Below are 57,060 nucleotides of genomic sequence, written 5' to 3' on the forward strand. Positions count from 1 at the left end.
GCCGGCCTCCCGGAGCAGGTCCTCCAGGTGCTGGAGATCGTTGTGGCGGAAGATCTTCTTCGCGCAGCCGGAATGGCGCACACCCTCGATCATCGAGTTGTGGTTGAAGGCATCCGACAGGATCAGGCAATCCGGGATCAGCTTGGCGATGGTCGAGATGCCGGCCTGGTTCGACACGTAGCCCGAGGTGAAGACCAGACCCGCCTCCTTGCCGTGCAGGTCGGCGAGTTCGCGCTCCAGGTCGACCAGCGGCGAGGTGTTGCCGGCGATGTTGCGGGTGCCGCCCGCGCCGACGCCGCAGCGGGCGGCGGTCTCGGTCAGGGCGGCCACCACCTCCTTGTGCTGGCCCATGCCGAGATAGTCGTTCGAGCACCACACCGTGATCTCGGCCGTCCTGCCGTCGGGCTGGCGCCACTTGGCCGTCGGAAACCGCCCCGAAATCCGCTCGATATCCGCAAACACACGATACCGCCGCTCGCCGTGCAGGCGTGCCACGGCCGCCTCGAAATAGCTCCGGTAGTCGCCATCGACCGGGCTGCGGCTCCGCGAGGAAGGGCGTTGAAGATCCGCGATCGAGGTGAGGCGCATGCGAAGGTTACCCCTGACGTCGTGGCGTCCGACGGCAGGCGCGCTCTGCGACCTCTGCGGTATCGGATCGGCGACCGGTGATCGCGCTGTCTCGTCTGTCTCCTGCGGACAAGGCCGGCATTGATCGCGATCAATCCTCTGGACCGTGCCTCGCGGCCGAGCTGACTCCGAGAGCCCGCGTGATCGCCGCGGGGGCCATACGAGCGCCTCTCAGGACGACCTGCACCGGACGATCCCCGGGCGGGCTTCGACGGGGCCGGCCGACGGGCCGGCGGGGCCGATCAGGATCGGATGGCGGGCGACCGGAATGCCTTGATCCAGCGCAAGGCCTAGCTCCTCGTTGCAGCGCAAAACGAGCCGTCCGGTACGGTCACTACCTGCCCGACTGCCAAGGAAACCATGATATGCGTGTCTCGTCCCTCGTCGTCGCCGGCGCCCTGCTGAGTTGCTCGGCTCTCCCGGTCCTCGCGTCCTCTTGCACCCAGCAGATCGGCGCCCTCCAGCGGCGCCTCGACAGCGTCGGTGCGGTGCGGGTCGCGGGTCTCGAACCCGGACACACCCTGACCACCGGCTCGCTCAAGGCCCTCCCTCGCGTCCTGCCGGTTCAGCCGAGCAGCGGGCAGACCACGCCCACCCGCGAGAGCGTCGCGGCGGCCAGGCTTCTCATCCGAGAGGCGCTGGACGAGGATCGCGAGGGTAACCAACGCGCGTGCGAGAACATCCTCACGGATGCCAAGCGCCTCATCGGCCCGCTCCCGTAGGCGCTGAACAGCGCTCTCCGCAGGCCGCCTGCAGCGGCGGACGCGGCCGGAGCCGCGCGATCCGGGCGACGAGTCCGAGATCCGGATCGCCCCTGGCCCGCGATGGGCTCCTCGTATCGCCGGCGCGGGCCACCCTCATCACGCGGCGGGGCAGGTCACCGGACCCGCCTCGCTCACGGCCCCGGTTTCTTCGACCTGTGACAGGCGCCCGGATCGCCGCGCGTGACCGGCGGCGTGATGCAGGCTCCGCGATCTCTGACCTGGATCAAAGCACCGACGGCGGGCCCGCTTACGACCCGTCCGCGCTCGGCGGGCGCACCATCGGCCTCGGCCGAAAGCGAGTTCGCCGCCCCCATCATTCCGCATGGCTTGAGGGACTAACCGATGTACCAGGCTTCGACAGGCATTCCGACCTCTGCACCGGTACCGGCCGCAGCACCGGTGGCGTACAGGGCCTTCTTCGTCGCTCCGAACGGGCGTGTGCTCGGGATGGTCCCCCTGGAGGCATCCTGCGAAGCGGAAGCCCGGGTCATGGCAAGCGAGCTCGTCGCGGACGGTATCGTCGAACTCTGGGCCGGGCTGCAGGTGGTTGCGCGTTTCGAGGGCATGGCCGCGGGCCTCGGCGCTGAAACCTCGAAGACTCCCGTCGTCTATCGATCCTGATCCGCGGCCGAGATCTCTGCTGCACCACGACGTGACGCGGCTGCGGCGAATTGATGGGCTTGATCCGTCAACGCCTCCATCCGCCATCCGGGAAGAGCGGCTGGTCGGTGAGCGGTTTCGCGCACCGCCCCGATCGCGAAAGATGCCTTTCCTGTCATCGTTTACGGTGCGCAGCCGAATTCTCGGTTCTGAAATTATGAGTTCCGATACAACGTTGTCGAATATCCCGGTCTCAGAACGTCGCCGTCTCTCCGGTCGATCGGGCTGCCTTATCCCTGTTGCCGCCAAAGAGGCTGCATTGATCTCGATCAAAGGCGCCTGACAATTTCTACGGCGCCATCCAATGCTTTGGTATGGGGGTAGCGTTAACCTGGCTTTAGGTTGACCGCGACGAAATCAATTCATTCGCACCGGCAGCCAACGCGATCCTAAATTTGCGACGCCTGGATGATTGCCCGGCCTTGCTGCATGCTGGTGCGTCCTGGAGTTGATTATGCAGAACACGGCCGCTCCATCTGCGCGCAAGAGCCACGCGCTGCGCTCAATCAAAATCAAGATGATTGCCGTCTCAGGTCTGTGCGTGACACTGACCACGGCGAGCTTGGTCGGATATGGGCTCTACGCCTCGTCGAGCACGAGTGCCCTCGTCTCGAAATCGACCGAAGAAATCCTCGAGCGCAAGAGCAAGGAGAATATCCAGGGGCTGGCAGCCAACCAAGCCTCCACGATCCGGAGCAAGCTGGACTTCGCGTTCAACGCCGCACGGAATTCCGCCGGCATGATGGCCATTGTCGCGGCCGGAAAGAAGAGCGCGTCGCGCGAGGCCGTCCGTCGCCTGCAGCTCAACGATTTCCTTCTCGGCGTTCTGCAGCGCAATCCCGATTTCAACGGCGCCTACAGCGCCTGGGAGCCCAACGCGATAGACGGCGCCGACGAGGCTTACAGCGATCGCAGGGAGCTTGGTTCCGATCACACCGGCCGCGCCTTGCCCTACTGGACCCGGACTGCCGATGGGAAGATCGCCCTGCAGCCGCTTGTCGAATACGACAGCGAGGAGCAGCATGCCAACGGTGTCGCGAAGGGCGGCTGGTACATCGGTCCGAAGCGGACCGGCCGCGAGAGCATGCTGGCACCGCTTCCCTACATCGTGCAGGGCAAACCCGTATACCTCGCCACGATCTCCGTGCCGATCATGGTGGACGGCCGATTTCTCGGCGTAGCAGGAGCGGACTTCGATCTCGCCTTCGTTCAGAAGGCCGTCGAAGGGGTGAACGGAGCCCTTTACGAAGGCAAGGGCTCGGTCGCGATCGTTTCGCAGACCGGTCTTGTCATCGCCTCCAGCCGGCATCCCGAGGGGATTGGCTCCGCGTTGAGCAAGGTCGATGGGACGTGGCAAAACTATGCCGACCAGTTGCGCACCGGTGCGAGCTTCGTCGGCCAGGATCCCGCTCTGGACGAGATCCGTGTCGTCACCCCGATCACGCTCGGCCGTACCGGCGAGACATGGTCCGTCCTCATCGCCGTCCCACGCGCTTTGGTGATGGCGGATGCGGCAAACCTGAGCGCGGCGATGGCGGATCGGAGCCATCGGGACCTGCTCATGCAGCTTTTGGTCGGAGGTCTCGTCACCGCTGTCGGCATCGCCATCATGTTCGCGTTCTCGACGAGCATCACCACTCCGATCAAGCGGCTGACCCAGGCTCTGCGCGACATGGCTCAGGGCCGTACTACGGAGACGATTCCCGGTTCGGAGCGCGTCGATGAAATCGGCGATATCGCCCGTGCTGTGGACCAGATTCGGATCCTGACTCAGGAAGAAGCGGAGCAGCGGGCCGCCGTCACCGAAACGGAACGCCTCAAGCTCGAAGAGCAACGGCGGCATACGCTTCACGATATGGCTCAGGCCTTCGAAGCCGCCGTCGGTGGCATTGTCGAGGCTGTCTCGGCCTCGGCCACCGAGCTTCAGGCCACGGCCGGCGCGATGGCAAGCACCGCAGCAGAGACGGCAAGCCAATCGGGAACGGCAGCGGGCGCGGTCCGCGAGGCGGCCGCAAACGTGAATACCGTCGCGGCCGCCGCCGAACAGCTCGGATGCTCCGTCCACGAGATCGGCCAGCAGGCGGGCAGCTCCGCGACTCTGGCTCGCGAGGCTGCGAACGAAGCGAGCCAGACCGAAGCGCTGGTCCGCGAACTCACTGACATTGCGGCGCGCGTCGGCGACGTCGTCGGCATGATCTCCAATATTGCCGGACAGACCAATCTGCTCGCCCTCAACGCGACGATCGAAGCGGCCCGTGCCGGGGATGCGGGTAAAGGCTTCGCGGTCGTGGCCGCCGAGGTCAAGGAACTCGCGAGCCAGACGGCCCGTGCGACCGAGGAGATCGGCGGCCAGATAGGCAAGATCCAGGGGGCGACCGGCCAGGCGGTGCAGGCGATCGGCAGCATTGCGGCGCGTATTCAGGAGATCAGTCGCGTGGCAACGACGATCGCGGCGGCGGTCGAGCAACAAGGAGCGGCCACGCAGGAGATCGTCCGGAACGTCAACAAGGCGGCAGTCGGGACAAGCGAAGTTACGGCCAATGTGGAGGGTGTCGCCGGTGCGGCTGAGGAGACAGGCGCTGCGGCCGCACAGGTTCTGACCTCATCGACGGAACTCTCGCGCCATTCCGAGCAGCTCAGTGCCGAGGTCGCCAACTTTCTCGCGACCGTCAGAGCTGCATGATCGAAGGGGCCGGGCAGGCAAAAGCGGCCTGCCCGGTTTTCATTGGTGTTGCGCTTCCGCGGAGGCAAACCCGACTTTCCATGCCGCCAGTCAGCCGTAACAGCTGGCCTTGAGGCTGATGGTGCACGACGCCTCCACGTTGGGTTCGACATCGGAATTTGCCGCCTACCAAGACGCGGCCCTGGCTAAGGGACGCAGTCGGGTCCACGCGATGACACAGGAAACGAGCGCGACGGCAGCGAGATAGTTGCAGGTCAAGCGGTCATGGTAGGTCGCGACCCGTCGCCGGTTCTTGGGACGGCCGAACAGGCACTCAATCTGATTGCGCCGCTCATGCGCGATCCGGCTGTGCTTCTAGGGTATCGTCCGGGTAGCCGTAGACGGGGACGTAGCGATCTCCGTGCGGCTCTTCCGCCGATCCCAAGGCTCTGTGCGTCGTAGGCTTCACGGACGATCAGGCATCCGGGTGGGACGACGGCCCGGAGCGATCCAGGTTGACAGGCGCTGCTAGACCCGGCGCTGAGACTACCTGTTGTAGCCGTTGTGGATCGCGGTGGGCGGGCCGTAAGCTCACGACATAGCCTGCCGATGGTATCGGAGCTTCAGCACACCATTGCTCCTTCCAGACCGCAGACTTGGTCGTAGAGCCCGCCCCGGGACGCCTCATCTCATCGTGAGCCATAACCCATCCGATGCCGTCTCGATCTCGAAGAGGCGAAGGGCCCGAACCGTCCAGCCCTGCGAGACGGAACCATCCCGGAGGTCAAATGAGGCGAGATGCCTTGGGCAGAGCAGCCGTCCCGCGACGCACCGACCGAGAGCCAGGTCGGCTCCCTCGTGCGGGCAAGCGCGCTCGGCGGCCACGATCCGCGCGCCGGCCCGCACGAGCAGCAGCTGGCGGCCGTCCACCGCGACCGGGAGCAGATCTCGGTCGCCGAGAAGGTCGATCGGGCCGAGGCGGATCTGCCCTGGCAGATCCCTCTCAGCCACCGAGATAGGCGTCCCGCACATGGGGATCGGCGATGAGGTCCTGCCCGCGTCCCTCGAGGACGATGCGGCCGGTCTCGAGCAGGTAGGCGTAATCGCAGAGTTCGAGGGCCGCGAAGGCGTTCTGCTCGACGAGCAGCACGGTCGTTCCGGCGTCGCGGATCGCCCCGATCACCGCGAACATCCGCTCGACGATGTTGGGGGCGAGCCCCAGCGAGGGCTCGTCGAACAACACGAGCTTCGGGCGCCCCATCAGCGCCCGGCCGATGGCCAGCATCTGCTGCTCGCCGCCCGACAGCGTGCCAGCCGCCTGGTCGCGACGCTCCGCGAGGCGCGGGAACTCCCCGTAGATGCGCGTCAGGTCCGCCGCGACCGCCGCCCGGTCGCGGCGCAGATAGGCGCCCATGGCGAGGTTCTCGGCGACCGTCATCTGCGGGAAGACGCGCCGCCCCTCCGGGCAATGGGCGATGCCTGCGGCCAGGATCCGGCGGGGCTCCGCCCCCGCGATGTCCCGGCCGGCGAACCGGATCGCGCCCGAGCGCGGCGGGACGAGGCCGGAGATCGCCCGGAGCGTGGTGGATTTGCCGGCGCCGTTCGCGCCGACGAGGGCCACGAGCTGGCCCTCGCGCACGTCGATCGTGAGCCCCTTCAGCGCCGTGACGTGGCCGTAGCCGCAGACGAGGTCGCGGATCTCAAGCATGGACCGCCTCCTGCGCGGCGGCGGCCTGCCGGGCGGCGCTGCCCTGGCCGAGATAGGCCTCGATCACTGCCGGGTCGCTGCGGATTCGATCCGGGGGGCCCTCCGCGATGAGGCGGCCGTAATTGAGGACGACGATGCGGTCCGAGACCTCCATCACCATCGGCATATCGTGTTCGACGAGCAGCACGGTGACGCCGCGCTCGCGGATCTGTCGGATCAGCCGCACGAAGACTCTCGTCTCGGAGGCGTTCATCCCGGAGACCGGCTCGTCGAGGAGCAGCATGGCGGGCTCGGTGGCGAGCGCCAGCGCGACCCCGACGAGGCGCTGCTCCCCGTAGGCCAGGGCGCCGGCCTTCTCGTACGCTCTGGCGGAGAGCCCGACCCAGTCGAGGAGCGCCTCGGCGCGGGCTCGCGCCGCGCGCTCGGCAGCCGCCGCGCGGCCGAGGAGGGCGTCGAGACCCGGCACGCGGCCCGCCGCGGCGCCCATCTGGTGCAGGCCGATCATCACGTTGTCGAACACCGTGTCGTCCGGGAAGACGCTGGTGCGCTGGAAGGTGCGGGCGAGGCCGAGCCGCGTGATCGCGTGCGGCGCCAGCCCGCGCAGGGACGTGCCGCGGAAGCGAACGTCGCCCTGGCTGGGCTTGAGGAAGCCGGTCATCACGTTGAAGGCCGTCGTCTTACCGGCTCCGTTCGGGCCGATCAGGCTGACGATCTCGCCTGCGTGGACGTCGAAATGCAGGTCGGCGATGGCGACGAGACCGCCGAAGCGGACCCCGACATGCTCGACCGAGAGGATCGCGCTCATCGCTGCACCGCCGGATTGACCTCGAGGACGGGCGCGGCCGGGGCTGGCCGGCGGCCGAGCAGCGCCGCCAGACCCGGCACGATGCCCCGCGGCATCACGAACAGGATCACGATCAGCACGAGGCCGTAGACGATCCACTGCGCCTCCGGCGCCATGACCGGGCGGAGCGCCACCGGCAGCAGGCCGAAGATCAGGCCGCCGACGACCGGCCCCATCAGGGTGCCCTTGCCGCCCGCCACGACCATGATGACCATGCTGACCGTGGTGGCGAACAGGAACACGTCGGGATCGATGATCCGCAGGTAATGGGCGTAGAGGCTCCCGGCCGCACCAGCCATCGCGGCCGAGATGACCGCCGCCACCGTCAGCGTGCGGGTGGCGTTGATGCCGACCGAGAGCGCCAGCGGCTCATTCTCCTTGAGGCCCCGCATCGCTCGGCCGAAGCGCCCGCCGACCAGCCGGGCGATCACGCCGTAGCAGAGCGTCCCCACGGCCAGCACGAGGTAGTAGTTCTGGAGTTTGGTCTTGAGCGTCCACATCCCGAGGCCTGGCAGGCCGAGGGTGATGGCGGGGATGTTGGTGAGCGCCAGTGGCCCCTGCGTCAGCTCCACCCAGTTGAGCGCCACGAGCCGCACGACCTCAGCGAACGAGATCGTCACAATCACGAAATAGGCGCCCCGGACCCGGAAGGAGAGCCGCCCGATCAGGTAGCCGCAGCCGCCGGCCGCCACCGTCGCCAGCAGGAGGCCGACCGCCGCCGGCCAGGGCTCGTGGACCGCGCGGATCCCGAAGCCGAGATCCACGTCGAAGCCGAGGCTCGTCAGCGCGCTGACATAGGCGCCGATCCCGAAGAACGCGATGTGGCCGAGGCTGAGCTGCCCGGTGAAGCCGAGGAGCAGGTTCAGGCTCATGGCGCCGATCGTCAGGATGCCGGTCACGATCAGCGCGTTGAGGAGGTAGGGGTTGGCGCCGAGCGTCAGGGGCAGGGCGACGAGGCCGGCCAGCAGCACGAGCGGAAGGAGCCGGTTCATCCGATGCGCTCCGCCTTCGCGAACAGCCCGGTGGGCCTGCAGAGCAGGACCGCGATGATGATCAGGAACCCCATGGCGTCCCGGTAGCCGGAGGAGACGTAGCCGGCGCCCAGCTCCTCGGCGAGCGCCAGGATGAAGCCGCCGATCGCCGCCCCGGTGACGTTGCCAAGCCCGCCCAGGATGACGATGGCGAAGGCCTTGAGCTCGGCGAGGCCGCCCATCTGCGGGAACACCACGTAGACGGGGCCGAGGAGCGCGCCGGCCGCCGCGGCCAGCGAGGAGCCCAGGGCGAAGGTCGCGGTGTAGATCCGGCGGACGTCGACGCCCATCAGCGCCGCCGTGTCGGAATCCTGGAAGGCGGCGCGCATGGCGAGCCCGAGCTTGGTCCGGTTGATCAGCGCGTAGGTCAGGGCGATCAGGGTCAGCGCCGCGCCGAGCACGAACAGCCGCAGCCAGGAGACCGAGACGGGGCCGATCTGGAGCGGCGCCTCGGGGAACGGCGACGGGATCGCCTTGGCGACGCCGCCGAAAGTCCAGAGCGTGCCCGATTGCAGGATGATGCCGGCGCCGATCATCACCAGCATGGTGGTGTCGATGTCCGAGCCCCGGAACGGGCGCAGCAGCAGGAGCTCGATCGCGGCCCCGAGCAGGAGCCCCCCGAGGATCGCCACCGGGAGCGCCAGGAAGAAGTTCAGGCCGAGGGCGGCGACGGCCAAGTACATCACGTAGGCGCCGACCGTGTAGAGCGCGCCGTGGGTGAAGTTCACGACGTTCATGATCCCGAAGATCAGCGTCAGGCCAATCCCCAGCAGCGCGTAGGTGCCGCCAAGGATAAGCGCGTTGACGAGGTGCTGGATCAGTTCGTTCACGGGCGGCCTCCGAGGGTGCGCCCCGGCCCGGAGGCCGGCGGGCGAGTGAAGGGACCGGCGTCAGAGCGCCGGTCCGGAGGCGCTCAGAGCGCCGGCACGATCACCTTCCCGTCCTTGATCTCGATGATGTAGACGTCGGGCTTGCTCTGCCCGCTCTCCTTCCCGGCGGGGCCGGCCTTGGCGAAGCGGATCGGCCCGTTGAGCCCGACGAAGTCGACCGACCAGAAGGCCTTCGTGATCGCGGCCGGATCGGCCGATCCGGCCTTCTCGATAGCGTGGGCGATCGCGCGGATGCCGTCGTAGCCGCGGAAGCTCTCGGTCACGCCGGCGAAGTCGAAGCCGCGCTTCTTCCACGCGGCGATGAAGGCCTCGGTGGCCTTCGGGTCCGGCGTCTTGTCGGGCGACCAGGGCAGAAACGTCGTGAGGTGCATCGTGCCGTCGGCCGCCGCGCCCGCCTGGGCAATGATCTGGTCCGGGTTCTGGGATCCGCCGGTGGTGATCACCCGCTTCTTCAGACCGAGCGCCGCCATCTGCTTGAACAGCAGCACGAGCTGATCCACGGAGCTCGTGATCATGATCGTGTCGGCATCCGACGCCTTCAGCTTGGCGAGCTGGGCGCTCATGTCCTGCGCGCCCTGGTCCATGGTCTCGACGAGGCCGACCGCGACGCCCTTGTCCTTGAGCATCCTGCCGAAATCCGTCGCGGCGCCGCGGCCGAAATCGTTGTTGAGGACCAGGAAGTCGACCTTCTTCAGCCCGAGGCGGCCGATCATCGGCGCGAAGGTCTCGGCCTCGAGCGACGAGGGCGGCGAGATCCGGAACACGTACGGGTTGCCGGAGGTCGTGATCTTGCCGGACGAAGAGGTCTCGACCAGCATCGGCGTCTCGTAATCCGCGAGCTTGGGCATCACGGCGAGCGTCAGGCTGGAGCCCCAGGCGCCCATCATCACCGGGGTCTTGTCGCTGGTGATCAGCTTCTCGGCGACGGCGGCGGCCTCGGTCGGGTTGCTCTTGTTGTCCTCGATCACGAGTTCGATTTTCTTCCCGAGGACGCCGCCCTTGGCGTTGATCTCGTCGGCGGCGATCTTGGCGCCGTTGACCACGTAGGTGCCGGACGCCGCGAACGGCCCGGTCAGGGGCTCGTTGACGCCGATGCGGATCGCGTCCGCCCGGGTGCCCGTCGCCGTCAGCGCCAGCAGGATCGCGGTCGTGAGGGTGAACCTGCCAAGCATTCGCGTGTCTCCGGTGGATTGAGGCGGGAGGGGATCAGGCGCGGCCGAACCACGCCGCGAGGCGCGCGCGGGCGAGGCCGAGGAGCAGGCGAAGCGGGTTGAGGCCGGCGGGCGCCGGCGCCGCGGCGCCCGAGAGCCGGGCATCGAGGTTGCGGGCGAAGTCCGCCGCAATGCGGCCGGCGAGGTCGCGCACGAGGCCGGGGCGCCCGAACTGCGCCAGCGGCCCGGTCAGGGTGTAGCCGACGTCGAGTTCGACCCGGGCGGTGCCGGGCGTCGGTCCGGCATCGACCCGGTAGCGGATCCGCCCCTCGGTGGCCGAGCGGCCGCCCGCGTCGGTTCCCGCGCCGTGGACCGCGCCGGTCCGCGCGGCCTCGTCCCGCGCGAGGCGGGCGCGGCCGCGGAACGTCGCGGCGATCGGCCCGATTCGCACCTGCAGGCCGCCCTCGACCGTGTCGGGGGCGGGCCGCGCCGTGAGCACCGCGCCCGGCAGGCAGGCGGCGACCGCCGCGATATCGCCCAGCAGGGCGAAGACGGCCTCCGGCGGGTGGGCGAAGTTGAGGACCTGCGTGAAGCCGTGGGCCGGCGCGAACGCGTCGGACAGGTCCGCCACCGTGGCGGGCGCCGCCGGGGCGACAGGATCCGCCGGCGGGTGCAGGGGCGCGACCAGCGCCGCGCCGACCCGGGCGCCGACCTGGCCGAGGGCGCGTTCCGCGCCGGTCTCGGGCGGGATGCCGCGCCCGCGCCGGTCCGCGATCACCGCCATCACCGCCCGGACGATGCCGGCATAGCCGGTGCAGCGGCAGAGATTGCCCGAGAGGCCGACCCGGATCCGCCGCTCGTCGGCCTCGGGCAGCCGCAGGACCAGGTCGCGGGCGGCCACCAGCATCCCGGGCGTGCAGTAGCCGCACTGGAGTGCGTGCTCGCGGTTGAAGGCGGCCCGCAGCTCGCCCGCGATCTCGTCGGTATCGAGTCCCTCGATCGTCGTGACGGCGGCGCCCGCGCAGGCGCCCGCGAAGGTCAGGCAGGCGCGGGCCGGCTCGCCGTCGAGCAGGACCGTGCAGGCGCCGCAGACGCCGTGCTCGCAGCCCAGATGCGTGCCGGTGAGGTCGAGCCCGTCGCGCAGGACGTCGCCGAGATGGCTGCGCGGCTCGGCCGCGACCCGCACGGCGCGGCCGTTCACCGTCAGCGCCAGGGCCATGCGGGACGGCCCGGGTTCGGCCAGCGCGGCGCTCATGCGGCCTCCTGAAGTGGGTTGGATCGGGGACCGGGCTCGGCCGCTGCGGCCACGGCGCGGCTCAGGACCGTGACGTGGATGTGCCGCTCGACCGCGTCGGCCATCCCGGCGTCCCGCAGGGCTTGGTCGGCCGCCCCGGGGTCGAACCGCGCGGCGAAGTCGGCGCCGATGCGGCCGCCGAAGAGCGGGCGGGCGTCGGCCAGGAACACGGGCGGCCCCTCGACCGCGCCGATCACGGCCCGGCCCCGGCCCGCGCCGGGGTCGAGGCGCACGGCCCCGATGGCGTGGGCGAACTCGCCGATCTTCGCGCAGTGCTTGACGTAGCCCCAGGCCGCGCCCGCCGGCAGCGCCGGGACGCGCACCGCGACCAGGATCTCATCCGCGCCGAGCGCGACCGCGAGGGCTCCGGTCACGAAGCGCTCCACCGGCAGGGTGCGGCGCCCATTCTGCCCCGCGATCTCGACCTCGGCGCCGAGGGCCGTCAGGGCACTCACCCAGTCGGCGGCCGGGTCGGCATGGACGAGGCTGCCGCCGACCGTGCCGCGGTTGCGCACCGGCCGGTAGGCGATCGCGGCCGCGACCCGCCGCAGCGCGCCGCCGGTGAGGTCCGGGACGCGCCCGTCCTCGATGTCGGCATGGGTCACGCAGGCCCCGAGCACGAGCGTGTCGCCCTCGACCCGCGCGGTCCGGAGCTCGGGCACGCCGGTGATGTCGAGGATGAGGGTGGGCTCGACGAGGCGCAGGTTCAGCATCGGTCCGAGGGACTGGCCCCCCGCGATCAGCTTCACGCCCGCAGGGGCTTCGGCGAGGCGCGCCAGCAGCGCCTTCAGGCTGTCCGGGCGCTCCCAAGCGAAGGCGGCGGGCTTCATGCGGCCTCCCGCGCGGTCACGGCGGGGGTCCCGACGGCGAGCACCGCCTCGACGATCCGCCGGGGGGTGATGGGCGAATGCAGCAGCTCGACACCGAGCGGCGCCAGCGCATCGTTGACGGCGTTGGCGAGCGCCGCCGGGGGCGCGATGGCGCCGCCCTCGCCGATGCCCTTCTGGCCGAAGCGCGTGTAGGGCGAGGGCGTCTCCATGTGGTCGATGCGGGCCATCGGCACGTCGGCGGCGCCGGGCAGGAGATAGTCGGCGAAGGTCGAGGCGAGCGGCTGGCCGCGGGGGTCGAAGCGCATCTCCTCGAACAGGGCGGTGCCGATCCCCTGCGCGAGGCCGCCATAGATCTGGCCGTCGACCACCAGGGGGTTCACCAGCGTCCCGCCGTCCTCGACGATGACGTAGTCGAGGATCTCGACCGCCCCGAGATCGGGATCGACCGCCACAACGGCCGCGTGCGCCGCATAGGAGAAGGTGCCGGAATCGCGCACCGGCTTGTAGCCGGCGGTGACTTCGAGGCCGCCCGGATCGGTGTCGGGCGCGAGGTCCTGCGGCCGCCGGTACCAGGTGCGGGCGATCGCTTCGAGCGGGACGTCGCCCGAGGGGCCGACGACGTGGCCGCCTTCGAACCGGCATTCCTCGGGCCGCGACTGGAGCAGATGGGCGCCGATCCGCACGGCCCGGTCGCGCAGCTCCTCGCAGGCCGCCGCCACCGCGCCGCCCGCCATCACCATGACGCGGGAGCCCCAAGAGCCGGTGGAGTAGGGGGTCATGGCGGTGTCGCCGTGGACGAGGCGGGTGCGCGCCACCGGGACGCCCAGGATCTCGTGGGCGACCTGCGCGAGCGTCGTTTCCAGGCCCTGGCCGTGGGAATGGGCGCCGATCCGCAGCTCCAGGCCGCCATCCGGGGTCAGGCGGGCGCTGGCCTGCTCGTGGCCCGGCACCATCGGGATCCCCCAGCCCGAGTAGACCGAGGTACCGTGCGCGGCCTGCTCGCAGTAGATCGCGAGGCCGAGGCCGATCCGGCGCCCGTCCGGCTCGCCCTGACGCTGGCGGGCGCGGACCGCCTCCACGTCAACGGCCTTCAGCGCCCGGGCCAGGGCCTCCGGGTAGTCGCCGCTGTCGAAATGCTTCTTCGTGATGTTCTCGAACGGCATCTGCTCGGGCCGCACGAGGTTCTTCTCGCGTACAATCTCGGGCGCGACCCCCGCCGCGCGGGCGACGGCGTCGAGCACCAGTTCAAGGGCGAAGCAGACGCCGGTGCGCGCGACGCCCCGGTAGGGCAGGATCGGGCACTTGTTGGTCGCCACCGACCACGTCCGGCAGCGATAGGCCGGGAAGTCGTAGGGACCCGGCAGAATACTGGCGACCTGCGCGGCCTCCAGGCAGGCCGAGAACGGGTAGGCCGAGTAGGCGCCGGAATCGACGGTGGCCTCGCAGTCGATGCCGCGCAGGGTCCCGTCCCGCTCCGCGTAGGCGGTGATGCGGTAATGGTGCTCGCGGCAATTGGCGTTCGCGGTCAGGTGCTCGCGCCGGTCCTCCAGCCAACGGACCGGATGGCCGCAGCGGAGCGCGAGCCAGGCGAGGGCCACGTCCTCGGCGAGCAGGATCGCCTTGTAGCCGAAGCCGCCGCCGACATCCGGCGAGACGATGCGGATGCGTCCCTGCTCGATCCCGAGGCATTCGGAGAGGCCGTTGCGCACGATATGCGGCATCTGGCTCGCGGTGTGGACGACGAGCTGGTCGAGGCGGTGATCGAGCTGCACCACGGTGCCGCGGCCCTCGATCGGCGCCATGCACTGGCGCCCCGTCGAGATGGTGCGGCTGACCCTGATCGGCGCGTCGAGGGCGCTCTCGATGCCGACATCGACCAGGGTCTCCAGGAAGACGTTGTCGCCCCAGTGCTCGTGGACGAGAGCGGAGCCCGGCGCGCGCGCGGCCAGCATGTCGTGGACGGCGGGCAACTCCTCCAGGTCGAGCACCACGGCGGCGGCGATGTCCTCGGCCTCGGCGCGGGTCGGCGCGACGCACATCGCGACGAGCTCGCCGACCTGCCGGACCTTGCCGGTGGCCAGCACCGGCTGCTCGGAGACCTTGAAGCCCGGTAGCCCCGAAACGGCGCGGATCGGCATCACCCCGTCGAGGTCGGCGGCGGTGAAGACGCGGTCGCGGTAGGCCTCCGGGACATGGACGGCGCGGATCCGCGCATGGGCGAGGGGGCTGCGCACGAAGGCGACGTCCTGCATCCCCGGCAGCCGGAGGTCGCCGACATACTGGCCGCGCCCGCGCATCAGGCGGTCGTCTTCCTTGCGGGGCAGGGGCGCCCCGACGCCCTCGCGGCTCATCGGATGCCTCCGAGAAGATCCTGCGCGGCGCGGACCAGGGGGCCTTCGGGTCGGCGGAACCCGTCGAGGATCGAGAAGTGGTCGGCGCTCGGCACCGGCAGCAGCGCGCCCGGCGCGTGGGCGGCGCTGCGCAGGGCGTGGAGGTTGCGCGCGTCGTGGACGAGGGCGGGCAGCTCCCGGCTGCCGTAGGCGACCGTCATGGGCTTGGGCGTGACCGGCAGCCGCAGGGGCGACAGGGTCTCGATCTCGGCGTCGCTCAGCCCGAGCTTCTCGTTCAGGTAGGTCTCGCGGATCGGCGCGAGGTCGTAGACGCCGGAGATCGCCAGGACCGCGGTCACGGCGGGGTGCCCGAGGTGGAGGGCGGCGAGCTGCGCCCCCGCGGACCAGCCCGCCAGGACGATCGGTCCGCCGATCCCGCGCGCCGCCCCATGTTCGGCGAGCCAGTCGAGGGCGGCCCCGATCTCGGCGACGATGCCGACGAGGCGCGCCTCGGGCGCCAGAGTGTAGCCCGGCATCGCCACCGACCAGCCGGCCGCGTTCATCCCCTCCGCGAAGCACGCGAAGTCGGCCCGGGCGTTGCGCTGCCAGTAGCCGCCGTGGACGAAGACGAGACAGGGGGCCTGCGCGTCCGCCGCAGGGTAGAGGTCGAAGGCCGTGCGTTCGCCTGCGGCATAGGGGATGTCGAGCCCGGCGGGATGGGCGGCCCGGTACGTCGCGGAGGCCGCGTTGCGGGTCGCGACCTGGGCCGCGCTGTCGGGCACGCCCGCGTTGTTGTCGTAGCAGGCACCCCGCGCCGCGAAGTCCAGGCTGTCCCAGCGGCGGCGCGGATCCGGCGGTGTCGGGTCGTCGAGGACGAAGGCGGGCACCGGCGCCACCTCAGGCCGCGATCGCCTGGGGCAGGATCGGCGAGTCGGCCTCGAAGCGCTTCCCTGCGCGCAGGCAGAAGGCCGGGCGCAGCAGGCGGTCGGCGATCACCCGCGTGTCCTCGTTGTCGCGCAGCAAAAAGCGGCCGCGATCGTCGTGCAGCACCGAGACGTCGGCCGCGTAGCCGACCTTGAGGGCGCCGATCCGGTCGCCCATGCGCAACATCTCGGCCGGGTGCGACGTCACCATCGGCACCACCTCCTCCAGCGGGATGCCCAGCGCCATCATCGAGCTCATCGCCTGGGTGAGGCTGAACCGGGCCTGCCCGAGGAACGGATGGTTCTCGTCGTCGTGGTGCTCGTCCGGGGTGCCGGCGGGCTTCTTCACCTCGGGGATCTCGGTGTTGTAGCCGTGCATGTCGGCGCCCAGCGTGTAGGGGATCACGCCGGCCGGCAGGGAGGCCCGCGCCACGCGGTAGGAGAAGTGGCTGCCGTGGCCGACATCGACCTTGAGCCCGGCCTCCATGGCCCGGCGGATGATGTGGTGGACCTCGCCCTGCTCGTTGATGAAGCCGCCCGGGTGGCGGGTGAAAGGGTGGGCCAGCACGTCGCCGGGCCGCAGCAGCGGGATCACCCGCTCAACGATGGTGTCGGCATCCTCGCCGTTGGCGCCCGACTCCGGCAGGCCCCAGAGCTGGCCGAAATGCACGTAGAGTGGCAGGTCGGAGCGCCGGCTGATCTCTGCGGCCATCTCCATCACCTTGATGCCCCAGCGGGCGAAGCCGCCGATCTCGGCATGGCCCTTGATGCCGCGCACGAGGTCGCGGTTCTCGGTGGCCGACTTCACCGTGGCGTCGATGTCGACGCCGTCCGGGCTGTAGAGATTCGGGTAGAAATGCCCCTCCAGCCCGCCGACGAGGTAGGCCGACAGGAAGGCGAGCACCTGCGTCTCGGACCGCTCGGCGATGAAGTGGCGGAAGCCCGGCAGGGTCATGCAGGACGGGCCGCCCTGGTCCACCACCGTGGTGACGCCCGAGCGCACGCCGACCATGTCGGGGTTCAGGCCGAACCGGCCGGTGACGTACTGGTAGACGTGGGCGTGGGTGTCGATCATGCCGGGCAGGACGAGCTTGCCCGCGACGTCGACCACCTCGGCGGCGGCCGAGGGCAGGATCGTCTCCGCCACGGCCGCGATGCGCCCGTCCTGCACCGCCACGTCGCGGATGCCGTCGATGCCGGAGGCTGGGCAGATCACCCGCCCGCCCCGCAGAACCAGATCGTAGCGGCGATTGTCCATGTCGACCTCGTGGTCCCGGCCGGCGCGCGCCGGCCTTGCGCTTGCCAAAAGCGAAGCATGCTTCGTATTCCGGCGTTGCACACAGCGTGCCAAGACTGGAACCGTTCTGCGGAGTCGGACGATGAATGAGGTCCCGGACGCCGGATTCGCGGCGGGGTCGGCAGAGGCAGGGGCCTCGGCAAGCGCGGCGAACGGCGTGGCGGACGCGCGGCACTGGCCCCTGGCCGAGCGCCCCGGCTTCCTCGCCCGCCGCATGCACCAGATCCACGTCAGCCTCTTCGCCGAACGCTGTGCCGCGTTTCGCGTCACCCCGCTCCAGTACAGCCTGCTCTCGCTGCTGCGCGACCTTGAGGAGGCCGATCAGACGACGCTCGCGAGCGCGGTCGCCCTGGACCGGACGACGACGACCGGCGCCCTGAAGCGCCTCGCGGCCCGTGGTCTGGTGAGCCGAACGACCTCATCCTACGACCGCCGCGCGCAGGTCTGCCGGCTGACGGAGGCGGGGGCCGCGCTCCACGGCGCGATGGAGCCAGCGGCGCGAGCCGCGCACGCGCTGACCGTCGAGGCCCTCACCGCTTCGGAGCAGGACACCCTGGCTCGGCTCCTGCGCCGCGTCATAGCGGGGCATGAGCACCGGAGAGGCCAGCCCGACATAGTCTAAGGCACCGTCAAGGAGGCCGCGAACACGCGCTCTCTGCCCAAAGAAAAAACAGTTTGTTCTGCGCCGAGAAGCCTCGAAAGCGCTCTCCTTCCAATAACTTCGGGAAAATTAGACGCGCGTTCCATTTACAGGTCGTCAGCCCGCTGCGCATAAATACGTCATGGAATGCTCACAGGACGCGCTGATCTGAGCACACGGCGCGTATGAGCCTCCCACCGTACGACGAATGTCGACATCCAACGACCGTTCCACACGCCGATGCCCGTCGCGCACGGCCGGGCCGGCGCGCGGTTGGCACATGTCGTGCGTGCGGTGAGCAGCTCACAGCTTGCTGTGGGAGCCTCAATGCCCGAACAGCGAGGTGCGATGACGACGCGCGATGACAGGTCCCGGCCCGCGCGCCCGACGGCGACGGTGCTCGCCGTCCCCGACGCCACACGCAAGGGCAATCAGGCCTACGACCTCATGCGGCGCGAGATCGTCGCCTGCCGCCTTCTGCCCGGCACGCGCTTCACCGAGGCCGAGGTGATGGAGCGGTTCGCGATCGGGAAGGCGAGCTGTCGGATCGCGCTCCAGCGCCTAGCCCAGGAAGGCTTCGTCAGCTCGATGCCGCGGCACGGCTACCGGGTCAGCCCGGTGACCGTGAAGGATGTCGACGAGGTCTTCGCCCTTCGGATGGAACTCGAGCCCCTCGCGGCAAGAGGAGCCGCCGGCCGCGTGAACCGGGCGCATCTGGAACGCCTGGAGCAGGCCTGCCGCCGCAAGATCACCGTGGAGATGGGCAACCAGATCGACTTCTTCCTGGAGGCCAACCGGGGTTTCCACCTCGCGATCGCCGCGGCTTCGGGGAACGGGCGCCTCTACCGGACCCTGTCGGGCCTCCTCGACGAGATGACCCGCCTCGTCGCGCTCGGCTTCGGCGTGCAGGGCGTGCGGCCGAACATCGAGAACGACCACACCGCGCTGATCGAGCATCTCGTGGCGGGGGATGCCGACAGCGCCGCCCTGGTGGCGCGCCGCCACGTCGAGACCTTCCGGGCCATGACGATGGAGAAGGTCATCGCCAGCCTGCGCGACACCGCGGTTGTGGCGCCGGTGCAGCCTCCGGTGGCCGACGGGGGCGAGCCGTGAACGCCGTCGAGCTCGACCAGGTCAGCAAGTGGTTCGACCGGCGCGAGGGCGGGCCGCTCCACGTCCTTGACACCATCGACATCGCGATCCCGCAGCACGCGATCGTCGCGATCCTGGGTGCGTCTGGCTGCGGCAAGAGCACCCTCCTGAACATGATCGCCGGACTGGTCGAGCCCGATCAGGGCGCCGTCCTCCTGAACGGCATCCCGTCGCACGCCTTCCGCGACTGGCGGGCCATGACCTACATGTTCCAGGAGGACCGGCTGCTCCCCTGGCGTACGGCCGCCCAGAACGTCGCCTTCGGCCTCGAGGCCGGGCCCATGGGCCGGGCGGAGCGGGCCCGGCGGGTCGACGAGACCCTGCGTCTCGTCGGGCTCGAAGCCTTCCGCGACGCCTACCCGCACGAGCTGTCGGGCGGCATGCGCAGCCGGGTGGCGCTCGCGCGCAGCCTCGTCACCGAGCCCCGGATCCTGCTCCTCGACGAGCCGTTCTCGAAGCTCGATCCCGAGATCCGCGCGCAGATGCACGCGGAGCTGCTGCGCATCGCCGGGTTGCGGGCGATGACCCTGGTCTTCGTCACGCACGACGTCGAGGAGGCGGTGGTGCTGGCGAGCCAGGTGGTCGTCCTGCACCCGCGGCCGGGCCGGATCGGTGCGGTCCGGGCGATCGATCTGCCGTACCCCCGCGACCCTCTCTCCTCGGAGGTCGCGGAGGAGGTCCGGCGCCTGCGCATCAGCCTCTCCGCCGCGAGCGCGCGATGCTCGTGAAGACACCGCCCCGCCTGATCCGGCAGACGCGGACGTCCGGGGCCGGACGCCGGGCGGGCCTGCTCCTGCAGCGGTTCGCCCTGCTCGCACTGGCGCTGGCCGCGTGGCAGCTGGGGTCGCTGCACGCACCGAGCTTCGTCCTGCCGAGCCCCGCGCGGGTCTGGCACGCGTGGCTCGCCCTCGTCGCCACGCCGAGCTTCGCCGCCGATCTCGGCATCACGCTGGGCCGGATCGGCGCGGGCCTCGCCTTCGCGGCCCTCGTGGGGCTGCCGCTCGGCCTGCTGCTCGGCGCGAGCCCCCGCCTCGGCCGGTTCTTCGAACCGGTGCTGACGGTGACCAACACCGTCTCGTCGGCGATCTGGGCGATCTTCGCGTTGATCTGGTTCGGTCTCTCGAACTGGACCACGATCTTCGTGGTGTTCATGACCGCGATGCCGCTGATCCTGACCAATGTCTGGCAGGGCACGCGCACGGTCAGCGCCGAGCATCTCGAGCTCGCCCGCACCTTCCGTATGCCGCGCCACAAGGTGCTGACCAAGATCTACCTGCCGACGATCCTGCCCGCCTTCTTCTCGGGCGCGCGCCTCGCCATCGGCTTCGGGGCGCGGGTCGTGCTCGTGGCCGAGTCGCTGGGGGCGAGCAGCGGCATCGGCTACCGCCTGCGGCAGGCGGCGGACCTCGTCCAGACCGATCAGGTCTTCGCCTGGACCCTCACCCTCGTCGCCCTGATGATCGGGGTCGAGACGCTCGTCCTGAAGCCGGCGGAACAGCACCTGTTCGCCTGGAAGAAGGTCGCGCAGCCGTGACGACGGTTGGCACCACGCGGGAAAACCTCCGTTGCACGCCCACGACTTGGAGAAGACCTTGAAACGGATCTTAGGCCGCGGTGCCGTCTTCGCCGCCACGGCGCTCTGCGCAATCTGCCTGCCGGCCCTCGCGCGCGCCGAGACGGTGCGCATCGGCTACTGGAGCTCCGGCATCAGCCTCGGCTTCGGCGCCGTGCTGGAGGCCGGCAAGTTCATGGAGAAGGAGGGCCTGACGGCCGAGTACGTCAAGTTCCCGGACGTGAACGCGCCGACCAAGGCCATGGCCGCCGGGGCGATCGATTTCGCGATCGCTGCCAGCGCGGGGACGGCGCTGAGCGTGACCGCCGACGGGCTGCCGATGAGCATCGTCCTGGCGACGCAGGTGGCCGACCTCGATTTCGTCGTCCCCGCGGATTCTCCGATCCGGACGATGGCCGACCTCAAGGGCAAGAAGATCGGCACCTCGCCGGCCGGCAGCGGCACCGCCGCCATCGCGGCGGCGATCCTGGAGACCAATCACGGCCTCAGGCCCGCGGATTACCAGGCCGTGCCCGGCAACGATTCCCGGCTGGCGCAATTCCTCGTCCAAAAGGACATCGACGCCGCCGCCCTGCGCACGGTGACCCTGGCGCTTCTTCCGGACGTCAAGCTGCGCCGCCTCGGCACCTTCCGCGCGGAGTGGAAGCAGCTCACCCGGCAGGACGCGCCACCGGTCCTCGGCGTTGGCCTGATGCGCAACGCCTGGATGGCGCAGAATCCGGACGCCCCCGCCAAGGTCGTGGCGGCGATGCGCAAGGCCTACGCCTTCGGCCAAGCCGACAAGGCGGCCGTGGCCGGGATCCTGAAGGCCGCCGCGAACCTGAGCGATGCCGACGCCGCCGCCTACGCGGGTCTCTGGGACGGCATCTACACGGTCAGCCTGGAGCCCGCCGACATCGCCTCGCTGAAGCGGGAGTTCGAGGTGTTCAAGGCGGTCGGCGCCGTTCAGGGCAGCCTGCCGGACACGGCCCTGAACCCCGGCCCCTACGAGCGGTCGAAGACGATCCCGTAGCTCTCCACCGATCGGCAGAAGAAGGTTTCAACGATGGCTCAGACCATGAAGGCGCTCGTGCTGGAGGCGCACGGCGACATCGACACGCTGAAGGTGGTGAACGACTATCCGAAGCCTTCGCCCGGCGCGGGGGAGGTCCTGATCCGCGTCGGCGCGTCCTCGTTCAACTACCACGACGTGTTCACCGTGAAGGGCATGCCCGGCATCAAGGTGCCGATGCCGGTGGTGATCGGCCTCGACATGGCTGGGCAGGTCGTCGAGCTCGGCGAGGGCGTCACGGAGTGGCGCGTTGGTGACCGGGTGCTGGTCAATCCGCTCAACAAAGCCAAGGGCCTGATGGGCGAGATGCTCGATGGCGGCATGGCCGAGTATTGCCGGGTCTCGACGAGCCAGCTCATCGCGATGCCGCCGGACGTGAGCTACGCGGACGCCGCCTCGCTGCCTGTCGCCTACGGCACCGCTCACCGCATGCTGATCACCCACAACACCGTGAAGGCCGGCGACAAGGTCCTCATCCTGGGCGCGAGTGGCGGCGTCGGCACCGGCTGCGTGATGCTGGCCAAGCAGCTCGGCGCCGAGGTCATCGCCTGCGCGGGCAGCGCGGAGAAGATGGCGGCGCTGAAGGCGCTCGGGGCCGACCACGTCGTCAACTACCGCGAGACCGACTTCTCCAAGTGGGCGATCCAGCAGTACGGCAAGCCGCAGCGCCGGACCTACGAGGGCGGCGTCGACGTGGTGATCAACTTCACCGGCGGCGATACCTGGGTGCCCTCGCTCAAGTGTCTGAAGCGCGGCGGCACGCTGCTCGTCTGCGGGGCGACCGCGGGACACGATCCTAAGGAGGATCTCCGCTACATCTGGAGCTTCGAGCTCAAGGTGATCGGCTCGAACAGCTTCTACGACGACAACCTGTCGGCCCTGATGGACATGATCCAGGCCGGCACGCTGAAGCCGACCATCGACAAGCTCCTGCCCCTCGAGGAGGCCGCCGAGGGCCTGCGGATGATCCGCGACCGCGAGGTCATGGGCAAGATCGTCGTCACCCCCTGACGCCCGCCCGAGCTCGCGCCTTCGGCTGCAGTACCGTCGCCTCCCACCGAGGGGCTTTCCTCTCCCCCTTGCGGGGAGGGGTCAGGGGTGGGGGTGGCGCAGAAGGCACCGCAGCGCCCCATCCTGAGCCACCCCCACCTCCAACTCCTCCCCGCAAGGGGGAGGAGAGACCCGTGCAAGGAGCCAAGAGGCCATGTCCGACACCCCCCTCAGCAAGGAGCAGGTCGAGGCGCTGCTGCTGCGCGGCCCATTCCACCAGTGGCTCGGCCTCTCCGTCGTCGCCGTCGGCGAGGGCACGATCGAGCTGAAGGCGACGTGGCGGCCGGAATGGGTTGTCAACGCCGAGCGCGGCTACGTTCACGGCGGCATCCTGGCGACCCTCGTCGATCTCACCGCCGACTGGGCGCTGGTCTCCAAGACCGGGCGGGGCGTCCCCACCGTGGATCTGCGGGTCGATTACCACCGGGCCGCGATGCAGGGCGATCTCACCTGCCGCGGCACGGTGGTGAAGTTCGGCAACCAGCTCTCGGTAGCCGAGGCGCAGATCCTCGACGACGCGGGACGCCTGCTCGCGAGCGGCCGCGGCGTCTACATGACGGCGCCGGCCAAATGACCGGGGCCAGCCCCGCCGCCCCGGCGGACGGGACCCTCGACCATGTGGTGATCAACGTGCTGCGGCGGATGGACGAGGCGGCGGAGCTCTTCGCCGCCCTCGGCTTCCGGATCACGCCCCGTGGCCACCACTCGCTGGGCTCGATCAACCACCTGATGATGACGACGGGCCCCTACCTGGAACTCGTCGGAATCCCTGAGACCGGCGCGCAGCGGCAGGACGTTCTGGACAGCCCGTTCGGCCTGAACGGGCTCGTAGTGGCGAGCCGGGACGCCGACGCAACCCATGCGCGGCTCGCCGCGGTGGGACTGGCGGCCGGCCCGCCCGTCGCCTTCTCGCGCCCCGTGACCGTCGACGGCCGCGAGGAAGCGGCCCGGTTCCGCACGGTGCGGGTGCCGGCCGACCGGTTCCCGGCGGGCCGCCTCTACCATTGCGAGCACCTGACCCCGGATCTCGTCTGGCGCCCCGAGTGGCTCGACCATCCGAACGGTTTTGCGGGGATCGACGCGCTGACGATCGAGAGCCCCGCACCCGAGGCCGATGCCCATCTCTACGCTGCCGCGAGCGGGGCGCCGGCAGAGGCCGCGGGCGACGTCTGGACGCTCCGGCTCGGCAAGACGCGGATCGCGATCGTGCCTGGGCCGATCGCCCGCTTCGCCGCCCTGGCGTTACGCTTCCGCGGCCTCGACGCCCTCGAGGCCCGCGCGGCTGTCCTCCCGGAGGCGACGTGGGTCCGGCACGGGCCGGACACGGCGGAGCTGACGCTGCCGGCCTTCGGCCTCCATCTCCCGTGCAGGGCAGCCCCATGATGCGCCCGGACACGGTTCCGACCAACCTCGGCGACCTCGTCGACCGGTCTGGGCCGCCGGACAAGCCGCTGATTATCGGCGTCGCCTTCGATGGCGAGCCCGAGGTGATGACCCGCGCCGACCTCGACGCCCGAGCCGACGCCTTCGCACGCGGCCTCGGGCGCGGCGGGATCGCGCGCGGCGCGCGGATCGCGATCCTCGCGGCCAACCGGCCCGATACCGTCGCGGCGCTGCTCGGCGCGATGCGGGCCGGCGTGGTCCCGGTCCCGGTCAATCACAAGTTCCCGCCGGCCACGATCGCCGCCGTGCTCGCCGATTGCGGGGCGCGGCTCGTGCTCTGCGACGGCCCGCGCCGGGCGATGCTGGCGGGGCTCGGCACCGATGTGCGGGTCGCCGTGTTCGACGATGACCGGCCGGAGGGCTTCGCGGCCTGGCTCGATCCCGGGCCCTTCGTGCCGGTCGTGCCCGAGCCCGATGAGGCGGCCCTGTTCCTCTATACCTCCGGCTCCACGGGCCGACCGAAGGGCGTGCGGCTGAGCCATGCCAGCCACCTCTGGGTAGCCCGGACCCGCGCCGCGGAGACGGACCTGCGCGACGACCGGCTGCTCGTGGCGGCGCCACTCTACCACATGAACGCCCTGGCTTTGGCGCTTCTCGTCTGCGCGTCCGGCGCCACGATGGTGCTGCTGCCGCAGTTCGAGGCCCGGGCCTACATCGCGGCGATCGACCGCCACGGCTGCACGTGGCTCACCGCCGTGCCGCCGATGATCGCCATGATGCTGCGGGAGCAGGATCTCCTAGCGGAGGCCGACCTGACCGGCGTGCGGACGGTGCGGATGGGCTCGGCGCCGGTCAACGATGCCCTGGCCCGGCAGATCCGCGCCCTGCTGCCGAACGCCCGCATCCTCAATGCCTACGGCACCACCGAGGGCGGCCCGGTCGTGTTCGGCGACCATCCGGACGGCCTGCCGACGCCGGTCGCGTCGGTCGGGACGCCTCACCCCCAGGTCGCGGTGCGCCTCGTCGGGCCGGACGCACCGGAGACCGGCGTCCTGCAGATGCGCAGCCCCGCGATCATGCTCGGCTACCACAACCGGCCGGACGTGCCCGTGCCGATCACGGCGGACGGCTTCTACGACACCGGCGACGTGTTCCGCCGCGACGCGGACGGGTTCTTCTACTTTCTCGGCCGGACCGACGACATGTTCGTCTCGGGCGGCGAGAACATCTTCCCCGGCGAGGTCGAGCTGGTGCTGGAGTGCCACCCCGAGGTGCTCCAGGCCTGCGTGGTGCCGGTGGAGGATACCATAAAGGGCACCAAGCCCGTCGCCTTCGTGGTCCGCCGACCCGGCGCCACCGTCGACGAGGCCGCCCTCAAGGCCCACGCGCTCGCCCACGCGCCGGCCTACCAGCACCCCCGCCGGGTCTGGTTCGTCGAGGCGCTGCCGCTCGCCTCGACCAACAAGATCGACCGCGCGGCTCTGCGCCTGCGCGCCGAGAAGGCCCTCGCGGTCGCTTGATCGAGGCGCAGGGAACGCGTCTCGCAGCCCGCCGGTCGGCACGATCCGCGCCCGGCGCGATGGGATCGTCCTGCCGCTCGGCCAGTCTGTCTTCCGGCTGGCTTCCGGCGTGACCGAGCAGCTGTCGTCTGCGGCTGAATGCTCGGCGTCGGGATCTGTCTTGCGGTCCCGATCCTCCCGAACCCCCGGATGCAGGCCGTGGCCGTGTCGCTCTGCTTCCGGGGCAACTGGCCGGCTGCCTGGGTCTGCTGGCGTGCCTCGTCGCGCGCGCCTTGCTCATGCTGCTGAACGCGCATGAACGGGTGCGGTCTGTAATCGAGGGCAGCCAACGAGCCCTGGTTCGAGGACCTGCGTCAAACACGGATCGCGCTGCGGGCCTGTCTGTCGAAGGCGGCGGGGATCAGGGCTGCCGCGCATAGGCACGCCCCTGAGATTTCCCCGGAAAATTGCACGTCGAACGCGGACCCTGCACCAATGACAGCTTTCGTATCACGCCGCCACACGACAACCGTCGATTGCCCGAGTCTTTCGGCAATTGTATTAAGCGCATGACAGATGCTGGAGACTACAACTCGCTGCCATCGCCGGGACAGGGCGCGCCGCGCATCATCCCAGAGCCCCATCGTCGGTGCATGCGAGGCTGGTGTGCAGATCCTGTTCCTGACTGATACCCCGTTGCGAGCCCAGCGACTCGCACGCGACCTCGTCCACCTAGGATCCAGCCGGATCATGGACGTGCTCGATCCTAATCAGCGCCCGTCCGACATCGAACGCGCCAGCGTCCGCGTGATTGTCAGCGACGTTTCGTTCTCGCGGTCCGAGACGATCGCGGCGTTGCGCCTTTACCTCGATGCGCTCCAAGATCTGCGCAAGCCTTTCCTCTGCATCTTGCACGAAGCGAGCGCGCGCGCCCATGCCCAGGCAACTGCACTCAAGGCAACCTACGCGGTTCCCGTCGAACACTTAGCCAAACGCCTTGCGCTCATGCAGCCGCGCTCGCCTGCGGCGACGCCGCAAGATTCTGCTGTCCGCCTGAGCGGGCAAGCAGAGGGCGCGCGCGAGGTGCTGGTTCGGATCCTCGCCCTTGGAAGAAACGGGAGAAGCCTGGAGCCAAGCCTGATCGCGACGGGAGCGGCCTATATCGAGAACGCGCTGCGCGAGACCGACGTGCGATCCTGGCTCGAAGTGGTTTGGCAGTTCGACGACATCACGCACCAGCACTCCCTGCTCGTTGCCGGCCTTGCCGCTGGCTTCGCCCAGCATCTCGGCATGTCCAGAGCCGACTGCGAGCGCCTGACCCAGGCGGCCCTACTGCACGACGTCGGCAAGTCGCGCATTCCGCTGGCGATCCTGAACAAGCGCGGCGTGCTCGACGAGGCGGAGCGTGCCATCGTCCAGACCCATCCCGTCAAGGGCTACGATATGCTGCAAGGCTACGGTTACCCTGAGGAGATGCTCGCAGTCGTACGCTCCCATCACGAGCTCTTGGCCGGATCAGGCTATCCCGACCGGCTTCAGGGCCGCGCTATCCCGGACCTCGTGCGGCTGGTGACGATCTGCGACATCTTCGGCGCGCTGATCGAGCGCCGTACGTACAAAAGCCCGATGGAGCCTGGCCAAGCGTTCGGAGTCCTAGCCGGGATGGAGGGCAAGCTCGACCGTGATCTCGTGCGCGCCTTCCGGTCGATCGCCACGGCTGCCGGCCCGGTCGAACTCAGGACGTCAGCATAGTGCGTTCCGGTGGTGATTGGGGGACTTGCCGCAGTTCGGCATGCCGCATCCCATGGTGACCCGCGCGGCTCCGACATGCGCCAGCAGCACCACGAGTACGAGTTCACGCACCAGTCTGTTCAAAGCCATCGTCGAGAAGTCGAGCCGAACCGAGACGTCAATGAAACTCTCGGTTGCGTAGGATCGTAAATTCACAGGCCTCCAGGTTCGTCCCTGCTTTGAACTGACCCCGATGGCGCCAGGCATGCAGCAGGGTCTCCGGAACGAGATCCGCGGCAGTCGCTATTTCGCGGACCAAGCCGCTGGCGCCTGCGAGCAAGCTCCGGCGCGGATCGAGGCATTGGCAACGAAATGCGTGCGCCTCAGCATCGGGTCGGACACGAAGTGCTAGGTCGAGGCCCGCCAGGACGGTCTCGAACGGTTGATTCGCGCCGTCGGACAATCCGTCCGCGTTGAACAGTGCCCGTTGCAGGCCAAGATGCGGCCGAACTGCGTCCGGCAGCATCGTCTTGTCGGACGCGGACGTCATAAGTCGGTCGTTGATGGCGCGGGTGCGCCGACGAAGGCGGCGTACAGCGCTTCTCCGCCGCGCTCGGTCTGGTTGTCCATGAGGCTGGAGAGGCCTTCGCTGCCTCCGTTCGACGAGAGGCACACAATTTGGAGTGAAGATCATGCGTATGCTTTATGTCCCGGCTCTGAACGCCTCTTCGATGTGCTTACCGGAGGCCTGGGTCCAGGATTTGACTTCGGATTGTATTGCTCGCGTCAGCGGAGTCTTGAGGGCTGAAATCATCGGCGCCGGGACCTGTGGCGACGATCGGCACACCGGCGCGACCCGCGCCTCTCTCCGGTAATCCTGCAGCTGCAAGCGTGGCGCCGAGACCGGGAACGCCCGACGTGCAGAATTGCGGCGCCGGGTCGATGCGACATTCGCCGGCAAGCCCGTTGGTTGCCCAGCCGCGCGGGCAAGGAACGACCCTCAGCTTCGGTCCCGTGAAGCTCTGTGCGGCTTGACGAGTGACTCGATGAAGTTGCGGAGTTCCGTCAGGCGCTTGCCGTGGTCGCTGACCTGCTCGTCCAACCCCAGCCTCCAGGCAAGGTCGCGCCGTCCAGGCTCGCGATGCAGCGCGTCGACGAGGTCGGCATACGCTTCCACCTCGCCCCGGCCCCGAGCCAGGTCCGCCTCAATCAAGCCGTCCGCCTGCCGGCGGAGCGCCCCGGCGATTTCATCGAGCGCGATCTCGGGATGGTACTGCACACCCCAGAACACGCCGCCCTCGAAGCGGATCTCAGCAGCCTGAACCACGCTGACCCGATTACTCGCCAGGAGCACCGCTCCCTCCGGCAGGCTCTCGACCTCGTCGGTGTGCACCGCGGGAGCGTCGTAGCAGGCCGGCCGTCCTGCCAGGAGCGGGTGACTGCGACCCCGCTCGGTCGCGGTGATGCGCCGAGCGAACGCGGCCTCGTAGCCGCGAAGATTGGGGCGCACGGTGCCTCCTGCCGCGACGGTGGCCACCTGAAGGCCGGCGCACGAACCGAAGGACGGCGTTCCGGAGGCGAAGACCGCGCGCATGAACGCGACCGTGCGCCGCGTCTCCGGCGTCTCCTCGTAGAGGTGGAGCGGTGATCCTGTCAGGAACACGCCGTCATACGCGGCCAGGGAGGTGCCAGCAGGAAGCCCGGCACCTGCATCCGCCGGCATGACCCGGTCACACTGCGCACCCGGTGCCAGCTCCAGAAGGGTGTCGATGTAGGTCTCACCCGAGGACCGGCCGACGCTCTCGCGCCGGCTTTCACGTGCCTCGGGCGGCTCGCTCTCGGCGATGAGGAGCCGTAACGAAGAAGGGGCGTGATGCACGTTCGCTGGTCTCTCGCCGTGACGCAGGCAGCCGTGGAAGCGTGAACCGGCCGCCGGTGGCCCGTGTTCCGGATGATGCACGCTTGGTCGCAGTTCGCAGGATCTGTGGCTGCCTGGCGCCAGCCGTGGTGCGGGACGAGCTTGGTGAAGGTGGACCGATGGCCGAACTCTGCACCAAACCCGCGGACGCACCGCTCGATTGCCTGATCGTTGGGGGAGGGCCGGCAGGCCTGACGGCCGCGCTATACCTTGCCCGCTTCGAACGCCGGTTCATGGTCGTGGATGCGGGGGATTCCCGTGCCTCTTGGATTCCGACTAGCCACAATGTCCCCCTCTTTGCCGACGGACTCTCCGGCAAGGAAATCCTGGAACGTCAGCGCGAACACCTCGCCCGTTACGGTTTCCATGTAGCGCCAGGGATTGTCAGCGACCTGCGCAAGGCGAAGGGCGGCTTCGTCGCCACGGTAGAGATGCCCGGAACCGAGGACGCACTCGAGGTCCGAGCGCGTCGAGTTCTGCTCGCGACGGGCGCGGATGACATCGAGCCCAGCTTCCCCGACCTGCCTGATGCGGTCCGGCGCGGGCTCGTTCGCTACTGCCCGATCTGCGACGGTTACGAGGCGCGGGGCCGGCGCATCGCGGTGATCGGCCACGGCGACAGGGGCCTCGGCGAAGCAATCTTCGTCGCGCGGACCTACTCTCGCGACGTGACGTTGATGACCTTGGGCCGGGTCATGGACCTCGATGCGACCGAAGCTGTGCGCGTAGCGCAGCACGGGATCAAGATCGTCCGCGAACCCGTCGTCGGCCTCACCATCGAGGGGTCCAGGCTCACGCTGTTGCGCACGGTTTGCGGCACTGAGCACCGCTTCGAGGTGCTCTACTCGGCTCTCGGCTTGCGAATCCGCTCCGGACTTGCAGTCGCTCTCGGTGCACAACACGACGGGACCAAGGCGCTGATCGTCGACGAGCACAACCGCACGACGGTGCCGGGCCTGTACGCGGCCGGCGGGGTCGTGCGGGGGCTCGACCAGATCGTGGTCGCCATGGGCCACGGCGCGGTCGCAGCCACTGACATCCATAACCGTTGCGAGCTTCCCACCGAGGAGGAGGTGGACGGAGGGACGGCGAACCCCGGTCGCGCCTGATCTGTCCCGCAGGGCTCCGCCGCTCGATCACGCTGCCGATTTCCGGAACAGTCCCATTGCGTCTTGCTCAGCATCGTCCTTCCCCAGAAGGAAGGCATAAAGCGCGCGCTCCGCCAGATGGTTAGGCCGACGACAGACGCTAGGCAGAGTTCCGGTTGAGGCGAGCAACAAGCTGATCGGCAAACTTCGCCGCAGCGACGGAGAGTGATCGCCCGCGCAACTGCGCGAGAACCAGTGTCATCGGAGTGAGGTCGCGGGCGTCGATCGGCCGGCTGTGCAGGCGCGGGTCCTCCGGGATACCGCTGGGAACCTGCAGGCTGATCACATCCTCTCGCAGAGTGAGATTACGTAGGAATTCCAGCGAGCCGGACTCGACCACCGGCCGCAGCTCGACGCCGCGACGGGCCAGAGCGTGCTCGATGTGATGGCGGATGGCCAGCGATCGGTCGGGCAGCGCCAGGGCATGGGCGAGGCAGTCACGCAGCCGCACCGGCCCATTGTCCGCTGCCAGCGCGTGGCTCCTGCGCATCAGCGCACACAGGGTCTGGTGACCGGAATAGAGTGGGTGCAGCTCCGCCGAGGGTGGCGGCTGCAGGATCAAGGCGAGATCCGCTTCGAACGCAACCAGGGCGGTCACCGCCTGCGCGTGGTCGCGCACCTGTACCGTGAAGCCCACTTGCGGGAAACGGGCGCGGTAGGCTTCGACCTCCTCCGGCACGACCTGCGTGACGAAGGCTTGGCTGCAGGCGAGCGACACGTGGCCCCGCCGCACCCCTGACAGATCGGCGATCTGCGAGCGGACCCGGTCGAGATCGGCCGCTTGGTCGCGGATGTGGCGGGCGAAAAGCTCGCCGGCTGCATTGAGCCGCATCCCCTGCGGCAGGCGTTCGAAGATCGGCGTGCCGAGTTCGTATTCGAGGTCCTGAATCTGTCGAGTCAAGGCCGAAGGCGTCAGGTTCAGCCGCTCCGCGGCGCGCCGGATTGAGCCAGCGCGGGCAACCTCGGCAACGTAAGTGACGGTACGCAGGTGTTTCACGCCGGCATCCTGCGTCCCTGTTGCTGTAAAAGCAACGATACACTCAGAAAATAGCACTTCCTTGCAACAGGAGCCGCCCCTAGCGTCAAGACATCGGGAGCCTGCAGGAGCCGTTCGATGATCTGCCGCCGTACCCTCCTGGCCGGTCTCGGGGCCGGCCTCGCCTCCGCTCCACTGTCGGGGGCGCGTGCTCAGGGCAGCCCCGTCACAATCCGGATGGGCTCGCTCAAGCTCATTCACTCGATCGCGCCGAGTTTCTACGAGCGCTTCACGCCGGTCGGCGTAACGGTAGAGGTGGTTCCGTTCGAGAGCCCCGCCGAGTGCAAGAACGCCGTCGTCACCAAGTCGGTCGATTTCGGCACCTTCGGCATTGCAGCGGCGACGCTGGGCGCTGCGGCGGGCGAGCCGCTTGCGGTCATCGCTTCCACCTGCAACCGCGGCATGGCGGTGATCGCCAGGAAGGACTCTGACATCCGCGCCATCAAGGACTTGCGGGGCAAGCGGGTCGCGATCTGGCCCGGCAGCACCCAGGAGGTCTTCGTCCTGGAGCGGATGCGCATGGAGGGCCTCTCCGTGAAAGACATCACCCCCGTGCGGGTCTCCTTCTCGGAGATGCACATCGCGCTCGCCCGCGGCGACGTCGACGCCTATGTCGGCGCCGAACCGGGCCCCGGCGTCAGCCTCGCCTCGGGCGTCGGCCAGCTCGTCGAGTATCCTTACGGCACCGAGATGGGCGCCCTGAACATGGTGTTCGGCGCCCATCGCGACACGGTGGCCGAGCGACCGGACCTCGTCCGGACCATGCTGGAGATCCATCGCAAGGCCACGGACTTCGCCGCCGGCGATCGCAACGCCATGATCGCCATGGCGGTGGCCAAGCTCGGGCAGAAGCGCGAGGCGCTGGAACTCTCGGCCCCGAATGTCGAGCTGACCTGGCGTCTGGGGCCGGACGAGGTCCGGCAGGCCGGCGCCTACGCGCAGCACATGCTCGCTCTGAAGCAGATCAAGCGACTGCCCGAGCCAGGCTTCATCGACACCCGCTTCGTCGACGCGATGGGGCGGGTGTGAGCACCGGGATCGAGGCCAGCGCTCTGCCGGCGACGGTACCACCGGCCCCCGCCCGTCGGGCCGGACTCGGGCTCGCCCGCCTGCGTGGACTGGCGCTCGCCTGCGTGGTGCCGGCCGCGCTCGTCGCGATCTGGCAATTCACCACCGCCGGCCGGCCCTACAGCCTGATCCCGCCTCCCGCGGAGGTCTGGGCCGAGCTGCGGGACCTCGCCATCGGCGGCATCAACGACGATGCCTTCAGTGGCACTCTGTGGACTCATCTCGCGGCGTCGCTGACTCGCGTCTACGGTGGCTTCGCACTCGCGGCTGCCGCAGCCCTGCCGCTGGGTCTGCTGATCGGCCGCGTCCAGCTGGTCCGGGCGCTCCTCGATCCCGTCCTGCAGGTCCTGCGGCCGGTCCCGGTCACCGCGTGGCTGCCGCTGGCGATGATCCTGTTCGGCCTCGGGCCGCGCTCGGCCTTTTTCCTGGTATTCCTCGGCGCGTTCTATCCGATCCTGGTCAACACGGTGTTCGGGGTACGCTCAGTGGAACCGCGCCTGTTCGAGGCGGCCGCGATGCTCGGCTGCACCGGGCCGGCGCAATTCGTCCGGGTGGTACTGCCGGCGGCGCTGCCATCGATCTTCACCGGCCTTCGGCTTGGCCTCGGCTTCGCCTGGGTGGTGATCGTGGTCGGCGAGATGACTGGCGTCCAGACCGGCCTCGGCGCGATCATTATGGAGGCGCGCCAGCTCTCGCGCACCGAGATCGTGATCTGCGGCATGGCGGTGATCGGCGTCGCGGGCTTCGTCTCCGACTGGCTGGTCATGCAGCTCGGACGCCGCCTGCTCGCCTGGAGTCCCAATCATGGCTGAGTCCGATGGCTGACCCCACGATCCCGATCCTCGACATGTGCGCGGTCTCGAAGACCTACGGGGTAGGCGGGCGACGGACTGAGGCTCTGCGCGAAGCGAACCTCACGGTGTCCCGCGGCGAATTCGTCTGCCTGCTCGGCGCTTCGGGCTGTGGAAAGTCGACGCTGCTGCGGGTCGCTGCAGGCTTCGAGGCCCCGAGTTCCGGACGGGCCCTGATGTGGGGCAAGCCCATCGTGGGGCCGGGGCCGAGCCGCGGAATGGTCTTCCAGGATTACGGCCTGTTCCCGTGGCTCTCGGTGCGCGACAATATCGGCTTCGGCCCCAAGGCGCGCGGGCGGCCCGCCGCAGAGGTGCGCGACGCCGCCGAGCGCTACATTGCCCTGGTCGGGCTCCAGGCTTTCGCCGACGCCTATCCGCACCAGCTCTCCGGCGGGATGAAACAGCGCGTCGCCATCGCCCGGGTGCTCGCCAACGAGGCCGAGGTGGTGTTGATGGACGAACCCTTCGGCGCGCTCGACGCTATGACCCGGGAGCGACTGCAGGACGAGCTGCTCGATCTCTGGTCGCGCACGGGGCTCACGATCCTGTTCGTGACCCACGCCATCGAGGAAGCGATCTTCCTCGCCGACCGCATCGTGATGATGTCGCCCGGTCCCGGCCGTATCGAGGCGGTGCATGAGGTCGACCTTCCGCGGCGCCGGGACGTGTCCAGCCCGGCCTTCAACGACCTCCGCCGGATGCTCGCGGCCCAGCTTCACAGTCACCACGCGCCGCGGGTGGCGGCGTGATGGAGACCTCGTTCGACGATCCCCGCCGGCCCGAGAACCGGCTCGCCTATTGCGCCGCCATTGACCGGCCTCGGATCACCCTGCCCGCGGGCAAGCAGATTGCCGTCTGGCCCGTGGTCAATGTCGAGCACTGGCTGATCGACCATCCGATGCCGCGCCAGATCCTGGTGCCGCCGACCGGCGCGAGTCTACTGCCCGACATCCCGAACTGGGCTTGGCACGAATACGGCATGCGGGTCGGCTTCTGGCGCTTCTTCGAGGCGTTCACGAGTCGCGGCATCCGCCCGACCCTGTCGATCAATGGCTCGGTCTGCGCAGCCTATCCCCGCATTGCCGAGGCCGCCCACACGGCCGGCTGGGAGTTCATGGCCCACGGTTTCCACCAAGTCCCGACCCACCGGGTCGAGGACCAGCCCGGGATGATCGCCCGCACGGTGGCGGCGATCACCGAGGCCACCGGTCGTCCGCCGCGCGGGTGGCTCGGGCCGGGTCTCACCGAGACCCTCGATACGCCCGATCACCTGCACGAGGCTGGCATCGAGTATGTCGGCGACTTCGTGGTCGACGACCGTCCGTGCCGGGTGGCGACGCGCACCGGGCCTCTCGTGGCCCTTCCTTACTCTGTCGAGCTGAACGACATCACGCTGCTCGCCATCCAGCATCATCGGGCCGACGAGTTCGTGGAGCGGGCGCTCGCCAATCTCGACCGCCTTGCCGCGGAGGCCGCCGGTTCTGGGCCCCTTGGGGGCGCCAAGGTGATGGGCTTCGCGATCCACCCCTACATCACCGGCGTTCCACACCGGATCGGCCTGCTGGAGCGGCTGCTCGATGCCATCCTGGCGCGCAGCGACGCGGTTTTCATGCAAGGGGCCGAGATCCTCGACTGGTACAGCGCCGCCGGCGACGTGTCGTAAATTTTCGTGCCGGCCTGAGCTGAGGAGCCGCTGTGCCCCCCTTCCCAATGATCTCGCTCCTGCACGCGGCCTATGCCGACGGCCTCGACCCGCGTGCCGTCGTGGCCGAGGCCTATCGACGGATCGCGGCGGTCGATGATCCCGGTATCTTCCTCGCCCTGGTGCTGGAGGCCGAGGCGCTGGCCGCAGCGGCCGCACTCCCGCCTTTCGACCCCGCGACGATGCCGCTCTGGGGCGTGCCCTTCGCGGTGAAGGACAACATCGACGTCGCCGGCCTGCCGACCACCGCTGCCTGCCCGGGTTTCGCCCATACCCCCGCCGAGACCGCGCCCGCGGTCGCGCGCCTCCTCGCCGCCGGGGCGATCCTGATCGGCAAGACCAACCTCGACCAGTTCGCTACCGGGCTCGTCGGCCTGCGGACTCCCTATCCCGTCCCGCGTAACGCCATCGATCCGGCCTATGTGCCCGGGGGGTCCAGCAGCGGTTCGGCGGTCGCGGTGGCCCACGGAATCGTATCATTCGCCCTCGGGACCGACACGGCGGGCTCGGGCCGGGTGCCGGCGGCGCTCAACAACGTCGTCGGACTGAAGCCCTCCCTCGGGGCGGTCTCCAGCCGCGGAATGCTGCCGGCCTGCCGGACCCTCGACACGCTCTCGGTCTTCGCCGGCACGGTCGCCGACGCCGACGCGGCCTTCCGCGTCATGGTGGCGTTCGACGGTGCCGATCCCTGGTCACGGACGCTGCCGGTGGCTGCGGCGCCGGCCGGGATACCGGCGGGACTGCGCCTGGGCCTGCCGGACGCGGCGAGCCTCCATTTCGGAGGTGACCGGCTCTCGGAAGCGGCCTTCGCGGCATCGGTGGCCGACCTCGAACCGCTCATCGGCACCGGGGTGCCGATCGACCTGAGTCCGATGTTCGCTGTCGCGAGCCTGCTCTACGACGGGCCGTGGGTCGCCGAGCGCTACGCGGCGATCCGCCCGGTGATGGTGACCCGCCCCGAGATCCTGCACCCGACGACGCGGACGGTCATTGCCGCCGCCGAGCGCTACAGCGCCGCGGACGCCTTCGCGGGCCTCTACCGCCTGGCGGAGCTGCGTCGCGACGCGAGCGCGATCTGGGACCACATCGATGTCCTCGCCGTACCGACCTATCCGCGCCCGCAGACCTGCGCGTCGGTGGTCGCAGACCCGATCGGGCCGAACAGCGAGCTCGGCACCTACACCAACTTCGTCAACCTGCTCGACTGGTGCGCCCTCGCAATCCCGGGGCGGCCCCGCGCCGACGGCTTTCCGTCCGGGCTCACCCTGCTCGCGCCGCGCGGGTGCGACGGCCTGCTCGCCACCCTGGGTGCACGTCTGCATGCCGCCGCCGCTGTCCGGATCGGCGCCGGGACGTATCCTGTACCGGCCGCGGAACCGGGTCCGGCCCAGGCGCAGCCCGGCGAGTTCGAGCTGGCGGTCGTCGGGGCGCATCTGTCGGGTCTGCCCCTAAATCGCGAACTCACCGAGCACGGGGCACGGTACTTGCGGACCGTGGCGACTCGACCGGATTACCGCCTCTATGCCTTGCCCGGCGGCCCGCCGCATCGTCCCGGGCTGCTTCGGGTGGCCGTCGACGAAGGTGGTGCGATCGAGACCGAGGTATGGGCGTTGCCCCCTTCTGCGTTCGGGACCTTCGTGGCCGGCATCCCGGAGCCGCTCGGCATCGGCACCCTACGGCTCGCCGACGGGACCGCACCGAAGGGCTTCCTCGTGGAGGCGGCCGGCGTCGCTGGTGCGGTCGATATCACGCGGTTCGGTGGCTGGCGCCACTACATGGCCAGCCGGGCGGCGGCGTAACTGACGCTTCGCTGACGCCAGCCTCTGGACCTCGAGGATTGACGGTGCGCGTGGCTCTGTCGACCCCTGTTCTCAATCGGGTGAGCAATCAAACGCGCTCCGTGCGCGACCTGCCATCCGCCGGTCCTGCAAGATTCTGTCAGGTCGCAATCAGAACCGAACGATAGTCTCTTCTGCAGATCTGCTCAGAGCTTGGCGAGATCGAGCAGCTTGCCAAGTGGTCTGCGGCCACGTTCGGCAACAATACTCAGCGCGTGAAGATCTTGAATGGTATGCACTTTTTGGAATCGGTGTCGTCGCTTCAGGTTCAAGCTTTGATGCCGCCGCAGGCCCGGAGACACGGACGTCCTGAGGGTCCGAGAACGGGGCGGTTCCGAAGAGGACGGATTGGGCGTGCGCCAAACGGGTCGGGATCCGGCCGACCCGCTGCATCGGCTACGCGGCTTCCGCGATGCTGCTTTCAGATAGAACAGACGTGCTGTTGCCATGCTGCTTGAGGGGCCTGTTGCCGCTCAACCGACGCAGCAGCACGTAGAAGACCGGCGTCAGGAACAGGCCGAACGCAGTCACGCCGATCATGCCTGAGAACACCGCGACGCCCATCGCGCGTCGCATCTCCGAGCCGGCGCCCGTCGCGGTCACCAGTGGTAGGACACCCATGATGAAGGCCATCGACGTCATCAGGATCGGACGCAGTCGGAGGCGGCTCGCCTCGATCGCCGCCTGAAGCGGCGTGCGACCGGCGAATTCCAGCTCGCGCGCGAACTCCACGATCAGGATGGCGTTCTTGGCCGAAAGGCCGACCAACACGATGAGGCCGATCTGCGTGAACACGTTGTTGTCGCCTGCCGACAACCATACACCGAACATGGCGGCCAGCAGGCCCATCGGCACGATCAGCAGGATCGCCAACGGAAGGGCGAGGCTCTCATACTGCGCGGCCAGCACGAGGAAGACCAGGAGCAGCGCCAGCGGGAACACCCAAACCCCGGAATTGCCCGCGATGAATTCCTGATACGTAAGATCCGTCCATTCAAAGGCGAAACCGCGCGGCAGAGTCTCGGCCGCGATGCGCATGGCGGCGGCCTGAGCCTGACCTGACGAATAGCCGGGCGCTGCACCGGCATTGATGTCGGCTGACAGGAAGCCGTTGTAGCGCATAGCCCGCTCTGGGCCCGCGGTCTGGCGGACGCGCAGCAGGGCTGAGAGCGGCACCATTTCGCCGGTGCCGGCCCTGACTTTCAGCAGCCCGACATCGTCCGAGCGCGCTCGGAAGGGCGCGTCGGCCTGGACACGCACTGAGTAGGTCCGGCCGAACTTGTTGAAGTCGTTCACATAGAGAGATCCGAGATAGATCTGAAGCGTGTCGAAGATGTCCGTGACCGGTATGTTGAGCTGGCGAGCCTTCGTCCGATCGACGTCGGCGAAGAGCTGCGGCACGTTCATCTGGAAGCTGGAGAACAATCCGACGAGTTCGGGCGTCTGGGCGGCCTTGGCCATGAACGCCTTGGTGGCATCATTCAGCGCCTCGTAGCCGAGGCCGGCCCGATCCTCGATCTGCAGCTTGAAGCCGCCGATGGTCCCGAGCCCGTTGACGGGCGGTGGCGGGAACATCGCGATGAAGGCTTCGGGAATTGCGGCGTATTTCCTGTTCAGCGACTGGGCGATGGCCGCTCCATTCAAGGAGGGATCCTTGCGCTCGTCGAAAGGCTTCAAGGTCGAGAACACGATGCCCGAGTTGGAGCTGTTGGTGAACCCGTTGATCGAGAGGCCGGGGAAAGCGACGGCGCTCTCGACGCCGGGCTCCTTGAGCGCAATCTCGCTCATGCGGCGGATCACCTCTTCGGTCCGGTCGAGGGTGGCGCCGTCGGGCAGCTGCGCGAAACCCACGAGGTATTGTTTATCCTGCCCCGGCACGAAGCCGCCTGGGATCTGGCGGAACAGAACGGCGGTCAGGCCGACGAGCAGGACATAGAGGACCATCATCGTCGCCTTGCGCGACACGACGAAGCCGACGCCGCTTCCGTATCCGTTCGAGGCCCGCCCGAAGGCGCGGTTGAACCGGCGGAAGAACCAGCCGAGGAGCCCGTCGAGAATTCGGGTCAGCCGGTCCTTCGGGGCGTGATGATCCTTCAGCAGGAGGGCGGAGAGGGCCGGTGAGAGGGTCAGGGAGTTGATGGCCGAGATCACCGTCGAGATCGCGATGGTCAGAGCAAACTGCTTGTAGAACTGGCCGGTGAGCCCGCTGATGAAGGCCAGCGGCACAAAGACGGCGACGAGCACCAGCGCGATAGCGATGATGGGCCCCGAAACCTCACGCATGGCCTGGTAGCTGGCTTCACGCGGTGAGAGCCCGCTCTCGATGTTCCGCTCGACGTTCTCCACGACGACGATGGCGTCATCGACGACGATGCCGATCGCGAGCACCAGGCCGAAGAGGCTCAGCGCGTTGATCGAGAAGCCGAAGACATGCATCACCGCGAAGGTGCCGACGATCGAGACCGGCACGGCGAGCAGCGGGATGATCGAGGCCCGCCACGTCTGCAGGAACAGGATCACCACAAGGACGACGAGGGCGATGGCCTCCAACAGGGTGTGGATCACCGCCTCGATGGAGGCGCGCACGAACTGGGTCGGATCGTAGACGATCTGGTAGTCCACACCCTCCGGCATGGTCTGCTTGATCTCCGCCATGGTGCGGCGGACCTCGTCCGAGATGCGGATCGCGTTCGAGCCGGGAGATTGGGAGATCGGGATCGCGACCGCCGACTTGTTGTCGAGGAGGGATCGGAGGGCGTAGTCGGAGGCTCCGAGTTCGATCCGCGCGACGTCGCGAAGCCGGGTGATGGCGCCGTCTGCTCCCGTCTTGACGACGATGTCGGCGAATTGCTCCTCGCTGCTCAGGCGACCCTCGGCATTGAGCGAGAGCTGCAGATCGATGCCCGGGACGGCCGGTGATGCGCCGATGACACCGGCGGCGGCCTCGACGTTCTGGGCCTGGATCTCGCGCACGACGTCGCCCGCGGACAGGCCGTGCTCGGCGACCTTCTGCGGATCGAGCCAGATCCGCATCGCATAGTCGCCCGAACCGAAGAGCTGCACTTGGCCGACGCCATCGAGGCGGGCCAAGCGGTCCTTGATGTTCAGCACCGCATAGTTGCGAAGGTAGGTCATGTCGTAGCGGCCATTGGGCGATACGAGATGAACGACCATCGTCAGGTCGGGAGAACTCTTCACCGTCACGATCCCGAGCTGGCGCACGACCGCCGGCAGCCGCGGTTCGGCCTGCGAGACACGGTTCTGGACGAGCTGCTGGGCCTTATCCGGGTCGGTGCCCAGGCGGAAGGTGACGGTCAGCGTCATGATGCCGTCCGTCGTGGCTTGGCTCGACATGTAGAGCATGCCCTCGACGCCGTTGATCTGCTCCTCGATGGGCGTCGCCACAGTCTCGACGATGACCTTTGGGTTCGCGCCCGGGAAGGTCGCCCGGACGACTACGGACGGCGGCACCACGTCCGGATACTCGGAGATCGGCATCGCGAAGAGCGAAAGCAGGCCGCCGATGAAGATGAGCATCGAGAGCACGCCCGCGAAGATCGGGCGGTCGATGAAGAATTTGGAGAGGTTCATGCCGCCCTCCGAGGGCGCGAGGTCAGAGGTCGATAGGGCGGCCGCGAGCGGGTCGCCGTAATCATTGCGTCGGGACTTCTGGTCGGCCGGGCGAGGCGCAGTCCGTCAGCGCTGGGCGAGCTTGCTCGTCCCGGACGCGGTACCGTCCGGACGCGTTCCCATCGCCACAGCTTCGGGGTGCAGGAGGGTGCCGGGCCGGATGCGCTGCAGCCCGTTGACCACGATACGCTCGCCGCCGGACAGGCCGGAGGTCACGACGCGCAATCCCTCGACGGCCCTGCCGAGGGTGACGGCCCGAAACATGGCTCGGTCGTCCGCGCCGACCACGAGCACGAACTTCTTATCCTGATCGGTGCCGATCGCGCGCTCGTCGACGAGGAGAAGGCGCTCCGGTGCGGCCTGACCGAGCCGCATTCGCGCGAACTGCCCGGGGATCAGGCGGCCGTCGCTGTTGGAAAAGGTCGCGCGCACGCGAACCGTGCCGCTGCGGGCATCGACCTTGTTGTCGATGAACTGCAGATGCCCCTTGGCCCGCGTGCCATCGGCCGTCGCCATCTCCACGGGGATGCGGTCGAGCTTGCCGCGGCCACCGGCCGGATCCGCGATCGACGCCAGCGCCTTCAGGACGACGCCCTCGTCCGCATCGAAGCTCGCGTAAACGGGGTCGACCGAGACCAGCGTGGTCAGTACGGCAGCCCCAGCGCCGGTCGCCACGAGGTTGCCCGGCGTGATCTCGCGCCGTCCGACGCGACCGCTCACGGCAGCCCGGACTTGAGTGTAGCCGAGGTTCAGGCGTGCCGCCTCCAGCGCCGCCTGCGCGGCATCAAGGCTCGCCTTCGCTTCCTTGAACGCGTTGGCTCGAACGTCGAGATCGCGCGCCGTGACGATATGCTGATCCGACAACCTCTGCCCGCGTTCGAGGTCGCTTGCCGTCATGGCAACGCGCGCCTCGGCGCCCGCTACCTGAGCTTCCAGCCGCCGGACCTCCGCCGCGTAAGGTGCGGGATCGATTGTCACCAGCACGTCCCCGGCCTTGACCAGCTCGCCTTCCGCGAAATGCGTGGCCTGGATCGCGCCGCCGACTCGGGCCCGCACCTCGATGCGATCGACCGCCTCTAGCCGGCCCGAGAATTCGTCCCAGAGGATGACGTCGCGCGGTTCGACGGTCGCGACCGAAGCCGGCATGGCGGTCTCGACGGGCGGCGTAGCCGCAATCGCCTGACTGCCCCTGATCAGCGACGTGGGCGCGACATGGTAGGCTGCCCCCAACAGGGACGCGATCGCGAGCCCTCCGGCGGCGAAGCGCCTGACGCGTGCGAGACCCTGTATGGAACGAGGCTGGGATTCCACGAGCGACTCCGACATCTGTATAGATCGCTACACATGTCGGCATGGACGCAATGCGTCAAGTGACTTATCTACCACTCGATACAAAAGTTGGAGTGTGCGGACAATGGTGATGGGGCGGCCCCGGTCCTTCGACACGGACAAGGCCCTCGACGAGGCGATGGAGGTGTTCTGGCGGCACGGCTACGACGGCGCGAGCATCGCCATGCTGACGAAGGCCATGGGCATCAAACCGCCCAGCCTCTACGCGGCGTTCGGCAGCAAGGAGGGCCTGCTCAAGGCCGCCCTCGATCGTTACGCGCAGCGGCGCTCGGAACACATGCGCTTCGTTCTGGCAGGGGCCACGGCGCGCGACGTGGCCGAGCGCTTCCTGGGCAGCATCGCCGAGAGCCATACCGATCCCGCCAATCCGCCCGGTTGCCTCCTGGTCCAGGGCGGGCTCGCCTGCGGGGCCGGCTCGGAGAACATCCCGTTCGAATTGGCAACCCGGCGCGCGCAGACGGAGACGGAGCTCCGCGAGCGATTCCTTCAGGCCAAGCAGATCGGGGATCTACCGGCGGAGGCCGACCCGGCTTCACTGGCGCGGTTCCTATCGACCGTTGCCTCGGGCATGGGTGTCCTGGCGTCCTCGGGCGCCGACCGCGAGGCGCTTCGGGAGGTCGCCCGCGTATCTCTGCAAGCTTTCACAGGAAGCCGATCCCCATGAGGACCAGGACAATTGGCTGACGGTCCTTCGTCGTACCACCAGCGTATCCTCGTGGGTTACGTCGAGGCCAATCAGGTCAAGCCGAGGATTGTCCTGCCACCGGAGCCCTTGGTCCTAGCGCGGCAGCACCTTCGCCTCTTGCAAGCGGCGAATAGCAGCGACCAAGGCCTCGACGCTGTCCATGCTCTCACCGAAACCCGCGCGCCGGATCTTGCCCATGTCGGAGACCAGATCGAAGTCGCTGTGAAACACGAAATCGCCGAAGCTCCAGCCGACCGCCCTCTCGAAGGGCAGGTCGCTCAGGCCCTGTTCTGCCGCTAGTCGCGTCCAGACCGGCTTCTTGCTCGCCATGTGGATGGCCAGGCGCATCGGAACCGGCGGCCCGACCGGCAGATCGAGCGCGGCGCCAAGCTTCTCCCAGACCCGTCGCCACCGGAAGGGCTCGTGCACGTAGTTGAAGGCCTCACCGCGCGCGGCATCGGACGTCGCGGCCCAGAGGCTTGCCCGGCTGAGGGCGCCGGAATCCGTCACCTGGGCAAACACACCCTCGTAGACGTGGGCCGGCCCCGGGAAACGGAATGCGGCGCCTTCCACCCTGCACAAGGCGGCGTAGGCGCCGATCACCGTGGCGATGTTCATGGCGTTGCCGGCGGCATCGCCAACCACCACGTCGGGACGGAGGATAGACCAAGCCGCCCCGCCGCGATCCGCCCGACTCCGCAACTCATCTTCTTGCGTGAAGTAGAAGTTCGGCCCGATGTGGCGTGGGTTCTCGTCTTCGTAGAACGGCGCTGGAACCGGGCCGAGATGGACACCGTAGACCTTCGCGCCCTGATATAGAACCACGCGCTCCAGAGGGGCGCCGACCGCTTCCAGTCCGTCGAGAAGGTTGCGCAGCATCGCGCCGTTCACGCGGTCCTCATCGGCAAGGCTCGGCCGGGGGTGCGAGAGCGGCATAGAACAGATGGGTGGTTTCGCGGGCCTGAGCGAGGGCGGCGCGGGTCGCTTCTGGATCAGTCAGATCAGCCGCAATGGCCTCGCTCGATCCGTGCGGCCGCCGTGAGAGGGCACGCGCGTGCCAACCCTCCGATGCCGCAAGTTCCTGCATCAGCGCTTTGCCGATGATTCCGTTTGCGCCCGCAACCAGGGCTGTTCGGAGCTCTGCCATCATCGCTCGCGTGGGTGCTGTGGGATCTACGGGCTCGGCTGCGCCGCCCCGGTCTCGGTCGGACGCACGACGAACGTGCGATCAACCCACGGCAGCCAGGTCTGTTCAGGGGCCGGTACGTTCTCGCGCTCCGCTGCAGCGAGCATGAGCAGGCACACCGCGCTGATCGTCAGCATTCCGGGAGGTTCACGGCGAGACCGGCCAAGCTCGTTTCCTTGTACTTGGTGCTCATCTCCTCGCCGGTCTGCCGCATGGCCGCGATGCAATTGTCGAGCGGCATGAAATGGGACCCGTCGCCGCGCAACGCGAGCGATGCGGCCGCGACGGCTTTCGTGGCTCCGATGCCGTTCCGCTCGATGCAAGGCACTTGGACCAAGCCCGCGACCGGGTCGCAGGTCATTCCGAGATGGTGCTCCAGCGCGATCTCGGCGGCGTTCTCGACCTGCGCGGGCGTGCCGCCGAGTACGGCGCACAGGCCGCCCGCCGCCATCGCGCTGGCGGAGCCGACTTCGCCCTGGCAACCGGCCTCCGCGCCCGAGATCGAGGCGTTGTGCTTGATCAGTCCGCCGATGGCTGCGGCCGTCAGCAGGAAATCCGAAACCCGGGCCGGGTCGGCGCCGATGCAACGGTCCAGATAATACCGGATCACGGCTGGAACGACGCCCGCGGCACCGTTCGTCGGCGCCGTCACCACCTGGCCGCCGGCCGCATTCTCTTCGTTGACCGCCATCGCATATACGCTCAACCACTCGGTCACGCTGTGAGGCTGCGCCCTGTTCGAGCCTTGTTCGCTCAGAAGCTGGTCTCGTATGCGCTTGGCCCGACGCCTGACGCGCAGGCCGCCGGGCAGCTCCCCTTCGCGCGACAGACCACGCTCGATGCAGCCGTCCATGGTCTGCCAGATGCGTGCAAGACCCGCCTCGATCTCGGCATCCGAGCGGCCGACGGCCTCGTTCGCGCGTTTCATGCCGGCGATCGACAGGCCGCTCTCCCGCGCCATGCGCAGCATGGCGGCCGCGGACTCGAATGGGTAGGGCCAGAGCCGCGGATCGGAAGCCTCCGAGGAGGGCGGGAGACCCACGTCCCGTTCGGCGGCCGTCAGGATGAAGCCGCCGCCGATCGAGTAGTAGGTTTCGGACAGGATCTGTGCGCCCTGGGCGTCGAAAGCCGTGACGATGAGGCCGTTCGAATGTCCGGGTAGCGGGGGCCCGAAATCGAAGACGACTGCGGTCAACGGGTCAAAGGTGAGTGCCGGCAGTCCCGGCGGGGCCAGGCGCTTGCTGACGCGAAGCTCCGCAAGCTGACGCTCGGCCTCGTCCATCTCGATCGTGGCGGGTCGGTAGCCGAGGAGGCCGAGGGCCACCGCCCGTTCTGTGGCATGCCCACGACCCGTAAAGGCGAGAGAGCCGTACAAGGTCACGCGGATTGCTTCGGCCGCTTGGCTCGCGCGGTCGGCGCGCAGCAGGTCCAGGAAGTCGGCCGCTGCCGTCATCGGTCCCATGGTGTGGGACGAGGACGGTCCGATGCCGAGCTTGAACACGTCGAACACACTGAGGAACATCAGGATTTCTCGTCGCAGCCGGGATGCGCAGCCGCTGCATCTTGGCTCGCATCTTGGAGGGCTTCACCTCGTGCCGATGCATGCCTCTGGCCAGTTGCGGCGGTCTGCTGACCGGATCAGGCCTACCGAGCCTGCATGAGGCTTTATCGCTCAGCATCGGGTCAGGCGTCACTCCACCAACCGGCTGGACCGCCCAAGCGCCGAGATCGAGCGCCGGATCAATCAGCCAGAGGGAGCAGATCGGACGCCCGGAATCGGCGCTAACCGAGTTGCTGGCGGGATGTGAGCCTGCGCACCTGAAGCGCCGTTGCGATCGTCTGCCTCAGGGTGTCGGGCGTATAGGGCTTCACGACGAGAGAGGCGCGCAGGAAGGCAGCGTCGGACCCGACACCCTTGTCGCCCGACGCAAGAATCACACACACCTCCGGCTGGCGAGCCCGCACTGTCTTGGCAAGTTCCAGGCCGGAGATGCCCGGCAAGCCGACATCCGTGAGGAGGACGTCTATGCTGTCGACTTCCAGCACCCTGTAGGCTTCTTCCACGCTGCCCGCCTGTCGAACGCGGCAGCCGATATCGATCAGCATCTCGGTCGTCGTGCCCCGGATGACCGAATCGTCCTCGACCAGCAGCACGGTCGCGCCCTTCACGGCGTCCCGGTCCAGAGGCCGGGTGTCGGTTCGAGCAACCGTTTGGCGCTGAGCCTGGTTGGCAAGCACATGCCTGACCTTCCGCGCAAGCGCTTCGCGCGTGTAGGGTTTGCCGAGCAGGTCAACGCCGGGATCGAGGCGTCCGCCGTGCACGATGGCGTTCTGCGTGTATCCAGACGTGAACAGCACCGCGAGATTGGGCAAACGTTGCTTGGCTTTGCGCGCCAACTCGGGGCTGCGCAAGGCGCCAGGCATCATCACGTCGGTGAAGATCAAGTCGATGGGCAGGCCGCTCTCGACGATCGCCAGCGCACTCGCGGCATCTCGCGCCTTGAAAACCCGGTAGCCGAGTTCACCCAGCATGGAGACGGCGACCTCGCGAACCTCGTCGTCGTCCTCGACGACCAGGATCGTCTCGTCGCCCCCACCGATCTCCACAGGCGGCGTGGCGACGAGGGCGTCCTCCTTGTCCATCGCACGCGGCAGGTAGACCTTCACGGTCGTGCCTGCACCCACCTCGCTGTAGATCTTGATGTGCCCGCCGGATTGCTTCACGAGACCATAGACCATCGCGAGGCCGAGACCGGTACCCTTATCCTCCGGCTTGGACGTGAAGAACGGCTCGAAGACCCGCTCGAGCGCGTCCTGAGGGATGCCCACGCCGGTATCGGTCACCGCCAGCAGCACGTACTGACCCGGCGCGACGTCGTCGTGACCCCGCGCATACGCGTCGTCCAGGAAGGCGTTGCTCGCCTCGACGGTCAGGCGGCCATGGCCGTCCATCGCATCGCGGGCGTTGATCGCGAGATTGAGGACAGCGTTCTCGATCTGGTCGGGATCGACGAGGGTGTTCCACAGCCCGCCCGCCACGACGGTCTCGATCTCGACTTCACCGCCGAGTGCGCGGCGAAGCATGTCGTCCATGCCCTGGACCAAGCGGCCGATATTGACGACCTTCGGCTCCAGCGGCTGGCGCCTGGCGAAGGCGAGCAACTGCGATGCGAGCTTCGCCCCGCGCGCCACCCCGGCCATGGCGTTCTGCACCCGCGTTTCGGCGCGGGGATTGCCGGCGACGTCCTTGCTGAGCAGCTGCAGGTTGCCGCTGATCACCTGAAGCAGGTTGTTGAAGTCGTGGGCGATGCCGCCCGTGAGCTGACCGACAGCTTCGAGCTTCTGCGAGCGCAGCATGGCCGCCTGAGCCTGCTGCAGTGCCTCTTCCGCCCGGCGGCGCTCGGTGATGTCGCGGGTAACCTTCGCGAACCCGATCAGCTGACCACCATCGTCGCGTATCGCGTCGACGGTAACGTGCGCCCAGAACGTGGTCCCGTCCTTGCGAACCCGCAGCCCTTCGTTCTCCCAACGGCCCTCACGCGCAGCCGTGTCCAGCCCGAGTTGTGGCAGGCCGGCATCGCGGTCAGCTTGCGTGTAGAAACCGGAGAAATGATTCCCGATGATCTCTTCCGGACTGTAACCTTTGATCCGCTGTGCGCCGGCATTCCAGCTTGCGACCTCGCCACGCGCATTCAGCATATAGATCGCGTAGTCTTTCACGCCCTGGACAAGCAGTCGGAACTGCTGCTCACTCTCCCGAAGCTTCGCCTCGGCGGTTCTCCGCTCGGTGAGGTCGCGGGTGATCTTTGCGAACCCGATGAGTTCGCCGTCCGGCGACCTGATCGGGTCGATGATGACGTGGGCCCAGAATTGCGTGCCGTCCTTGCGTACGCGCCAACCCTCTCGCTCGAAGCGCCCCGTCTGGGCTGCCTCGTGCAGCGCTCGCGCTGGCACGCCCGCGGCGCGTTCAGCGTCTGTGTAGAAGGCCGAGAAGTGACGGCCGATGATCTCCTCGGCCGCATAGCCTTTGAACCGCCTGGCGCCCGGGTTCCAGCTTGTCACATGACCGTCGCGATCCAGCATGTAGATCGCATAATCCGTGATCGCCTCGACCAGCAGCTTGTAGCGGCCCGCCGCAATGTCCGCTGTCTCGATGATACCTGGACGTTCCATCTAGCTCTCGTGGCCAGCTTCGCCGGGCCGGAAACGGCTCGGCCCAAGCAGCCGTGGCGCGAACTCGGCCGGCGCAGGTACCCTCCAGCGGCCTGTGGGCTGCTTGGCCTATCTGCTGCCGAAGTGCGGCGCACTAACGCATGTCAATCGGAGCGAGGGTCCGGCACCTGCGCCACTGGCCCCGGTATCGGGCTCAAGATGCAGGTGGATCGGGTCGCCACACGTGTCTGCGTCATGTCCAGCCGGCCTGGTCGAGCGGAGCCGAGTGGACGGCGGGGATCGGGACTCCGCGGGGCCGAGCGGGTTGGAGAGCCCTCATCGGCTTGCCGGCCGGCAGGCGACAGGAGGCTCCGAGCCCGTTGCCGCCGCTCAATGCACATGGCGGCGCCTCAAAGGCAGATGCCGCGAGCGCTCGGTCGCGTAGCCGAAGCCGTGCCGTGCCTGAAAATTCCTGACCGGTGGCTGCGATCCTGAAGGAGGAGCGGCCGAGGTAAGGGCGGATGATGCCACGGCTGGCGCGGGGAGGCGTCTTCGCGGAACCGGCCCAACCTTCACGGGTCTATCGAGCAGACCTCTTGACGCAGCCTTCGTTCAGACCGCTCGATCCACCTGTCCGATCGATCTGTCCAGCATGGGCGCGCCCATACGATGTTAGGAAGGGCGGACGCTTGCGATGGGTCTGACGAAGTTCGAGAACCGCTTGCTACAGGCGCTGCCGTCGGGCGATCTGGAGCAGCTTCTGTCACATCTCGAACGTGTGGAGGTCGAGAAGGGTGATGTCCTGGCCTCGGTCGGCGAAGTCTTGGAGTTCGCCTACTTCCCGGAGGGCGGCCTGTCGTCGAACATCGCGGTCACGCACGAGAACCGCAGGATCGAGGTCGGCTGCTTCGGCTTCGAAGCGATGGTCAGCACCGCGACGGTGCTTGGCTCGGATCGCACGCCCCACGAACTGATGGTGCAGGTTGGCGGGCCGTGGCTCCGGATCAAGGTCGAGGCTCTGCAGGCAACCATTCGCCAATGTCCCGCCCTGCACGACCTGCTGTTGCGGTACACGCATGTGCTCGTGATGACCCTGAGCCAGACAGCGATGTCCAACGCGATCTTCTCGATTGAAGAGCGGTTAGCCCGCTGGATCCTCATGGCGCATGATCGCCTGGACGGAGATGAGCTGCTGCTGACGCACGATTTCCTGGCGATCATGCTCGGCACGACGCGCTCTGGCGTGACCCTCGCGATGCAGGCGCTCGAGGGTCACGGCGCCATCAGCGCCAAGCGGGCGCGGATCATCGTTCAGGACCGGGCGATCCTCTGCAAGCTTGCGGGCGCGAGCTACGGTCCGGCCGAGGCCGAGTATGAGCGCTTGATCGGCCCCTTCCGGTGCAAGACCGCGCCCGCGGCCGGATGAGCGCCTCCATCGAGCGCTTCATCGCCCGGCGCGGCGGCGGCGCGAACGTGCCGTCGAGGGCCGCGATCGGCTCCTGGCCGGCGGGCTCGCGCAGCTTGGCGACGCACTGCTTCATGATGCGCACCGACTGGCGCATCTCCTCCATGCGGATCACCTGCCGGTCGTAGGTGTCGCCGTTCTTGCCCACGGGGATGTCGAATTCCATCTCCTCGTAGCACTCGTAAGGCTGCGCCTTGCGCAGGTCCCACGGGATGCCCGAGCCGCGCACCATCACGCCCGAGAAGCCCCACTCCATCGCCTGTCGACGCTCGCGGCCTTCGACCGCGTCCCGGTGATCGACGGGGGCCGGATCGTCGAAGACGGCCCGATCCGGGACCTGCGCCTGGCCGGTGGCCTGTTCGAGCCGATGTGGCAGTTGCAGGCCGAAGGTATCGCAGGCGCGGCCGTGATCGAGGCCGCGTCAGTGGTCCGGGGTTTGTCCCGGCTGACCGGGACAATCGGGCCCAGCGAGGCGCGGAGTGCGAAACACCGCTGTCCACCGCACGACCGGTCCTGGCGCGCCGGCCTCAGATCGCCCGACATCGGCGCGAGTCCTGATCAACGCAATGACGCGCCGGTCAGCGGGTCGCTCGTCCGGACGAACAGCTGAACGGCACGGATTGAGCGCAGCGTCCCCGGGTCGACACCCGTCGCGACTGCGTCCTGCTCCAAGAGGGAAAGCTGTGCCAGCAGGTGGATGCGCGCCTGATGGGCAGAATTCGGCAGCTGCTCCTCCAGAAGAGTGACCAGCCTGCGCATCACAGGATCGTCGGCAGGTCTGGGCGAAGATCTCATGCACCCGCTTCCGTGCGGTCCGATAGACCGAATATCTGAATCGCCGGTGCGGAAACGGGTACGGAAAGCTTCAACGCTTGCGGGGTTGGGCTGATCGCAACATCGTCCTCATCGAAAATCGGGGCCCGTCCGAGGTCAGCATGGTCGCCGAGCACGCGACGGGCTGACAGGATCTTCTGGAATGCCTGCCGGTCGGCTCCGGCATTCCGGGCCAGATCTTCCAGACGGCGCAATTTTTCGATCGTCAGGGCCGTCGCCGCCTGGGCCGAGACCGGCCCGTTGCGTGCAAGTTGCTGGACCAGCCAAGCCGTATGATCGTCCAGGTCGACGCGATCTGTGGTCATGTTCGCCATCCCGTGGAACGTCACCGTCCACTCAGGACTATGCCGATGATGAGGGGCGATCATTAACATAGCTAAGAAAGAAACTGGCGTGGTAAGCTGCGTATGTTTTCAAACTATCCTTGGCTCGGCCGGGCGCAGGTCCGTAAACGCGCGCCGCTCTGCAGCATGACCGGCCGGATCAAGTGTTGGGGAGGCACCTTCGTCCGGTTTTTCCGTTCGCACTCGTCGTTCCCGGAGCTGTCTCACGAACGGTGGCGAGCGGACAGACGACGTTGCCGGTGGGCCTGCACGGTGAGGTCAGGACCGCCGGCCTGAATCGGCAGGAGGGTGTCGCCGACGGGAAGTAAAAGGGTTGCCGAGTTGGTGGGTCCCTGAAAAAGATCGCCTCGTTGAAGCCCGATCGGACTCAGGTACTCTCCGCGGCCGAAGACGGAGCCTCGACGTGCGCGGTCTGCCGTCCCCGCACGCGGCGTTCCTCGATGCGCTGCAGGATGACGTAGAAGGACGGCACGAACAGCACCGCCAGGCAGGTCGAGGCGAGCATCCCGCTGAACACCGTGATGCCGATCGACTTGCGCGCTGCGGCCCCGGCTCCCGAGGCGGTGACGAGAGGCAGAACGCCGAGGATGAAGGCGAACGACGTCATCAGGATCGGGCGGAAGCGCAGACGCGCCGCCTCTACGGCAGCGGTCGCGATGTCGAGGCCGGCCTGCCGCTTCTCGCGGGCGACCTCGACGATCAGGATGGCGTTCTTGCTCGCCAGCGCGATCAGCAGGATCAGGCCGATCTGCGTGTAGAGGTTGTTGGCGACGCCGAGCAGCATTAGCGCCCCGACGGTGCCCAGGAGCGCCAGCGGCACCCCGAGCAGGACCGCCAGCGGCAGGATCCAGCTCTCGTACTGCCCGGCCAGAACCAGGTAGACGAGGAGGATGGCGAGCCCGAACACGAGGTAGATCTGCGCGCCGACCGCCTTCTCCTGATACGACATCGCCGTCCAGTCATAGCCCGTGCCGGGCGGCAATACCTTGGCGGCGATCTGCTGCATCAGGTCCAGCGCCTGCCCTGAGCTGAACCCGGGCGCCGCGCCACCCACGATCGTGGCCGTCGGGTAGAGGTTGTACAGACTGATCAGGGACGGGCCCTGCACGGACTTGATCTCCACGACTGTGCCGAGCGGCACCATCGCCCCGTTGCCGGCGCGCACCTTCAGGTTCTCGATATCCTCGGGGCGGAGCCGGTAATCGGGCGCGGCCTGCACGTAGACCTGGAAGGTCCGGCCGAACTTGTTGAACTGCGTGACGTAGGACGAGCCCACATAGCTCGAGAGGGTCGAGAAGACCTGCCCGACCGTCACGCCAAGCGCCTCGGCCTTGATCCGGTCCACCGCGATCGAGATCTGCGGCACGCCGGCCCGGAACGAGGTGTTGAGCTTCTGCAGCCCGGATTGCACGTTCCCGTCGGCCACGATCGTCCGGGCGAGGCTCTCCAGGAGGGGGTAATCGAAATCGCCGTTGCGCAGCTCGATCTGCATGGTGAAGCCGCTGGCGTTGCCGATGCCCTGGATCGGCGGCGGGATGAGCACGAAGGTGGCGGCGTCCTCGACGCCCTCCAGCATCGCGTTGAAGCGGTCGTAGAGGCTGCGCAGATCCTGGCCCTTCTCCCTGGCCCGGACGTCCCAGTTCTTGAGAACCACGTAGGCGACGCCGGCATTGGGCAGGGTGGCGCTGGAATCGAGGACCGAGATGCCGCTGATCGAGAGCACGTTGTCGACGCCCGGCGTCGCCTTCGCCTGGGCGCTGATCCGCTGCATCACCGCGTCGGTGCGCTCCTTCGAGGCCCCGTCGGGCAGCTGGGCGCCGATCAGGACGTAGCCCTGATCCTCGGTGGGCAGGAAGGCGGTGGGCAGGCGGGTCAGCCCCCATCCGGCGAGCCCGATCAGCAGGAGCGCCACGGCGACCATGAGGCCGCTGCGCCGGACCATGTGGGCGATCAGCCGAGCGTACCCGTTCTCAAGGACGCCGTAGACGCGGTTGAAGCCGCGGTAGAACACGTTCCGCTTCTCCGGCGGCACCGGCTTGCGCAGCCACAGGGCGCACTGGGTCGGCTTCAGGGTGGCGGCGTTGATCGCGCTGATCAGCGCGGTTGCGGCGATCACCAGGGCGAACTGCTTGTAGAGCTGCCCGGTCAGGCCGGGGAGGAACGCAGCCGGCACGAAGACCGACATCAGGACCAGGGTGATGCCGATGATCGGGCCGAACAGCTCCTCCATCGCCTTCTCGGCCGCCGCCCGCGGCGAGAGGCCCTCGTCGATGTGGTGGGACACCCCCTCGACGATCACGATGGCGTCGTCCACCACGATGCCGATGGCCAGCACGATGGCGAACAGCGTCGAGAGGTTCACGCTGAAGCCCATCGCCGCCATGGCCGCGAAGGCGCCGATGATGGTGACCGGCACGGTCGTGGCCGGCACCAGCATGGCGCGCCAGTCCTGAACGAAGACCAGGATGACGATCAGAACCAGCACGGCCGCCTCGAACAGCGTCCTGTAGACCTCGTGGATCGAGGCCTGCACGAATTCCGTCGTGTCGAACGGGATAGCGTAGACGAGGCCCGGCGGGAAAGTCTTCGCGAGCTCGGCCATCCGGGTGCGGACTGCGTTCGCCACCGTCAGCGCGTTCGCCTCGGGCAACTGGTAGATGCCGATGCCGGCCGCGGGCTGTCCGTTCAGCGTGAAGGACTGGCTGTAGGTCTGCGCGCCGAGTTCGACCCGGCCGACATCGCGCAGGCGGGTGATGCGGCCGCCATCCTGCGCGTCCGCCTTGATGACGATGTTCTCGAAGTCCGCGGCGTTGTTGAGCCGCCCGTTGACGTTGAGGGTGTACTGGAAATCCTGGCCGGCCGGGACCGGCGGCATCCCCACGGCGCCCGCGGTGACCTCCTGGCTCTGCTGCTGCACGATGTTGATGATGGCGTCGGGGGTGAGGCCGCGGGCCTGCACCAGGTCGGGATCGAGCCAGATCCGCATCGCGTACTGGCCGGCGCCGAAGACCGTAACGTTGCCGACGCCGGGCAGCCGGGCCAGCTCGTTCTGCACGTTGATGACGCCGTAATTCGACAGGAACAGGCTGTCGAACTTCCCGTCGGTGGCCGACAGCGTCACGAATTGCAGGATGGCGGTGGATTTCTTCTGGGTCGTCACGCCCTGGACCTGGACCGCCTGAGGCAGCGACGACATCGCGATCGCGACGCGGTTCTGCACCAGCACCTGGGCCTGATCGCCGTCCGTGCCGATCGCGAAGGTGACCGTGAGGGTGTAGGTGCCGTCGCTCGCGCTGGTCGACTGCATGTAGAGCATGCCCTCGACGCCGTTGACCTGCTGCTCGATCGGCAGCGCCACCGTGTCGATCACCGTGCGGGCGCTGGCCCCCGGATAGCGGGTCGTGACCTGAACCGTCGGCGGCACGACGTTGGGGTACTGCGAGACGGGCAGGTTGAGCAGCGACACCGCGCCGACCAGCACCATGACCAGGGCCAGCACGTTGGCCAGGACCGGCCGCTCGATGAAGAAGCGCGAGATCATGCCGTTGGTCCTCGGTGCCGGCATCTCAGGAGCGGCCCGCCGCAGCGGCGGGGCGCGGGTTCGCGGAGGCCGGCCTCCGACCGATCTCTCACCGCTGAAGCGACGCCGCGTCGGACGGGACATCGGCCACCGCCACCTTCTGGGGCGCGACCTTGGCCCCGGGGATGGCCCGCTGGATCCCGTCGGTGACGACCCAGTCGCCGGGCGTGAGCCCGGTCTCGATCACCCGGTAGCGTCCGTCCCGCGGGCCGAGCGTCACCACCCGCTGCGAGACCGTGTCGTCGGCCCCGACCGTGAGCACGTAGCTGCCCTGCTGGTTCGTTCCGATGGCGTCGTCGCGGACCAGCAGGGCCTTGTCCTGGCGCCCGACCGGGATCCGGACCCGCACGAACAGGCCCGGGAGGAGGGCGTGATCGCCGTTCTCGATGAGCGCCCGGGCCAGGAGCGTGCCAGTGGACGGGTCGACCTGCGGCGCGAGGTAGTCGAGCTTGCCGGTATGCGGATAGCCGGTCTCGGTCTGCAGGCCGATCTCCACCGGAATCTTGGACAGGTCGCCCAGCGTCCGTTGCGTCGCGAGCAGGTGCTGCTTGACCAGCAGCACCTGCTGCTCGCTGACGTTGAAGTAGACGTAGAGCGGATCGATGCGCACGAGCTGCGCCAGCTTGGTCGGTCCGCTGATGCCCACGAGCGCGCCGACATCCACCTGGTGGTTGGTGACGACACCGTCGAAGGGCGCGGAAACCTGCGTGTAGCCGAGATTGATCGTGGCGATGTCGAGGTTGGCCTGCGCCTCCATCACGGCGGCGCTGGCTTGGTCTTGCTTGGTCTTGGCGTCCTCCACGCGGGCCTGCGAGGCGAATTCCTGCCGTCCCAGCGTGGATTGGCGCTGATATTCCGACTGGGCGTTCGCCAGGGCGGCTTGCTGCGCCGCCAGGGCGCCCTGCGCCTGCTTGAGCTGCGCCTCGTAGGTGTTGCGCTGGATGGAGAAGAGCGGTGCGCCCTTCTTCACCACGGCGCCGTCCCTGTAGGTGATCGCCTCCAGGAACCCCTGAACCCGCGCCTCGAGATCGACGGCCGCGAACGCCTTGGTGTTACCCGTGAGTTCGAAGTAGCGCGTCACCGTGCGCACGACAGGCTGCGCGACCGAGACGCTGGGCGGCGGCGGCGGAACGTATTGATTGGCCTCGCGGCAGCCGGCGGCGAGGCCGGCGATGGCCACCAAGGCCAGACAATGGACAGATCTGGGAAGCTGCAACAGGAACGGCACAGTTGGCCCTCAACCTGAGATCGCTGCGGGACGGTCTGCGGCCTCGCTCTTGCGGCGGCTACTGACCATCTTCGGCCTTGGCTTCCCGGGCGAGGGTCAGGCATTCGAGCAGATCGACATAGCTGGGCAAGCCGTTGAGTTGCGCTTCCGCTGCGCAACGCGTCCGATCACCGGCCGGATAGCTGGACCAGTGCTTGGCGACCTCTGCACGCGCCGATCCCTCGTCCGCGAGGCAGAGCTTCTGCCGGCCGGCGTCGAGAGTCATCTGCTGCGTTGCCGCCTGGCAACTGCCTCGAACGTCGAATGTCGGCATCTTGTCCGAGACCGGCATCGTCAATGCCAGCGTCAAGAGCACGGGGGGAACAGCAAACATCATGATCGACACACCCCGCTTCGCCGCGACCGGACAAACCGGTCGATCCTTGCTTCGGCGGCCCCGCACAGATGCCGTCTCCTGCGACAAGACAGGTTCGATCCGCAAGACGGGCCCGATTCGGTCGCCTGTGCTGTCTCGATAGCACATGCTGCGGATGAAATGTTGCCGTAAATATCATTATCAAACAAGATATATTGCCTGAATCTCCCACGCATGGCAAAGCGGCCGCCCGGTTGCTTTGATCTCCGCTGAGGTGGTAAAGTCGTCGCAAAAAACGAATCAATGAAATGCATAAAGTTGTTATTGAGGATTTGATAGATTAAGTTTGTATTGAGGGCAATTTTGGATCTTCAAAGAAGTGAGGTGATCGGGCGGCGATCCCGAGCCGGGCTGACTGAGACGGCCAACCAAGGCCGGATGTGCCGCAGATGGAGCGCGCCGGCGTCGTTCGCGGGCGCCCGTGAACAGGTCACTGCCCCTTGCTGTGCAGAGACGTCAGAGCGAGAGATTGCCTGTCGCGCGACCGATGAGCCTGCATAATATCGCGGCTCGTACGCCAATGAATCACATCAGAAGAAAAGCTGGTTCATGAGCATGGTGCGCATGCCGACCAGCCGCGACCGGACCCTGTGCAGGCTCTGCATATCGAGCTGCTCCTGTGCCTTCAGGGGCACGAAGCGCATGGTTGGGCGTGTGGCTGCCTCGGCGATCGCCTCGGCATCACAATCGTCGTTCTTCTGTGCTTTGACGTTGGGCCGAACATGCTCCGGCGAACCGAAGCAAGTGCGCCATTCTGCAGCGAATACTTGAATTATACGCAGGCGCGTCGTGTGAGATCGATCAACGCGTGATGGATCGGCAAGCGTAAGTTGGACATGTATTCCGGCCGCAGGCGACAGGGGCGGCACGCCCGCACAGCGATGACAGGGCGGCTTCCGGTAACGACCGAGGCCCTATGCGCCACTTCCGCGTCCAGAATCTCTGCCTGTCGTCCGGGCGCAATCAAGCTTGATCCAGCGCAAAGCGAGCGGATCTGCGGGCTGCGCATCTCGTTCGCGTGACCGACGCCACCTGCGGGATGCTTGCCGGTCCGTAGCTCGATGCGATGCGCGGCAGGATGAAGCGACGCCCGGCCGCGCACCGATCCCACCTCGGGAGGACGTGGATGCCCAAAGTTACCCGTGATCCGAATCCGGCACCGGCACCTCCGGCAGATACCTATTCGCCGTTCGGGAGCGACCGAGCGCGTCCGGAGAGAAGGGCGCAACAGATGCGCGCGCGTCAGATCATGTCCGCGCCCGTCGTCAGTGCCTGCCCAAAGACTACCCTCCGTCGCGCGATCGACCTCATGCTCGAAGCCGGTATCAGCGGCTTGCCGGTCATTGACGCGCAGGGCCTGCTCGTCGGGATCGTCACCGAGGGCGATCTGCTCCGCCGGACCGAGCTTGGTACCGAAGGCCGCGCACCGCGCTGGATCCAGTACCTCCGCAGCCCCGGTAAGCTCGCCGAAGAATACGCCCACTCGCACGGCCGATTGGTGGAGGAGGTGATGTCCAGTCCCGTGACCACCGTCACGGAG

General features: G+C 68.2%; 51 protein-coding genes and 3 pseudogenes (1 of these 54 only partly in view). 23 read left to right on the forward strand and 31 right to left on the reverse strand.

All coding sequences use genetic code 11. The features are described 5' to 3' along the window. A partial coding sequence (locus BLT59_RS20350) for an aminotransferase class I/II-fold pyridoxal phosphate-dependent enzyme (protein ID WP_244514069.1) occupies nt 1-588 on the reverse strand: 588 nt, incomplete at its 3' end. Nucleotides 589-992: 404 nt separating this feature from the next. Between BLT59_RS20350 and BLT59_RS20355 the strand changes: the two genes are divergently transcribed. The 3 genes from BLT59_RS20355 to BLT59_RS20365 all read left to right on the forward strand — a co-directional run bounded on the left by BLT59_RS20355 (nt 993) and on the right by BLT59_RS20365 (nt 4,734). Next, a complete protein-coding gene (locus tag BLT59_RS20355) occupies nt 993-1,349 on the forward strand; it encodes a hypothetical protein (RefSeq protein ID WP_091784571.1) in 357 nt (118 codons plus the stop codon). A 384-nt stretch (nt 1,350-1,733) separates the two neighbouring features. Beyond that, entirely contained in the window at nt 1,734-2,012 is a 279-nt protein-coding gene (locus tag BLT59_RS20360) for a hypothetical protein (RefSeq protein ID WP_139174077.1), read from the forward strand. Nucleotides 2,013-2,505: 493 nt separating this feature from the next. Further along, nucleotides 2,506-4,734: a methyl-accepting chemotaxis protein gene (locus BLT59_RS20365; protein WP_091784578.1), complete on the forward strand. Its 2,229-nt coding sequence runs from the start codon at nt 2,506-2,508 to the stop codon at nt 4,732-4,734. Between the two features lie 165 nt (nt 4,735-4,899). Here BLT59_RS20365 and BLT59_RS32270 read toward each other — a convergent pair. Both BLT59_RS32270 and BLT59_RS20375 read right to left on the reverse strand, forming a co-directional pair. Beyond that, nucleotides 4,900-5,061, reverse strand: a pseudogene (locus BLT59_RS32270) (hypothetical protein); the annotation flags it as partial. Between the two features lie 336 nt (nt 5,062-5,397). Continuing rightward, nucleotides 5,398-5,619 (reverse strand): Rieske (2Fe-2S) protein, encoded by a 222-nt coding sequence (locus BLT59_RS20375; RefSeq protein WP_244514080.1) that lies wholly within the window; start codon nt 5,617-5,619, stop codon nt 5,398-5,400. On the opposite strand from BLT59_RS20375, the gene BLT59_RS31900 reads away from it, so the two are divergent. Beyond that, a complete protein-coding gene (locus tag BLT59_RS31900) occupies nt 5,512-5,760 on the forward strand; it encodes a hypothetical protein (RefSeq protein WP_244514085.1) in 249 nt (82 codons plus the stop codon). The two genes, BLT59_RS20375 and BLT59_RS31900, sit on opposite strands and share 108 nt — an antisense overlap. Here BLT59_RS31900 and BLT59_RS20380 read toward each other — a convergent pair. From BLT59_RS20380 to BLT59_RS20425, 10 genes are all read right to left on the reverse strand, one after another. After that, nucleotides 5,717-6,421, reverse strand: a complete 705-nt coding sequence (locus BLT59_RS20380) for an ABC transporter ATP-binding protein (protein WP_012329573.1) — start codon at nt 6,419-6,421, stop codon at nt 5,717-5,719. The genes BLT59_RS31900 and BLT59_RS20380 overlap by 44 nt on opposite strands. Beyond that, nucleotides 6,414-7,226, reverse strand: a complete 813-nt coding sequence (locus tag BLT59_RS20385) for an ABC transporter ATP-binding protein (protein WP_091784586.1) — start codon at nt 7,224-7,226, stop codon at nt 6,414-6,416. Before BLT59_RS20385 ends, BLT59_RS20380 begins: the two co-directional genes overlap by 8 nt. Next, nucleotides 7,223-8,257, reverse strand: coding sequence for a branched-chain amino acid ABC transporter permease (locus tag BLT59_RS20390; protein WP_091784589.1), 1,035 nt, complete (start codon nt 8,255-8,257; stop codon nt 7,223-7,225). The genes BLT59_RS20385 and BLT59_RS20390 overlap by 4 nt, the downstream gene beginning before the upstream one ends. Further along, nucleotides 8,254-9,126, reverse strand: coding sequence for a branched-chain amino acid ABC transporter permease (locus tag BLT59_RS20395; RefSeq protein WP_091784592.1), 873 nt, complete (start codon nt 9,124-9,126; stop codon nt 8,254-8,256). The genes BLT59_RS20390 and BLT59_RS20395 overlap by 4 nt, the downstream gene beginning before the upstream one ends. A gap of 83 nt (nt 9,127-9,209) precedes the next feature. Beyond that, on the reverse strand, nt 9,210-10,358 hold the full coding sequence (locus tag BLT59_RS20400; RefSeq protein WP_091784594.1) for an ABC transporter substrate-binding protein: 1,149 nt from the start codon (nt 10,356-10,358) through the stop codon (nt 9,210-9,212). A gap of 34 nt (nt 10,359-10,392) precedes the next feature. Beyond that, nucleotides 10,393-11,592: a xanthine dehydrogenase family Fe-S subunit gene (locus BLT59_RS20405; protein WP_091784597.1), complete on the reverse strand. Its 1,200-nt coding sequence runs from the start codon at nt 11,590-11,592 to the stop codon at nt 10,393-10,395. Beyond that, entirely contained in the window at nt 11,589-12,461 is an 873-nt protein-coding gene (locus tag BLT59_RS20410) for an FAD binding domain-containing protein (RefSeq protein WP_091784600.1), read from the reverse strand. The genes BLT59_RS20405 and BLT59_RS20410 overlap by 4 nt, the downstream gene beginning before the upstream one ends. Next, a complete protein-coding gene (locus BLT59_RS20415; RefSeq protein WP_091784603.1) occupies nt 12,458-14,812 on the reverse strand; it encodes a xanthine dehydrogenase family protein molybdopterin-binding subunit in 2,355 nt (784 codons plus the stop codon). The genes BLT59_RS20410 and BLT59_RS20415 overlap by 4 nt, the downstream gene beginning before the upstream one ends. Then, nucleotides 14,809-15,678, reverse strand: coding sequence for an alpha/beta hydrolase (locus BLT59_RS20420; RefSeq protein WP_091784887.1), 870 nt, complete (start codon nt 15,676-15,678; stop codon nt 14,809-14,811). The genes BLT59_RS20415 and BLT59_RS20420 overlap by 4 nt, the downstream gene beginning before the upstream one ends. Nucleotides 15,679-15,688: 10 nt before the next feature. Continuing rightward, nucleotides 15,689-16,972 (reverse strand): amidohydrolase/deacetylase family metallohydrolase, encoded by a 1,284-nt coding sequence (locus BLT59_RS20425; RefSeq protein ID WP_091784606.1) that lies wholly within the window; start codon nt 16,970-16,972, stop codon nt 15,689-15,691. Nucleotides 16,973-17,093: 121 nt separating this feature from the next. On the opposite strand from BLT59_RS20425, the gene BLT59_RS20430 reads away from it, so the two are divergent. The 10 genes from BLT59_RS20430 (at nt 17,094) to BLT59_RS20475 (ending at nt 27,111) form a co-directional block, all read left to right on the forward strand. Next, a complete protein-coding gene (locus BLT59_RS20430; RefSeq protein ID WP_244514070.1) occupies nt 17,094-17,633 on the forward strand; it encodes a MarR family winged helix-turn-helix transcriptional regulator in 540 nt (179 codons plus the stop codon). 366 nt (nt 17,634-17,999) lie between these two features. Beyond that, nucleotides 18,000-18,764, forward strand: a complete 765-nt coding sequence (locus tag BLT59_RS20435) for a GntR family transcriptional regulator (protein WP_091784609.1) — start codon at nt 18,000-18,002, stop codon at nt 18,762-18,764. Further along, nucleotides 18,761-19,531: an ABC transporter ATP-binding protein gene (locus tag BLT59_RS20440; protein ID WP_091784612.1), complete on the forward strand. Its 771-nt coding sequence runs from the start codon at nt 18,761-18,763 to the stop codon at nt 19,529-19,531. The genes BLT59_RS20435 and BLT59_RS20440 overlap by 4 nt, the downstream gene beginning before the upstream one ends. Continuing rightward, nucleotides 19,522-20,337 carry an ABC transporter permease gene (locus tag BLT59_RS20445; RefSeq protein WP_091784615.1) on the forward strand — a complete coding sequence of 272 codons (816 nt, stop codon included), beginning with the start codon at nt 19,522-19,524 and terminating at the stop codon, nt 20,335-20,337. Before BLT59_RS20440 ends, BLT59_RS20445 begins: the two co-directional genes overlap by 10 nt. A gap of 58 nt (nt 20,338-20,395) precedes the next feature. Next, a complete protein-coding gene (locus tag BLT59_RS20450; RefSeq protein ID WP_244514071.1) occupies nt 20,396-21,388 on the forward strand; it encodes an ABC transporter substrate-binding protein in 993 nt (330 codons plus the stop codon). Between the two features lie 33 nt (nt 21,389-21,421). After that, nucleotides 21,422-22,438, forward strand: a complete 1,017-nt coding sequence (locus tag BLT59_RS20455; RefSeq protein WP_091784618.1) for a zinc-binding dehydrogenase — start codon at nt 21,422-21,424, stop codon at nt 22,436-22,438. 193 nt (nt 22,439-22,631) lie between these two features. Beyond that, complete coding sequence (locus tag BLT59_RS20460; protein WP_043354697.1) at nt 22,632-23,051, forward strand: PaaI family thioesterase; 420 nt, start codon at nt 22,632-22,634, stop codon at nt 23,049-23,051. Then, nucleotides 23,048-23,860 carry a VOC family protein gene (locus BLT59_RS20465; protein WP_091784621.1) on the forward strand — a complete coding sequence of 271 codons (813 nt, stop codon included), beginning with the start codon at nt 23,048-23,050 and terminating at the stop codon, nt 23,858-23,860. The genes BLT59_RS20460 and BLT59_RS20465 overlap by 4 nt, the downstream gene beginning before the upstream one ends. Continuing rightward, complete coding sequence (locus BLT59_RS20470; RefSeq protein ID WP_091784896.1) at nt 23,857-25,380, forward strand: class I adenylate-forming enzyme family protein; 1,524 nt, start codon at nt 23,857-23,859, stop codon at nt 25,378-25,380. The genes BLT59_RS20465 and BLT59_RS20470 overlap by 4 nt, the downstream gene beginning before the upstream one ends. A gap of 645 nt (nt 25,381-26,025) precedes the next feature. Then, nucleotides 26,026-27,111 carry an HD-GYP domain-containing protein gene (locus BLT59_RS20475; RefSeq protein WP_175544077.1) on the forward strand — a complete coding sequence of 362 codons (1,086 nt, stop codon included), beginning with the start codon at nt 26,026-26,028 and terminating at the stop codon, nt 27,109-27,111. Here the strand turns inward: BLT59_RS20475 and BLT59_RS31610 are convergent. The 3 genes from BLT59_RS31610 to BLT59_RS20480 form a co-directional block, all read right to left on the reverse strand. After that, a complete protein-coding gene (locus BLT59_RS31610) occupies nt 27,103-27,240 on the reverse strand; it encodes a hypothetical protein (protein WP_210185983.1) in 138 nt (45 codons plus the stop codon). The two genes, BLT59_RS20475 and BLT59_RS31610, sit on opposite strands and share 9 nt — an antisense overlap. Before the next feature lie 28 nt (nt 27,241-27,268). Beyond that, nucleotides 27,269-27,640 (reverse strand): hypothetical protein, encoded by a 372-nt coding sequence (locus tag BLT59_RS30710; protein WP_139174078.1) that lies wholly within the window; start codon nt 27,638-27,640, stop codon nt 27,269-27,271. A 450-nt stretch (nt 27,641-28,090) separates the two neighbouring features. Next, on the reverse strand, nt 28,091-28,969 hold the full coding sequence (locus BLT59_RS20480; RefSeq protein ID WP_091784627.1) for a type 1 glutamine amidotransferase: 879 nt from the start codon (nt 28,967-28,969) through the stop codon (nt 28,091-28,093). 158 nt (nt 28,970-29,127) lie between these two features. Between BLT59_RS20480 and BLT59_RS20485 the strand changes: the two genes are divergently transcribed. Beyond that, nucleotides 29,128-30,117 carry an NAD(P)/FAD-dependent oxidoreductase gene (locus BLT59_RS20485; protein ID WP_091784629.1) on the forward strand — a complete coding sequence of 330 codons (990 nt, stop codon included), beginning with the start codon at nt 29,128-29,130 and terminating at the stop codon, nt 30,115-30,117. A gap of 139 nt (nt 30,118-30,256) precedes the next feature. Here BLT59_RS20485 and BLT59_RS20490 read toward each other — a convergent pair whose 3' ends face one another. Next, nucleotides 30,257-31,153, reverse strand: a complete 897-nt coding sequence (locus BLT59_RS20490; RefSeq protein ID WP_091784632.1) for a LysR family transcriptional regulator — start codon at nt 31,151-31,153, stop codon at nt 30,257-30,259. Nucleotides 31,154-31,270: 117 nt separating this feature from the next. Between BLT59_RS20490 and BLT59_RS20495 the strand changes: the two genes are divergently transcribed. From BLT59_RS20495 to atzF, 5 genes are read left to right on the forward strand one after another with little or no spacing between them, the layout of a single operon-like run. Then, entirely contained in the window at nt 31,271-32,221 is a 951-nt protein-coding gene (locus BLT59_RS20495; protein ID WP_091784634.1) for an ABC transporter substrate-binding protein, read from the forward strand. Beyond that, nucleotides 32,218-33,072 carry an ABC transporter permease gene (locus tag BLT59_RS20500; protein ID WP_091784637.1) on the forward strand — a complete coding sequence of 285 codons (855 nt, stop codon included), beginning with the start codon at nt 32,218-32,220 and terminating at the stop codon, nt 33,070-33,072. The genes BLT59_RS20495 and BLT59_RS20500 overlap by 4 nt, the downstream gene beginning before the upstream one ends. A gap of 5 nt (nt 33,073-33,077) precedes the next feature. Then, nucleotides 33,078-33,860, forward strand: coding sequence for an ABC transporter ATP-binding protein (locus BLT59_RS20505; protein WP_091784640.1), 783 nt, complete (start codon nt 33,078-33,080; stop codon nt 33,858-33,860). Next, nucleotides 33,860-34,774, forward strand: coding sequence for a polysaccharide deacetylase family protein (locus BLT59_RS20510; RefSeq protein WP_091784643.1), 915 nt, complete (start codon nt 33,860-33,862; stop codon nt 34,772-34,774). The genes BLT59_RS20505 and BLT59_RS20510 overlap by 1 nt, the downstream gene beginning before the upstream one ends. A gap of 47 nt (nt 34,775-34,821) precedes the next feature. Beyond that, nucleotides 34,822-36,612 carry an allophanate hydrolase gene (gene atzF / locus BLT59_RS20515; RefSeq protein WP_091784646.1) on the forward strand — a complete coding sequence of 597 codons (1,791 nt, stop codon included), beginning with the start codon at nt 34,822-34,824 and terminating at the stop codon, nt 36,610-36,612. Between the two features lie 435 nt (nt 36,613-37,047). Here atzF and BLT59_RS20520 read toward each other — a convergent pair whose 3' ends face one another. Further along, nucleotides 37,048-40,242, reverse strand: a complete 3,195-nt coding sequence (locus BLT59_RS20520; RefSeq protein WP_091784650.1) for an efflux RND transporter permease subunit — start codon at nt 40,240-40,242, stop codon at nt 37,048-37,050. A 105-nt stretch (nt 40,243-40,347) separates the two neighbouring features. Beyond that, nucleotides 40,348-41,607, reverse strand: coding sequence for an efflux RND transporter periplasmic adaptor subunit (locus BLT59_RS20525; RefSeq protein WP_091784653.1), 1,260 nt, complete (start codon nt 41,605-41,607; stop codon nt 40,348-40,350). Between the two features lie 88 nt (nt 41,608-41,695). Between BLT59_RS20525 and BLT59_RS20530 the strand changes: the two genes are divergently transcribed. Next, nucleotides 41,696-42,295, forward strand: a complete 600-nt coding sequence (locus BLT59_RS20530; protein WP_091784656.1) for a TetR/AcrR family transcriptional regulator — start codon at nt 41,696-41,698, stop codon at nt 42,293-42,295. A 114-nt stretch (nt 42,296-42,409) separates the two neighbouring features. On the opposite strand, the gene BLT59_RS20535 is transcribed toward BLT59_RS20530, so the two are convergent. The 5 genes from BLT59_RS20535 to BLT59_RS20545 form a co-directional block, all read right to left on the reverse strand. Continuing rightward, complete coding sequence (locus tag BLT59_RS20535; protein ID WP_244514072.1) at nt 42,410-43,207, reverse strand: Rossmann-fold NAD(P)-binding domain-containing protein; 798 nt, start codon at nt 43,205-43,207, stop codon at nt 42,410-42,412. Nucleotides 43,208-43,214: 7 nt separating this feature from the next. Beyond that, nucleotides 43,215-43,466, reverse strand: coding sequence for an NAD-dependent epimerase/dehydratase family protein (locus BLT59_RS31905; protein ID WP_348272293.1), 252 nt, complete (start codon nt 43,464-43,466; stop codon nt 43,215-43,217). A 23-nt stretch (nt 43,467-43,489) separates the two neighbouring features. After that, nucleotides 43,490-43,639, reverse strand: a complete 150-nt coding sequence (locus tag BLT59_RS31410; RefSeq protein ID WP_175544078.1) for a hypothetical protein — start codon at nt 43,637-43,639, stop codon at nt 43,490-43,492. Continuing rightward, a complete protein-coding gene (locus BLT59_RS20540) occupies nt 43,633-45,024 on the reverse strand; it encodes an L-serine ammonia-lyase (RefSeq protein ID WP_091784659.1) in 1,392 nt (463 codons plus the stop codon). Before BLT59_RS20540 ends, BLT59_RS31410 begins: the two co-directional genes overlap by 7 nt. A 260-nt stretch (nt 45,025-45,284) precedes the next feature. Then, complete coding sequence (locus BLT59_RS20545; RefSeq protein ID WP_091784662.1) at nt 45,285-47,675, reverse strand: hybrid sensor histidine kinase/response regulator; 2,391 nt, start codon at nt 47,673-47,675, stop codon at nt 45,285-45,287. A gap of 673 nt (nt 47,676-48,348) precedes the next feature. Here BLT59_RS20545 and BLT59_RS20550 point away from each other — a divergent pair. After that, the gene (locus tag BLT59_RS20550) at nt 48,349-49,080 is read left to right on the forward strand and encodes a Crp/Fnr family transcriptional regulator (RefSeq protein ID WP_091784665.1); all 732 of its coding nucleotides are present in this window, start codon (nt 48,349-48,351) and stop codon (nt 49,078-49,080) included. Here BLT59_RS20550 and BLT59_RS31910 read toward each other — a convergent pair. The 7 genes and pseudogenes from BLT59_RS31910 to BLT59_RS20585 all read right to left on the reverse strand — a co-directional run. Further along, nucleotides 49,076-49,378, reverse strand: a pseudogene (locus tag BLT59_RS31910) (NADH-quinone oxidoreductase subunit D); the annotation flags it as partial. The gene BLT59_RS20550 and the pseudogene BLT59_RS31910 sit on opposite strands and share 5 nt — an antisense overlap. Nucleotides 49,379-49,677: 299 nt before the next feature. Then, nucleotides 49,678-49,878 carry a hypothetical protein gene (locus BLT59_RS20560; RefSeq protein ID WP_091784668.1) on the reverse strand — a complete coding sequence of 67 codons (201 nt, stop codon included), beginning with the start codon at nt 49,876-49,878 and terminating at the stop codon, nt 49,678-49,680. A 32-nt stretch (nt 49,879-49,910) separates the two neighbouring features. Further along, on the reverse strand, nt 49,911-50,258 hold the full coding sequence (locus tag BLT59_RS20565; protein ID WP_091784671.1) for a hypothetical protein: 348 nt from the start codon (nt 50,256-50,258) through the stop codon (nt 49,911-49,913). A 406-nt stretch (nt 50,259-50,664) separates the two neighbouring features. Further along, on the reverse strand, nt 50,665-53,838 hold the full coding sequence (locus tag BLT59_RS20570) for an efflux RND transporter permease subunit (RefSeq protein WP_091784674.1): 3,174 nt from the start codon (nt 53,836-53,838) through the stop codon (nt 50,665-50,667). 88 nt (nt 53,839-53,926) lie between these two features. Beyond that, the gene (locus BLT59_RS20575; protein WP_091784677.1) at nt 53,927-55,105 is read right to left on the reverse strand and encodes an efflux RND transporter periplasmic adaptor subunit; all 1,179 of its coding nucleotides are present in this window, start codon (nt 55,103-55,105) and stop codon (nt 53,927-53,929) included. Nucleotides 55,106-55,163: 58 nt separating this feature from the next. Continuing rightward, nucleotides 55,164-55,481: a hypothetical protein gene (locus BLT59_RS20580; protein WP_244514082.1), complete on the reverse strand. Its 318-nt coding sequence runs from the start codon at nt 55,479-55,481 to the stop codon at nt 55,164-55,166. A gap of 578 nt (nt 55,482-56,059) precedes the next feature. Continuing rightward, nucleotides 56,060-56,254 (reverse strand): annotated as a pseudogene (locus tag BLT59_RS20585) (transposase); the annotation flags it as partial. A 497-nt stretch (nt 56,255-56,751) separates the two neighbouring features. Here BLT59_RS20585 and BLT59_RS20590 point away from each other — a divergent pair. After that, nucleotides 56,752-57,060, forward strand: partial view of a CBS domain-containing protein gene (locus BLT59_RS20590; protein ID WP_175544080.1) — the beginning only. 492 nt of this gene lie beyond the right edge of the window; the window shows 309 of its 801 coding nt (coding positions 1-309); the start codon lies at nt 56,752-56,754; its stop codon lies off the right edge, out of view.

It is taken from the genome of Methylobacterium sp. UNC378MF, assembly GCF_900103195.1.
GTDB lineage: Bacteria > Pseudomonadota > Alphaproteobacteria > Rhizobiales > Beijerinckiaceae > Methylobacterium.

Coding starts and splice junctions, on each gene's coding strand:
- BLT59_RS20355 (WP_091784571.1), top strand. CDS start 993: ATGCGTGTCTCGTCCCTCGTCGTCGCCGGCGCCCTGCTGAGTTGCTCG.
- BLT59_RS20360 (WP_139174077.1), top strand. CDS start 1,734: ATGTACCAGGCTTCGACAGGCATTCCGACCTCTGCACCGGTACCGGCC.
- BLT59_RS20365 (WP_091784578.1), top strand. CDS start 2,506: ATGCAGAACACGGCCGCTCCATCTGCGCGCAAGAGCCACGCGCTGCGC.
- BLT59_RS31900 (WP_244514085.1), top strand. CDS start 5,512: ATGCCTTGGGCAGAGCAGCCGTCCCGCGACGCACCGACCGAGAGCCAG.
- BLT59_RS20380 (WP_012329573.1), bottom strand. CDS start 6,421: ATGCTTGAGATCCGCGACCTCGTCTGCGGCTACGGCCACGTCACGGCG.
- BLT59_RS20385 (WP_091784586.1), bottom strand. CDS start 7,226: ATGAGCGCGATCCTCTCGGTCGAGCATGTCGGGGTCCGCTTCGGCGGT.
- BLT59_RS20390 (WP_091784589.1), bottom strand. CDS start 8,257: ATGAACCGGCTCCTTCCGCTCGTGCTGCTGGCCGGCCTCGTCGCCCTG.
- BLT59_RS20400 (WP_091784594.1), bottom strand. CDS start 10,358: ATGCTTGGCAGGTTCACCCTCACGACCGCGATCCTGCTGGCGCTGACG.
- BLT59_RS20405 (WP_091784597.1), bottom strand. CDS start 11,592: ATGAGCGCCGCGCTGGCCGAACCCGGGCCGTCCCGCATGGCCCTGGCG.
- BLT59_RS20410 (WP_091784600.1), bottom strand. CDS start 12,461: ATGAAGCCCGCCGCCTTCGCTTGGGAGCGCCCGGACAGCCTGAAGGCG.
- BLT59_RS20415 (WP_091784603.1), bottom strand. CDS start 14,812: ATGAGCCGCGAGGGCGTCGGGGCGCCCCTGCCCCGCAAGGAAGACGAC.
- BLT59_RS20425 (WP_091784606.1), bottom strand. CDS start 16,972: ATGGACAATCGCCGCTACGATCTGGTTCTGCGGGGCGGGCGGGTGATC.
- BLT59_RS20430 (WP_244514070.1), top strand. CDS start 17,094: ATGAATGAGGTCCCGGACGCCGGATTCGCGGCGGGGTCGGCAGAGGCA.
- BLT59_RS20435 (WP_091784609.1), top strand. CDS start 18,000: ATGACGACGCGCGATGACAGGTCCCGGCCCGCGCGCCCGACGGCGACG.
- BLT59_RS20445 (WP_091784615.1), top strand. CDS start 19,522: ATGCTCGTGAAGACACCGCCCCGCCTGATCCGGCAGACGCGGACGTCC.
- BLT59_RS20455 (WP_091784618.1), top strand. CDS start 21,422: ATGGCTCAGACCATGAAGGCGCTCGTGCTGGAGGCGCACGGCGACATC.
- BLT59_RS20460 (WP_043354697.1), top strand. CDS start 22,632: ATGTCCGACACCCCCCTCAGCAAGGAGCAGGTCGAGGCGCTGCTGCTG.
- BLT59_RS20465 (WP_091784621.1), top strand. CDS start 23,048: ATGACCGGGGCCAGCCCCGCCGCCCCGGCGGACGGGACCCTCGACCAT.
- BLT59_RS20470 (WP_091784896.1), top strand. CDS start 23,857: ATGATGCGCCCGGACACGGTTCCGACCAACCTCGGCGACCTCGTCGAC.
- BLT59_RS31610 (WP_210185983.1), bottom strand. CDS start 27,240: ATGGCTTTGAACAGACTGGTGCGTGAACTCGTACTCGTGGTGCTGCTG.
- BLT59_RS30710 (WP_139174078.1), bottom strand. CDS start 27,640: ATGACGTCCGCGTCCGACAAGACGATGCTGCCGGACGCAGTTCGGCCG.
- BLT59_RS20485 (WP_091784629.1), top strand. CDS start 29,128: ATGGCCGAACTCTGCACCAAACCCGCGGACGCACCGCTCGATTGCCTG.
- BLT59_RS20495 (WP_091784634.1), top strand. CDS start 31,271: ATGATCTGCCGCCGTACCCTCCTGGCCGGTCTCGGGGCCGGCCTCGCC.
- BLT59_RS20505 (WP_091784640.1), top strand. CDS start 33,078: ATGGCTGACCCCACGATCCCGATCCTCGACATGTGCGCGGTCTCGAAG.
- BLT59_RS20510 (WP_091784643.1), top strand. CDS start 33,860: ATGGAGACCTCGTTCGACGATCCCCGCCGGCCCGAGAACCGGCTCGCC.
- atzF (WP_091784646.1), top strand. CDS start 34,822: ATGATCTCGCTCCTGCACGCGGCCTATGCCGACGGCCTCGACCCGCGT.
- BLT59_RS20520 (WP_091784650.1), bottom strand. CDS start 40,242: ATGAACCTCTCCAAATTCTTCATCGACCGCCCGATCTTCGCGGGCGTG.
- BLT59_RS20525 (WP_091784653.1), bottom strand. CDS start 41,607: ATGTCGGAGTCGCTCGTGGAATCCCAGCCTCGTTCCATACAGGGTCTC.
- BLT59_RS20530 (WP_091784656.1), top strand. CDS start 41,696: ATGGTGATGGGGCGGCCCCGGTCCTTCGACACGGACAAGGCCCTCGAC.
- BLT59_RS31905 (WP_348272293.1), bottom strand. CDS start 43,466: ATGATGGCAGAGCTCCGAACAGCCCTGGTTGCGGGCGCAAACGGAATC.
- BLT59_RS31410 (WP_175544078.1), bottom strand. CDS start 43,639: ATGCTGACGATCAGCGCGGTGTGCCTGCTCATGCTCGCTGCAGCGGAG.
- BLT59_RS20540 (WP_091784659.1), bottom strand. CDS start 45,024: ATGTTCCTCAGTGTGTTCGACGTGTTCAAGCTCGGCATCGGACCGTCC.
- BLT59_RS20545 (WP_091784662.1), bottom strand. CDS start 47,675: ATGGAACGTCCAGGTATCATCGAGACAGCGGACATTGCGGCGGGCCGC.
- BLT59_RS20550 (WP_091784665.1), top strand. CDS start 48,349: ATGGGTCTGACGAAGTTCGAGAACCGCTTGCTACAGGCGCTGCCGTCG.
- BLT59_RS20560 (WP_091784668.1), bottom strand. CDS start 49,878: ATGCGCAGGCTGGTCACTCTTCTGGAGGAGCAGCTGCCGAATTCTGCC.
- BLT59_RS20565 (WP_091784671.1), bottom strand. CDS start 50,258: ATGACCACAGATCGCGTCGACCTGGACGATCATACGGCTTGGCTGGTC.
- BLT59_RS20570 (WP_091784674.1), bottom strand. CDS start 53,838: ATGATCTCGCGCTTCTTCATCGAGCGGCCGGTCCTGGCCAACGTGCTG.
- BLT59_RS20580 (WP_244514082.1), bottom strand. CDS start 55,481: ATGATGTTTGCTGTTCCCCCCGTGCTCTTGACGCTGGCATTGACGATG.